Origin of the sequence: Streptomyces sp. NBC_00846 (genome assembly GCF_045207325.1) — a bacterium.
In the GTDB taxonomy this organism is placed as follows: Bacteria; Actinomycetota; Actinomycetes; order Streptomycetales; family Streptomycetaceae; genus Streptomyces.
The window spans coordinates 1,898,300-1,954,269 of sequence record NZ_CP108846.1; the positions used below are offsets into that span (position 1 = coordinate 1,898,300).

A 55,970-nucleotide genomic window follows, 5' to 3' on the forward strand; every position below is an offset into this window, starting at 1 on the left:
GTCCGCCAAGCGGCGCTCCGGCCCCTCGCGGATCATGAGGGATTCCTACAGCAAACTGCTCGAAAGCCACGGGGGCAATGTCGACTACCCCTACTACCTGATCAACGGCCGCGTGCCGAAGGCCCCCACGTCCTTCACCGCCAAGCCCGGCGACCGTATCCGGCTGCGCATCATCAACGCGGGCGGGGACACCGCTTTCCGTGTCGCGCTCGGCGGTCACCGGATGACGATCACGCACACCGACGGCTACCCCGTCCGGCACACCACGACGGACGCCCTGCTGCTGGGCATGGGCGAGCGGTACGACGTGGTGGTGACCGCCGGGGACGGGGTGTTCCCGCTGACCGCGCTCGCCGAGGGCAAGCGGGCGTCGGCGCTGGCCCTGCTCCGTACCGGAAAGGGCACGGCGCCCACCGCCTCCGTACGGCCGAAGGAGCTGGACGGAAAGTTGGTGGAGGCGTTCGACCTGTCGCCGGACGAATCCGTGGCGCTGTCCGTCCGCAAGGCCGACCGGACCTTGCGGTTCAAGCTGACCGGCAACATGAGAGCGTACGACTGGGCCTTCGACCACAAGCCGTACAACCCCGGACAGCGCCATCCGGTCAGGGCGGGCGAGCGGGTCAGGCTGGAGTTCTACAACGTCACGTCGATGTGGCACCCCGTCCATCTGCACGGGCACTCGTTCGGCCTGGTGGGACCCGCCGGGCCGGAGCACCGGGCCTCCCGGCGGGGGCAGGCCGCGTGGGCGCGCAAGGACACCGTGATCGTCCGGCCGCGCAGCTCGATCGTCGTCGAGTTCGACGCGGACAACCCGGGCCTGTGGATGCTCCACTGCCACAACATCTACCACTCGGACGTGGGCATGATGACGGTCGTCGGCTACCGCCGCTGACCCGTTCCTGGCGGGCGGCCGGACGATCGCGCGGCCCGCCAGGACATCGCGTCAGTCAGACGATTACACTGGTCCGCGTGCCTCAACTACGCCTCGCACTGAATCAGATCGACTCGACCGTCGGTGATCTTCCCGGCAACGCCGAGGCGATCGTCCACTGGACCCGGCACTCCGCCGAACAGGGTGCCCATCTGGTGGCGTTCCCCGAGATGATGCTGACCGGCTACCCCGTCGAGGACCTGGCCCTGCGGTCGTCCTTCGTCGAGGCCTCGCGTCAGGCGCTGCGCGCGCTCGCCGCCCGCCTCGACGCGGAGGGCTTCGGGGAGCTGCCGGTCGTCGTCGGCTTCCTCGACCGTTCCGAGACGGCCCAGCCGCGCTACGGACAGCCCGCCGGCGCCCCGCAGAACGCCGCCGCGGTGCTGCACCGCGGGCAGGTCGCGCTGACCTTCGCCAAGCACCACCTCCCCAATTACGGCGTGTTCGACGAGTTCCGGTACTTCGTACCGGGCGACTCGATGCCGGTCATCCGGGTCCACGGCGTCGACGTGGCGCTCGCGATCTGCGAGGACCTCTGGCAGGACGGCGGCCGGGTGCCGGCCGCGCGGGCGGCCGGTGCCGGGCTGCTGCTGTCGATCAACGCCTCGCCGTACGAGCGGGACAAGGACGACACCCGGCTGGAGCTGGTCCGCAAGCGCGCCCAGGAGGCCGGCTGCACCACCGCGTACCTGGCGATGATCGGCGGCCAGGACGAGCTGGTCTTCGACGGCGACTCGATCGTCGTCGACCGGGACGGCGAAGTGATCGCCCGCGCCCCGCAGTTCGCCGAGGGCTGCGTCGTCCTCGACCTGGACCTGCCGGCCGCCTCGGCCGTGGCCCCGTCCGGTGTCGTCAACGACAGGCTGCGGATCGACCGCGTGGTGCTCTCCGGGGAGTCCCTGCCGGCGTACGAGGCGGAGCTGGCCGGCGGTTACGCGGAGCGGCTCGACGACGATGAGGAGCTGTACTCGGCGCTGGTCGTGGGCCTGCGCGCGTACGCCGCCAAGAACGGCTTCAGCAGTGTGCTGATCGGGCTCTCCGGCGGGATCGACTCGGCGCTGGTCGCGGCCATCGCCTGCGACGCGCTGGGGGCGCAGAACGTGTACGGCATCTCGATGCCGTCGAAGTACTCCTCGGACCACTCCAGGGACGACGCGGCCGAGCTGGCCCGTCGTACCGGGCTGAATTTCCGCACCGTACCGATCGAGCCGATGTTCGACGCGTACATGGGCTCGCTGGGGCTCACCGGCCTCGCCGAGGAGAACCTCCAGTCGCGGCTGCGCGGCACGATGCTGATGGCCGTCTCCAACCAGGAGGGCCAGATCGTCCTCGCCCCGGGCAACAAGTCCGAACTGGCGGTCGGCTACTCGACGCTGTACGGCGACTCGGTCGGGGCGTACGGGCCGATCAAGGACGTCTACAAGACGTCGATCTTCCGCCTCGCGAAGTGGCGCAACCGCGCCGCCGAGGAGCGCGGGCAGACCCCGCCGATCCCGGAAGCGTCCGTCACCAAGCCGCCCAGCGCCGAGCTGCGCCCGGGACAGGTCGACACCGACTCGCTGCCCGACTACGACGTACTGGACCGGATCCTGGAGCTGTACGTCGACCGGGACCAGGGGCTGGACGAGATCGTCGCGGCCGGGTTCGACGCGGCGCTGGTGGCGAAGACGCTGCGGATGGTGGACACGGCGGAGTACAAGCGGCGGCAGTACCCGCCGGGCACGAAGATCTCTCCGAAGGGCTTCGGCAAGGACCGCCGGCTACCGATCACCAATCGGTGGCGCGAGTCGGCCCGATGAGCGGACACCGGTGGGGCGCGTCGGCGAGATGAGCCGATATCGGCGGCGCGCGTCGGCCTGAGCGGTCGGTCACCGGGGGCGTCCGGTGGCCGGTTCGTCCTCGACCGGACGGGCTCGCGGCGGCCGGCCGCCGCGTGGACCGGAAGCGCCGGAGGGTTTACCCCCAGCCCGCCGCGACCGCCGTGCCGCCCAGCCACGCACCGTCGGCGTCGGCGAGGTTGTTCCCGCGGGTGAACGGACCGTTTCGTCAGAGTTCCACGCGCGCGGCGATCGGAAGGTGGTCGCTGTCCGTCGCCGGGAGTGTCCACGACGACATCGGTTCGACGCCCCTCACCATGATCTGGTCGATCCGCGCCATCGGGAACGAGGCCGGCCAGCTGAAGCCGAAGCCGTCGCCGGCCGCGCCCTGGGTGGACCGCATCTGCGAGGTGACCGCGTTGAGCGAGCGGTCGTTCATCGTGCCGTTGAGGTCACCGAGCAGGATCACCTTGCCGAGCCGTTCGCCGGCGATGGCCGCGCCCAGGGCGTCGGCGCTGTCGTCGCGCTGGTTGGCGGTGAATCCGGCGTGCAGTTTGACGCGTACGGACGGCAGGTGGGCCACGTAGACGGCGACCTCACCCTCGGGTGTCCGCACCGTGGAGCGCATCGCCCGGGTCCAGCCCATCTTGATGTCGACCGGCCGGCTGTTGCTCATCGGGTACTTGCTCCACAGGCCGACGGTCCCCTGCACCGAGTGGTACGGGAAGTGGCCGGCGAGCGCCGCCTTGTACGTCGGCACCTGGTCGCTCGGCAACTCCTGCAGGGCGACGATGTCGGCGCCGGAGCCCGCGACCTGCCGGGCAGTGCCCGTGGGGTCGGGGTTGTCCGCGTTGACGTTGTGGGTGGCCACGGTCAGGTCCCCGCCGCTGCCCGACTTGTCGGAGAACATCAGCTCGCCGAAGAGGTTGAGCCAGACCGCGACCGGCAGCAGCAGGGCGATCAGCGCGGTCGCCGAGCGGCGTACCAGGCCCAGGATCAGCAGCAGCGGGACGCATACGCCGATCCACGGCAGGAACGTCTCGGTGAGGCTGCCCAGGTTGCCGATGGTGTTCGGGATCTCCGCGTGGAAGACCATCACGAGGGTGAGGAGGACCGCGCAGACGGCGAGGACGACTCCGCGCCGCCAGATGCCCCTGTCACGGATCCGTCTGTCGAGGAGGCCCCGAAAGCGGGATCCGGACCCGGTGCGCTGCGGCTCCGCACGGTCGTTTCCGGTGTCCGGTCCGTACGCCTGCACCATCGCGCTTCCTCACTGCCTTGCCTTGCGTGTCGCCGCGCCCTCGACCCTAGGCGATGGGCGGCGTGATTCTTGTCGTCCACGGCGGCCGTACTGTCACGAGGACGACGGGCGGGGTCCGGAGAGTTCCGGCCGGGAGGGGTCTGCGGGGGCTTGTGACAGAACGATCACACTCGGACGGGTCAGCCGCCCGTGGCGGGCCACGCAGGTCAGCCTCCGTGGTGAGCCGGGCACGTCAGCCGTCCGTGACGGCGGGGCGGGGGGCGAGGCCCTCCGTCAGTGCCTGGATGATGCGGTCCGCGAGGTCCTCGGGCAGGGGCGCGTCGGGGCGGTGGATGGTGCGTACGAGCATGGGCCCCAGGAACAGGTCGTCCATCAGTTCCACGTCCAGGTCCCCGCGGAGCTCGCCCGCGTCGACCGCCCGCTGCACGGCGGCCAGCATGGCGACGCGGCGGGGGGCGATGACGGTGCAGTGGTACTCGGTCCACAGCTTGGGGTGGCTCTTCATCTGCGCGAAGACGTTGTGGAGCAGGACGGAGGAGCGCTGGGCGAGGCCGCGCCGGCGCAACGACTCCAGCAGCAGCCGCAGGTCGTCGAGTCCAGCGGTGCCGGAGACGGCGGGTTCCGAGGGTTCGACGTCGCGCAGGACGTCGACGAAGAGCTCCTCCTTGCCGCTCCACCTCCGATAGATGGTCGCCTTGCCGACCCCGGCGGTCCGGGCAATCCGTTCGATGGACAGGCCGGCGAGGGGCTCACCGGCCTCCAGCAGTTCGACGACGGCGTCCAGGATCGCCCGCTCGGCCGCCGCGCTGCGCGGTCGGCCCCTGCGCGGTTCCGCATCCTGCCGGACCGGGCACTTCCGGTCCTGCGCCTGCGTCTCCGGCTGCGCTTCCGCCTGTGCCTCGACCGGTGCCGCTGCCGCTGCCTCTGCCTCTGCCTCTGCCTCTGCCCGCACGTGAATCCACCTCTCGCCGCACCACCCGCCGCCCCCACTTCGATTCTCGCCGACTGCGGCGGTACCTCTGTGGGCCGCCCCCGGGTCCGGGACCCGGGGATCTGTCGGGAACCCGGGGCGGCGTGATTCAGCTCGTCGGGGCCGTCACCGGTCCGCCCCGGCGCGCACCGGCCGTTCGCCCGCGACGAGGATCGCCCAACGGCGGCGGTGGACCGCATCAGGGACCCGGGGCAGGGCGGCGCGAGCGCCCGACGGTATGGACATGCCCGGAGCTTATATTATTTCGATACGATACCGTCTCGTATTGGAAAGTCTTTACCGGGTGCCGTCGGTGTGCGTGCGCGGGCCCACTTCCCGTGGACGGGCGCGGGATGCCACCATGGAGCCGGTCCGGGGACGCCGACAGGGCGCCTCGAGATGACGAAGGAGCCGTTGGCAATGTCGCTGCAGGCTGCGCAGAGCAAGTCCGCCGCATCCCCCGCGGGTGCCCCCACCGACAGCAGCAAGGCGCTGTACGGAGGCAAGAGCACCCGCCGTATCTCCATCCATGACATCGTCGCCGCCACCGAGCGCGGCGAGAAGTGGCCCATGCTCACCGCCTATGACGCGATGACCGCGTCCGTCTTCGACGAGGCCGGTATCCCGGTCATGCTCGTCGGCGACTCCATGGGTAACTGCCACCTCGGTTACGAGACCACCGTGCCCGTCACGATGGACGAGATCGCCATCCTCTCCGCCGCTGTCGTACGGGGCACCAGGCGCGCCCTGATCGTCGGCGATCTGCCCTTCGGGGCGTACCAGGAAGGGCCCGTCCAGGCCCTGCGCAACGCCACCCGGCTGGTCAAGGAGGCCGGTGTCGGTGCGGTCAAGCTGGAGGGCGGTGAGCGCAGCCACGAGCAGATCCGGCTGCTGGTCGACGCCGGTATTCCGGTCATGGCCCACATCGGTCTGACCCCGCAGTCCGTCAACGCGATGGGCTACCGGGTGCAGGGCCGCGGCGAGGAGGCCGCCCAGCAGCTGCTGCGCGACGCCAAGGCCGTGCAGGACGCGGGCGCGTTCGCCGTCGTCCTGGAGCTCGTACCGGCCGAGCTGGCCGCCGAGGTCACCCGCACCCTGCACATCCCGACCGTCGGCATCGGCGCCGGTCCCGACACGGACGCCCAGGTGCTGGTCTACACCGACATGGTCGGGCTGACCGGCGGCAAGGTGCCGCGCTTCACCAAGCAGTACGCGAACCTGCGCCAGGTGCTGGGTGACGCGGCGAAGGAGTTCGCGGAGGAGGTCGTGGGCGGCAGCTTCCCGGCCCCCGAGCACACCTTCCACTGATCCCCCGGGGCCCGGCCGTCCGTACCGGCCCCGGCACGGACCACTGCCCGCACCACCGACAGCCCGCCGACATCCCCCATCGGCGGGCTGTCGGCCCGTTGTCGGTCCGTTGTAGGTGGACTGTCGGTGGCATCTGGTCCCATGGTGGGCATGACGCGAATCGACAAGAACCCCAGGAGCGGCACGAACGCCGTCGAGGTCCGGGGGCTGGTCAAGCACTACGGCTCGACCAAGGCTCTGGACGGCGTGGACCTCGATGTCCGCGAGGGCACCGTGCTCGGCGTGCTCGGCCCCAACGGCGCCGGCAAGACCACGCTCGTACGCTGCCTGTCCACGCTGATCCTGCCCGACGCCGGACACGCCACCGTGGCGGGCTACGACGTGGTGAAGCAGCCCCGGCAGCTGCGCCGCACCATCGGTCTGACCGGGCAGTACGCCTCGGTCGACGAGAAGCTCTCCGGCTGGGAGAACCTCTACATGATCGGGCGGCTGCTCGACCTGCCGCGCAAGACCGCCCGGTCCCGGGCCGACGAGCTCCTGGAGCGGTTCTCGCTCACCGACGCGGCCAGGAAGGCCGCGATGGACTACTCCGGCGGCATGCGGCGCCGGCTCGACCTGGCCGCCTCGATGATCGGCAGCCCGGCCGTCCTCTACCTGGACGAGCCGACGACGGGGCTGGACCCCCGGACCCGTAACGAGGTCTGGGACGAGGTGCAGCGAATGGTCGCGGAGGGGGCGACCGTGCTGCTCACCACCCAGTACATGGAAGAGGCCGAGCAGCTCGCCAACGAGCTGACCGTCATCGACAGGGGCAAAATCATCGCCCGCGGCGGGGTGAACGAGCTGAAGGCCAAGGTCGGCGGCCGTACCCTGCAGATCCGGCCGTCGGACCCGGCGCAGTTGCCCGCGATGGCGCAGGCGATCCGGGAGGCCGGCCTGGACGGGGTCTCGGGCGCGCAGGCCGTCCCGGACGAGGGACTGCTGTACGTACCGATCCTCAGCGACGAGCAGCTGACGGCCGTCATCGGCCTGCTCGGCACCCGGGGCTTCTCGCTGGCGCATGTCGCCACCGCACTGCCCAGCCTGGACGAGGTCTTCCTGGCCATCACCGGCGAGAAGAGCTCTTCCGTCACCGACACGATCCCCGAGGAGGTCGCGGCATGAGCACAGCGACTCTGACGCCCACCCCCGCCGGGACCGCACCGGCGAAGCCACTCCACGACGAGGGCCGGATCGGGCTGCGCAGCAATCTGCGCCACATCGGTGCACTGGTTCGGCGCAATCTGCTCCAGATCAAGAAGGATCCGGAGTCGATGTTCGACGCGCTCCTGATGCCGGTCATCTTCACGCTGCTGTTCGTGTACGTATTCGGCGGTTCGGTCGGCGGCAGCATGGGCGGCGGCCGGCAGGAGTACCTGAACTATCTGATCCCCGGCCTGATGGCGATGATGGGCATGAACATCGCCATGGCGGTCGGCACCGGTGTCAACGACGACTTCCGCAAGGGCGTCATGGACCGGTTCCGGACGATGCCGATCGCCCGCTCCTCGGTGCTCATCGCCAAGATCGTGGTCGAGCTCGGCCGGATGATGGTCGCCACCCTGATCCTGCTGGGTATGGGCTTCGCGCTCGGTATGGAACTGCAGACCTCGATTCTCGGGCTGATCGGGGCGATCGCGCTGTCGGCGGTGTTCGGCGCCGCCATCATGTGGATCTTCATCCTGCTCGGGCTGGCCATGAAGACGGCCCAGGCGGTTCAGGGAATGGGGATGATCGTGCTGATGCCGCTCCAGTTCGGCTCCTCGATCTTCGCCCCGACCAAGACGATGCCCGGCTGGCTCCAGACGTTCACCGACTACAACCCGCTGTCCAATCTGGCGGACGCGGCGCGCGGTCTGATGATGGGCGGACCGGTCGCCCACTCGGTGTGGGTGACGCTCGGCTGGGCCGCGGTGATCACCGCGGTGATGGCGCCGCTCGCGGTCGCCAAGTTCCGCAAGAAGTCCTGAGACGCGGTCCGATGCCGGTCGGTGCCAGGTGCCCGTGCCGGCGTCGGTGCGCGGTCGGCGTCGGCGTCGGTGCGCGGCGGGCCGGTGGTCGGCGCCGGTACGTACGCGGTCGGCCGGTGGTCCGGGCCGCGTTCACTCCCGGTACGCGTCGACGAGGGCGGTGGCCTCCTCCAGAGTGAGGCCGCCGCCCTCGGCGTACGCGGCGTCGTACGCGGCCCGGCCGAGGACGGCGACGGCCCGTTCCTCCGCCCTCGCGTACTCGTGCCGCTCCATCGACGTCGGCACATGCCCCTGGGGCAGCAGTGCCCGGCCGGCCCCCAGCAGCCGGGCCGCGACCGTGGCCCGTCGCTCGCCGCCGATTCCGGCCAACGCCCGTGCGAGGGTGACGAGATGGATGACGGACATCTGGGGTGCCACCATCTGCGACAGCGGGTCGTGGGACCGCGCCAGCGCTTCCAGACCCCGGGACAGGGCCTCGGTGTACAGTCCGTCCTCGTTGTCCAGCCAGGCCAGCCCACCCGTCACGAACCCCTCGAAGATCGCCATGGTCTCGGAGCGGAACTCCTCGCGCAGCACGTCCAGTTGATCGCGCGCCTCGCTGGTACGGCCGCTGCGGCCCAGCCACAGCGCGAGCTGGAGTCTGGCGGCGGGCCTCGCCTCGTGCCCCGTCCCGTGCTCCTGGGCAATCACCTCGCGGAGGATCTTCTCGCCCTCGTCGCCACGGCCCATTTCGGTGAGGGCGGACGCGTATCTGGCGCGCAGGACCGACACCTGGGACTGGGCGCCGAGCCGCTGCGCGTAGCCGATGGCCGACCGGTAGTCGTCGGCCGCGCGGGTGTAATCGCCCCGTTTCTCGTTGGCCTCGCCCCGGGAGGAGAGTGCTTCGGCGACGCCCCAGTCATCGCCGAGCCGGCTGAAGATCTCCAGGCTCTCGTCCGCGTCCGCCCGCGCGTCACCCGCCCATTCGACCCGGTTGGCCAGGACGTTCGCCCGCATCTGGAGAGCTCCGGCCAGCTCCCACTCGTAGCCGTACTCGCGGCTGGCGCGGACCGTTTCGTCCAGCAGTTCCCGCAGATCACCTGCCTCCCCGGTGAGCATGACGGCGAAGAACCAGAGCGACGCGGGGGTGCGGCAGGTCTGCGGCTGGCCCGCCCGGTAGGTGTCCGCGATGACGCGCAGCCGGGCCATGCCCTTCTTGTCGGCCCACACGTTCCTGGAGTGGTCCATGCTGACCAGTTGGACCAGGGCCACCTGGCGCCGCGCCTCCTGGAGCAGTTCGGGCGACATCGGCGGCGGCGCGTCGGTGCAGCGTTCATGGAGGGACGGCGCGGGCTCGGCGGGCGGTGCGAAGGGGTCGGGGCCCAGCGCGGCGGTCGCGTCGGCCCACTGCAGGGCATCGGTGCGCAGATCGCGCATCTGCCAGTACCAGCAGAGCGACAGCACCATGCAGAGCGCCTCCTGCTCGTCGCGGGCGGCGACGGCGCGGCGCAGAGCGGTGCGGATGTTCTCGTACTCGCGCTGGAGGAGGTCGATGGCGGACCGCTGTCCGGCGCCGCGGAGTTCGGCGTCCGTGGTACGGGCCAGCTCCCGGAAGTACACCAGGTGGCGGCGCTCCGCGGCATCGCGCTCCCCGGCCCCGTCGAGCCGTTCGGCGGCGTATTCACCGACGGTCTCCAGAAGCCGGTAGCGCATCTCGCCGTCGTCGGCGGGCGCGGCGACGACGAGGGACTTGTCGACGAGCGAGCCGAGCAGCCCGGCGACCTCACGCACGTCCTGTGGCGCGTCGGCGCAGACGGCCTCGGCAGCGGCCAGGGTGCAGCCGCCCGCGAAGACCGACAGGCGGCGCAGGACGGCGCGTTCGGCATCGTCGAGAAGGTCCCAGGACCAGTCGACGACGGCGCGCAGGGTCTGCTGTCGGGGCAGTACGGTACGGGCCCCGCTGGTCAAGAGGCGGAACCGGTCGTCGAGCCGGTCGGCGATCTGGCGCGGAGTGAGCATCCGCAGCCGGGCGGCGGCGAGTTCGATGGCCAGCGGCAGTCCGTCGAGGCGGCGGCAGATCTCGGTGGCGGCGGCCGCGGTCTCCTCGTCGGCGTCGATCCGGAAGCCGGGCCGCGCGGCGGCGCCACGGTCGGCGAGCAGCCGGAGCGCCATCGGGTCGGGCAGCGGGTCGACGGGGCGGACGAACTCGCCCGGCACGCCGAGGGGTTCACGGCTGGTCGCGAGCACGGTGAGTTCCGGACAGTGGGCGAGCAGATGGTCCGCGAGGGCGGCGGCGGCCCCGACGAGGTGCTCGCAGTTGTCCAGGAGGAGCAGCATGCGGCGCCGGGAGCAGTGCTCGGTGAGGCGTACGAGGGGGTCGCCCGCGTTCCCTTCGGCGACCCGGAGCTCTTCGGCACCCGCTCCGCGCAGCACGGTCTCGCGGGCGCCGACGGCGGTCAGCACGGCCTCCGGTACGGCCTCGGGGTCGTCGACGGGGGCGAGTTCGGCCAGCCAGACGCCGTCCGGCCAGGCGGGGGCGACGGATTCGGCGGCCTCCTGGGAGAGCCGGGTCTTGCCCGCGCCGCCGGGGCCCAGGAGCGTGACCAGCCGGGCGTGCGCGAGGTCCTCGCGCAGGGCGTCGATGTCCCCCTCGCGCCCGACGAAGCTGGTGAGCCGGGCCCGGAGGTTTCCCCGCGGCGGGGCGGTGGGGGGCCGGTGCGGGTGGGCAGTCGTGGCGAGGTTCGTCGCGGTGGTGGGGGTGGCGGGCTCGGTCTCCGTGGTCCCAGTGGCCACCACCACCGGGACCACGCCACCCGCGGCACCCGCCGGTCCCGTCGGCTCCTGGCTGAGCAACTCGGCGTGCAGGGCGCGCAGTTCTGGTCCGGGATCGGTGCCGAGCCGGTCGGCGAGGACGGTGCGCACCTCGTCGTACGCGGCCAGCGCCTGCGCCGTACGCCCGGCGTCGCGCAGCGCCCGCAGCCGCAGCACCTGGAGCGGTTCGTCGATCGGGTGCTCGGCGCAGAGGGCGGCCAGTTCGGGCAGGGCCTCGTCGGCGCGGCCGAGCGCGAGGTCCGCGGCGAGCCTGCCGCGGCGGGCGTCCAGGCGCCGGGTCGCCCAGCGGGCCGCGAGGGCGCCGCGGTCGGGCAGGTCGGCCAGGACCGGTCCGCGCCACAGGGCGAGCGCGCCGTCGAAGGCGGTCACGGCCTTCGCCGCGTCGCCCTCCTCCAGCGCCCGCGCCGCCTCCCCCGCGAGCCGCTCGAAGCGGTACAGGTCGACCGCGTCCGGCTCGGCGGCGAGCCTGTAGCCGCTCTCCGCCGAGGCGACCGCCGCATGGCCGAGGGCCCGCCGCAGCCGTCCGACGAGTGCCTGCAGGGCGCCCACCGCGTCGGCCGGCGGGTCGCCGTCCCACACCTCGTCGACGAGCACGGCGGCCGGGACGGTGCGGCCGGGGCGCAGCGCGAGGACGGTGAGCAGGGCGCGCAGCCGCGCCCCGCCGAGCGCGACGGCCGTGCCGTCGTCGCGGAGTACCTGGGTGGTGCCGAGGATGCAGTAGCGCACGCGCCTATTCTCCGTGACGGGGATCGGTCGGTGGATCGGTCGGTGGACATACGTACGTCCGCACCCGCGTGCGGTATGTGCGCGGTGCGCACCGTGTGCCGGGGTCGTTCGTCATGGCCCCACCCTTCACGGAACCACCGCCCCGATGCGAGACGTTCACGACGTGTCGCCTGTACGGTCGCTCTCGCCGCGCACCGCCCCGTCCCCCTTCCGGCCAGCCATCAGGAGTTCGCCGATGACCACCGCAAGCGCCCGCAGCGACCGGCGGATCAGCCCGGTCTTCCTCGGGATCCTCGCCGTGATGGCGGTGTCGGGCTGGGCGGTGTGGACGGATTTCGCACAGCAGCCCGGGGCCGCGGTCTTCCTCTTCGTGACGGCGGCCTGGGTGGTGTCGCTCTGTCTGCACGAGTACGCGCATGCCCGTACCGCGCTGCACAGCGGGGACATCTCCATCGGATCGAAGGGTTATCTGACCCTGAATCCGCTGAAATACACCCATGCTCTGCTGAGCATCGTGCTGCCGGTGCTGTTCGTGATCATGGGTGGTATCGGTCTGCCCGGCGGTGCGGTCTTCATCGAGCGGGGCCGGATCAGCGGGCGCTGGAAGCACAGCCTGATCTCCGCGGCGGGCCCGCTGATGAATGTGCTGTTCGCCTTCGTCTGCACGGCGCCGTTCTGGCTGCACGCGCTGGACGGCGTCCCGGTCGTCTTCCAGTACGCGCTGGGATTCCTGGCACTGCTCCAGGTCACCGCGGCGATCCTCAACTTCGTCCCGGTGCCGGGGCTGGACGGCTACGGCGTGATCGAGCCCTGGCTCTCGTACCGGATCCGACGGCAGGTCGAGCCGTTCGCCCCGTTCGGGCTGATCGCGGTCTTCGGCATCCTGTGGATTCCCGAGGTCAACCACGTGTTCTTCGACGCGATCCATTCCCTGTTGCGGACACTGGGCGTCAGCGACTTCACGACGTACTGCGGTTTCGACACCTACCGCTTCTGGCAGTCGGCCGACCCGGTCTGCGCGGTCGGCCTCTGATCCACCGCTCAGCCGGCGGTCTGTGCGCGCTGCCGGCGCAGGTAGAACCACGCCATGTTGGACGAGAGCCCGGCCAGCAGCACCCAGACGATCCCGAGCAGGCTGCCCTGGACGAACGAGATCACGGCCGCGACGACGGCCAGGACGCAGACGGCGATGGCGTAGAGAGCGAGGCGGGGCATGAGGAGCGACTCCTGTCCGGGGTGATGCGTGGTCCCGTCCAGTGTCCCTCATGCCCCTTTCCGCTCGCCGCAGGGTGCGCAGGGAACGCCCTCGGGAGCCGAACAGCCCCTCAGACGTCGGTGGTGCGCAGACCGGCGTGCGCCTTGTAGCGGCGGTTGACGGAGATCAGGTTGGCGACCAGCGACTCGACCTGGTGGGCGTTGCGCAGCCGCCCGGCGAAGATGCCGCGCATGCCGGGAATCCGGCCCGCCAGTGCCTGCACGAGGTCGGTGTCGGCGCGGGCCTCACCGAGCACCAGCACATCGGTGTCGATCTCCTCGATGGCCTCGTCCTGCAACAACACCGCTGAGAGGTGGTGGAAGGCCGCGGTGACCCGGGACTCCGGCAGCAGGGCGGCGGCCTGTTCGGCGGCGCTGCCCTCCTCGGGCTTCAGGGCGTAGGCGCCCTTCTTGTCGAAGCCGAGCGGGTTGACGCAGTCGATGACGAGCTTGCCCGTGAGTTCGTCGCGCAGCGACTGAAGGGTCTTGGCGTGGCCGTCCCACGGCACGGCGACGATCACGACGTCGCTGCGCCGTGCGCACTCCGCGTTGTCGGCGCCCTCGATGCCGTGGCCCAGCTCGTCGGCGGCGGTCTTCGCGCGGTCGGCGGCACGGGATCCGATGATCACCTTCTGCCCGGAGCGGGCGAACCGGTAGGCGAGCCCGCGGCCCTGCGGCCCGGTACCGCCGAGTACGCCGATGGTCAGCCCGGAGACGTCGGGGAGGTCCCAGGGGTCCTTGGCGGGGGGCTTGGCCGCGCTGCCCTTGTCATTCGTAGTCATGGCTGCGACATTACTGCTCGCCACGAACGGGGAGCAGGTCCACTCCCACTCAGGGATCCGTCGCTCCGTGACGGCCCTGTTCGGCTGGTTCGGAGCCGTTCTCCGGTACCGGACGGTGCTCCTGCGGCATGATGCCGGGCCATGGATGCCGTACGCGTCGCCCTGCTGCGTGAAGTGCTCGCCGGGACCGAGTGGCCCGCCGCGGCCCGGCGGTTCGCCGGGGCACTCAGGTCGTCCGTCGTCCCGCACGGCGGCGGGCTGCTGCTGGTGGGCACGGCGGCGTACGAGCCGTGGCATCTGGCGGCCCATCTCGTCGACGAGTCCACCTGGTCCGGGCTGCCGGAGCTGACGCCCACCCTGGTACGCCACCGGGTCGAGCCGGGCGACCCGGCACATCTGGCCGTCGGTCTGGGCCGGATCGAGGCGGCCGGGCGGGGCGAGACGCTGATGCTGGTGGCCCCGGAGCGGCCCGGCGCCGGGCTGCTGGAGCGGGTCCACGACGCCCGCCGGGCCGGGGCGACGGTCCTCTCGCTGGACGGCGGCGATCCGGAAGTGCGGGGGCTCGCCCACGAGACGCTCGCGGTGACCGGCACCGACGACGTCGACCTGGACACCGTGCAGCATCTGGTGAGCGCGGCGGCCGGCGAGAACAGCGCCCCGGCCCCGCGCGGGAACCGCCGCTTCCGGGACCGGCTGTCCCGGCTCGCCGACCAGCTGACTGCCCCGCCACCGGCCCGCTGGTGAGCGTCCGGTGCCAACGACGGAGCCGGCGCACTCCCCGGCCGCCGGCTCCTCCGGGGCTCCCCGCCGCCGGGAAAATCTGTTGCGGGGACCGTCCACGGCGCCGGACCATGACCCCTCGTGACCTCAGCTCCCTCCCCGGCGGCGGGCCGGTTCTCCGCCCTGCTGCCCGATCTCTCCCCCCTGCGTTCGTCGGCCGACTTCCGGCTGCTCTGGATCCAGGGTCTGGTGACGTACTTCGGCAGCTTCATGGCACTGATCGCGCTGCCGCTCCAGATCAAGGAGCTGACGGGTTCGCCGCTGGCCGTCGGTGCGATGGGCGCGGTCGAGCTGGTGCCGCTGGTGGTCTTCGGTCTGTACGGCGGGGCCCTCGCGGACTCCGCGGACCGCCGCAAGGTGATCCTGGGCACCGAGGCGGGGCTGGGGCTGCTGGCCCTCGTCCTCCTGGTGAACGCCGCACTGCCCGACCCGATGCTCTGGCCGCTCTACCTGGTGGCGGGCGGGGTCTCCGCGCTCGCCGGGCTCCAGCGGCCCGCGCTGGACTCCCTGATGGCCCGGATCGTGCCGCACGACCAGCTGACCGCCGCCGCCGCGCTGAACTCGCTGCGCTGGCAGTTCGGCGCGATCACCGGCCCGGCGGTGGCGGGACTCGTGGTGGCCTACGCCGGGCACGTCGCTTCTCTCGGGGCTGCCCGGAGTGCGAGCCCAGGAAGCACGATGATCGCCCAGTTCAGCGGCATGGCGCTGGTGGGCAGTGGGTGCGCGACAGGTGTCGCGGACTGAGGTCGTGGCTCGCGGCACCGGTCGAAGGCGCTACCTCCTCCGCCACCGCATCTTCCTGCCCTGACGGACACCCGGCGTCACCTTCCGACGGGCCAGAGCCGTTGGCAGGACAGACCCCCCCTTGCGTTGTGGCGGGGCGGGGCAGGGTAGCGTGGGTTTAGTGAGCAATGCTGTTTGGGGGTCTGCTGCGATGCTGGTCAGGCGTGTGGTGCTTCCGCTGGTCATCTGGGTGGCCGTGGTGCCGTGGCTGCTGGCTACGGTGACGACCATGCTGTGGGGGTTCTCGGAGGAGCCGGACGGGCTGTTCTTCACGTTCGGTACCCGGATGGTTCTGGTGCCGTTGCTGCTGGTCGGTGAGGTCGTCGGCGTGGTGGCGGCCTTCCGACGCTATGACGGTCTGCGCTCCGACTTCTGGCCGGGAGCTGGGCTGACGTTTGCTTTGCTGGCGCTGTTCACCGTGACGGTCGTGGCCACGACGTGGGGCGAGTGGGGCGGGATGCTATGGATCTGGGCCCTGTACACCGGCTACGTGTTCTTCGTGTTCGGCTTCGGCGGGATGGCCTGGAAGAAGGTCTTCGCCTAGCTTTTCGCGGTACGAGGAAGGCCCCCGGCAGCGCCTGGCGCCGGGGGCCTTCCTCATGCTCGGATGCTTACTTGTACTTGCCGTAGTAGCCGGTGAGGTTCTTCAGGTCGCACATCGCGGAGCCGACGAGGCACAAAGGGGAAGCGTACTTGCTCTTGTAGACCCAGGTGACGCGGCCACCGTTGTAGATGTAGATCTCGTGGTTGGGCATCTGCCGGTGGTTGCCAGAGCGGATTTCCCAGCCTCCGCGGGTTATGTGGAACGTCAGGGCGCCGTCGATGGCTCCCTTGACCTTGGCGACACCGCCGCAGAACGGGTTGGTGGAGTGGGTCACCATGCGGATGTCGGCGTATCCGGAGCCGGCGCCGAGCTTCTTGACCTTCATGTCCTTGGCACTGGCGGTCTTCTTGGCGACCAGCTTTTTGTTGGACTTCTTGTAGACGTGGGTGGCCTTGACGGAGGTGGATCCGCTGACCTTGTGACTCTTCCAGTCGATGACGGCGGACGCGGAGGTGCGGTAACGGGAACTCTTCCAGTCGAAGCCCCGGTTGTCGCCGCCGTAGACGTACTTTGAGCCCCAGTACTTGCACGCCTTGGGGATGGGCTGGTTGATGTACTTCTCGGGGATGAACGTCGTCCACGTCAAGGTGGTGGTGGCCGCCGCCTTGGCGGCCGCGGCCTGGGTGGTGGCGGTGCGCTGGACGGCTGCCGCTTCGGTCTCGCCGCGGTTGACCTCGGGCACGGCGACGGTGAGGCCCCAGGTGCGGGCGGTGGAGGTGTCGCCCTTGAGCTCGGGGATGATCCGATACTGATAGGAGGCGCCGGCGGTGGCGTTGGTGTCCTTGAAGGTGGCCTGGCCCGGCTTGGTGGTGGTGAGGGGAGTTTCGTCGCGGACGATGGTGTAGCGGGCGTCGGCCGTGTAGGGCTTCCAGGACAGTGTCACAGCCCCCGGGGCGGCAGCGGAGGTCACGCCCCGGTCGGCCAGGGCGCTGTTGACGAGGGCGGCCTGGCCGCCGCTGGTGCGACCGATGCCCAGGTGCTGTTCGACGAGGTCGGAGCGCTGCTGTGTGCTCAGGGGTGCCGGGTTGCCGGGGGCGTCGGCGGCAGCTGCCGACGTGGTCAGTCCGGCGAGGGGGCTGGCGACGAGCGCGACAGCGGCGAAGGAGGCTTTGACACTGGCGCTGCGGGAGCCGACGGTGCGGGAGAGGTTCGATATTCTTGACTGCACGTGTTCTCCATCGGGGATCTGATTGGGGGTGGCGCGGTTGGGGCGCGAAGATTTCGAGCCCTCCCTTGTGCGCGAGGGAGACTCGCAGCGTGGGATAAACATTCGATTGACGACCTAGTGATCGAGCTGTGACGGCAGGTAGCCGTGAGCTCGGATATCCGTGGTGACGGATCCTCAAAGGCTTCCTGCGGGACCTGTTCACATACGTCGCCGACGGATGCGTCGAAACCGATCGTGATGAGGTGCTGCGGCTCGCCGGTCCGACTGGCGGGCGACACCGCGACCTCAGCGACGCCATACGCGCCGTGCATCGACCAACCAGACCCGTGGTGGGGTGATGCAGGGCGCGGTTAGCGGTTGACCTGGGTCATCAGCTCGCGGTTGGCCGTCCGGGCGGCGGTGAGATCCTCGTCCCGTTCGGTAAGTTCCGCGCGGAGGTCGAGGATCTGCTGCTCCAGCTCGGCGACCCGGCGGGTGAGCGTTTCGACGTCTGCCGGGGCGCCGAGGCCGGAGGCTTCCCAGACGGCCTGTCCGAGTGCCTCGGACAGGCGCCGTTCAAGCCGGGTGATGTGCGCGGACAAGCGGCTGTTGCGGGCCGTGAGGTTCGCGACGTCGGCCAGCAGCGACTGGCGGCTGACCTGTGTGGCCACCGCTGCGCGGGTCGGGGGCTCGGCCGCGCGGGCGAGAACGGCCGCGTGCAGGTCGTTGTGACGGTGGATCAGGCTACGGTGAACGCCGGCCGCGCGGGCGACCGAGGAGACGCTGATCTCCTCGCCATTGGCGGCGAGCTGGTCCAGGGCTTTCAGGACGCGGGACCTGCGGCGTTCGGAGTCCGCAGCCCGGGCCTTGGCCAGGTGGTCCGGTGATGTGGTCATGCGTCGCGCTCCAGCCGCAGGTTCGGCTCCGGGGCCCGGATGCCGGGCATGCCGAGGGAGACCGTGCGGGTCTTGCGCAGGGTCCGGGTGGCCTCCTTGATCTGCTGGGGCAGGTGCGGGCCGGCGCGATGGCGGGCTGGACGGGGACCCGCTCCGCGGTCTGGAGCGGTGGTGTGGCGTGCGTGGCCTCGGTGGCGCTGCTCACCGCGGCGATGCCGAAGCTGCTGACGTACGACTCCGAGACCGACGAGGACGCGGTACGCAGGCGGGTGGCCAGAGCATCCAGCTCCTCAGCGGTCTGAGGAGCGGGGGCTTCGCCCCCGGACCTCAGTCGCCGGACGGGCTGGACCGTCACGCCTCCGGGTCGGGCGGTGTGTCCCGGTCGTGCCACTTGGGGTCCGTCTCCCATTCGAGATTCCGCTCCTGCGCCGTCTCCATCGCGTGCCGCGCCTCCTCGGGGGAGGCATACGGTCCGAAGCGGTCCTTGGCCGGGCACTCGGGGCCCTCCTCGACCTTCTGGTGCTGCAGGCAGTAGTACCACTCGCCCGGTTTGCCGACCGTGCGCTTCTTGAACAGGGCCATGTCCGGCTCCTTCCCTCGGGGCCATGCTGCCCCACGCACGCTGGTTAGACTCGCTGACATGTCTGGCCAGTCGCTGCTCGTACCCGGGGAGATCACTCCCATCCGTTCCGTGCCCGGAAACATCCGGCGCCCCGAATACGTGGGCAAGCCGGCCCCCACCCCGTACACCGGTCCGGAGATCCAGGACGCCGGCACCGTCGAGCGCATGCGCATCGCGGGGCGAATCGCCGCGCAGGCGATGGCGGAGGCCGCCAAGCACATCGCCCCGGGTGTCACGACGGACGAACTCGACCGGGTCGCCCATGAGTTCATGTGTGATCACGGCGCCTACCCGTCGACGCTCGGCTACCGCGGATTCCCCAAGTCGCTCTGTTCCTCGCTCAACGAGGTGATCTGCCACGGCATCCCGGACTCCACGGTGCTGCGCGACGGCGACATCGTGAACCTCGACGTCACGGCGTACATCAACGGTGTGCACGGCGACAACAACGCCACGTATCTCTGCGGCGACGTGGACGAGGAGTCCCGGCTGCTCGTGGAGCGCACCGAGGAGTCGCTGAACCGGGCCATCAAGGCGGTCCGGCCCGGGCGGCAGGTCAATGTGATCGGGCGGGTCATCGAGTCGTACGCGAAGCGCTTCGGGTACGGGGTGGTGCGGGACTTCACCGGGCACGGAATCAGTTCCTCGTTCCACTCCGGACTGATCATTCCGCACTACGACAGCCCGCACGCGACCACCGTGATGCAGCCCGGCATGACGTTCACCATCGAGCCGATGCTGACGCTGGGCACCCATGAGTACGAGATGTGGGACGACGGCTGGACCGTGGTGACGAAGGACCGCAGGCGCACCGCCCAGTTCGAGCACACGTTGGTGGTGACGGAGACGGGCGCCGAGATCCTGACGCTCCCGTAACCACCGACGACACGGATCCTTGGGTTTCCCTGAGTTTCCTTCGGATTCCTTCGAAAGCGGCCATCTCCGGGTGGCCGCTTTCGCGTGCTCCCGCGCGGCGGCGGAATCAGGCGTATCGTTTTACCGACAGACCGTCGGGAAGTTATTGACTTAGGTAAGCCTAAGTAGGAAGATCGGAGTTGTCGACAGCAGCCGCCGTACGCGGTCGCTGCCGCCTTTTTTCCGTCTCTTCCCGGACATTCCCGTCCCCTCGGTCCCCGGAGGCCCGCCTTGGACGCAACCGCCGCCGCCACCCCCTTCTCGACACTCATCCGCACCGCGTCGCACGAACAGCACACCGAGGCGGAGACCTCGACCTTCATGAGCGATCTGCTGGGCGGGCGCCTGGGTGTGGACGCGTACGCGCGCTACACCGAACAGCTGTGGTTCGTGTACCGGGCACTGGAAGAGGGGGCGCAGGCACTGCGGAGCGACCCGGTCGCCGGCCCGTTCATACAGTCCGAGCTGATGCGTACCGCCGAACTGGAGCGTGATCTGGCCCATCTGCGCGGTGCGGACTGGCAGGAGGGCCTGGAGCCGCTGCCCGCCACGGCCGCGTACGCCGCCCGGGTCGCCGAGTGCGCCCGTACCTGGCCCGCCGGTTACGTCGCGCACCACTACACGCGCTATCTCGGCGACCTCTCGGGCGGCCAGATCATCCGCGACAAGGCGGAGAAGACCTGGGGCTTCGCGCGCAAGGGTGACGGGGTCCGGTTCTATGTCTTCGAGGAGATCTCCAACCCCGCCTCATTCAAGCGGGATTACCGCGAACTGCTGGACGCGGTGAACGCGGACGACCTGGAGAAGCAGCGCATCGTCGACGAGTGCAAGCGCGCGTTCGCGCTGAACACGGCGGTGTTCCGGGAGTTGGGCGAGGTGTTCGCGCTCAGCGCATAGGGCCCCGGCGGCGCGGCCGGCGGGGGGACCGGAGTGCACCGGCCACCCCCGCCGGCCGCGCCGTCTTGTCCTCAGACGCCGGACGGGTTCGATCGAACAGCCGGCAGGACGCGGCCCCCGATGTCCACCGTGCCGTCCGGTGCGGGTGCGGTGAGGATCCGGGAGCCTCGTCCCTGCCTGATGTCGAGGGCGCGGCCCAGCTCAAGTCGCCGCCGATCACCCGGGCATTCAAGCACCGCTCGGGTGACGGCTCTGCGACCGGGCCGTCACCCGGGCGGTGTTGCCCGGTGGTGCGGACGGATCAGACGGTACGGCGACGGCGGGCGGCGATCACCACTCCGGCGCCGGCCGCCACGACGACACCCGAGGCGGCGAACAGGGCGCCGGCCGGGATGCCGGAGCCGGTGGCGGCGAGGGAGCCCGAGCCACCGACCGAGCCGCCGACCGACCCACCGCCCACGCTGCCGCCGCCCGCGAGGCTCGTGGAGCCGGTGCCGCCCGTGCCGCCTGTACCGCCCGTGCCGCCCGGGAGTTCGGCGTCCTTGTCGAGGGCGACCGCGACGGTCAGTGCGTCGAGCGGCTCACCCGCCCGGTACATGCCGCCGAAGGCCTTGGTTCCGTCGGCGGTGAGGGTCGCCGGCACGGAGGAGAGGGTCACCACGCCGTTCCTGGCCGCGAGTTCACCCTTCGGCAGCTTCAGGTCGGCGACGGCGAGACCGGTGTAGGTGGTGACCTTCTTGGTCTCGCGGTCCTTGGTGGAGACGTCCGCGATCAGTCTTCCCTTTGTCCCGTTCACCTGGATCTCCACGTTGGTCAGGGAGAGATCGAGGGTGTACGCGCCGTTCTCCTCGTGGCCCAGGAAGCGGACCTTGCCGTCGAAGTCCGCGTCGAGGGTCTGCTTCCCGGCGTCGAAGTGGCCGGTGGCATCGGGGAATCGGTAGCCGTCGCCGGACGCGGTGGCACCGGCGGTCGTCTCGGCCTTGCCGTGGGCGATCGGGCCGGTGACGTACGTACGGAAGGACTTCTTGACGCCCCAGTCCAGGGTGCCGTCGACGATCGCGCCCTCGTCCGCGGCGGCCGGCTTGCCGGTGGCCGGGGCGGAGGAGGACGGGACGGACGGGGAGGGGGACGCGGTCGAGGTGGGACGTTCCGTGGGGTCGGTGGCCGGCTTCCCGGTGGGCTCCGTCGTGGGCTTCCCGGTCGGTTCGGTGGTCGGCTTCTGGGTCGGCTCCTCGGTCGGGGCCGAGGCCACGTTCACCGAGAGCGTGGCCGGGTCGAGCGGGTCGCCCTCCTTGTACTGGCCGTTGAACGCCTCGGAGCCCGCCTTCGTCAGCGTCGCCGGGATGTCCTTGAAGACCATCGCACCCTCCGTGCCCCGGCCCGGCTTCACCGCCGACAGGTCGAGGGCCGCGAACACCACGTCGTCGCGGGTGCCTTCCGGCGTCGTGACATCGACGGTGATCGCGCCGCCGCTACCGGTCGTGGCGAGCTTCACGTCCGAGAGCGTGATGTCGAGAACGCCGCCGTGGGCGTAGAAGCTGACGCCGCCTTCGAAGGCCGTGTCGGTGCCGTGCGTGGCCGTGTCGTAGGTGCCCTTGCCGTTGGCGAAGGTGAACACACCGTTGTCGGGTGCCTGGGTGGCGCCGTTCTTGACGGTGATCTTCCCGCCGGAGAACGCGGAGGCGAGGTACGTGCGGAAGGACTCCTTGACGCCCCACTCCAACATGCCGTCCTGCAGTGCCAATGTCGGTGCGGCGGCTGCCGCGCCCGCGGGGGCGGCGCTGTCGGCGGCGAGCGCCGGAAGGGCGAACGCGGTGGCGCCGAGGGCGGCTGCCGTGGCGACGGCGGCGGCGAGAGCTATGGGGCGGCGGGGGGCTGCCATGGTCGGTGGTCTCCTCATGAAGCGACAGAAAGTGACAGGAAGTGAATCGAGGTGGGACGGAGGTCTAGTCGGTGCTCTGCCGGGCTCTGCGGCGACGGGCGACGTACAGCGCGCCCGCCGCGGCGGCGAGCACGCCCGCGCCACCGATGCCGGGATACAGCCCGGTGCGGGAACCGGAACCGGAGCCCGACACCGACGCCGCGGTGGTGGCGGTCTTCTCCGTGGGCGCTTCGGACGGGTCCGGGGCGCTGCCCAGGTCGGGCAGGGCGGGCAGTTGGGCCTTGGCGTCGACGGCGACGGCCAGCGAGACGGGGTCCATCGCGGTTCCCGCACGGTAGAGCGAGCCGAACGCCTCGGCGCCGTCGGCGGTGAGGGTCGCGGGAGCTTCGGTGAGGACGGCGAGGCCGTCCTTCGGTGCGAAGTCCTTCGCGGTGAAGGTGACGAGCGGGACGGCCTTGCGCCGGTCGCCGCCGCTCAGGACGTCGGCCGAGAGCGTGCCCCTGCCCGCCTTCACCCGGACCGCGACCGCGGAGAGCTGCAGATCGAGCCCGTCGGCGCCCGTGAAGCGGACGCTGCCCGCGAAGGCGGCGTCCAGGGTCTGCCGCTTCGGGTCGTACGTGCCCTCGCCGCGCGGGAAGCGGAAGAGCGCCCCGCCGTCCTGGGCGCCGTCGGCGAGGGTCCACTTCCCCTTGCCGACGGCGCCCGTGACGTACTCGCGGAAGGTCCGGCGCACGCCCCAGTCGACGGCGGCGTCCTCGAAACGGCCCACGGCCTTCTCGGTCTTCTCGGTCTTCTTCTGCTCCGCCGGCTTCTCGGGTGACCTGGTCGCGGCGGGCTTCCCGGCCGGTGCGGTGGTGTCCACGGAGAGGCTGATCGGGTCGAGCGGCGTGCCGGCCGTGTAGTAGCCGGCGAACGCCTTCGCGCCCTGTGCGGTCAGGGTCGCCGGGACGTTGCTGAGGACGATGGGGGTGGCACCGCCCCTCATGTCGATCCCGGACAGCCCGAGCGTCGCGAGCGGCACCTGCGCGGCCGACGTGACACGGCCGCTCCCCCGGTCCTTGCTGACCATGTCGGCGTACACGGTGCCGTTGCCGCCCGTGATGCGGACGGTGGGGCTGCTGACGGTCAGGTCCAGTTCATGGCTGCCGTCGGACTTCCCGTGGCCGATGAAGCGGATCCCGCCCGCGAAGCCCGAGCGGAAGGCGCCGGTCGCCGGGTCGTAGGAACCGGTGGCGGAGTGGAAGCGGAACTGGCTGCCACCGACCGTGGCGGCGCCGCCGGTCAGGCTCCAACTTCCGTTGGCGATGGGGCCGGTGACGTAGCTCTGGAAGGAGGACTTGATGCCCCAGTCCAGTCGGCCGCCCTGCACCGTGCGGCTCGCCGCTTGCGCGGTGGTGGCCGGGAGCAGAGCTCCCAGCAGTGCCGCGAGAAGCGCGACGGTCAGGGCCTGTCCGGGCGTGCGGGCAGGTCTGGACGGCAGCATGGGGGACCCCTCCGAGGTCTAGCGAGTCAGGTAAGGCTAACCTAAGCCATGCGCATTCCGTGGTGGGTACCCCCTTCCACCGCATTGCTCGCAATCCATTGCCAACTGCTCACCGCAGAAAGACAGGACGGTGCCCCCGTGCGCTTCTCGCAGGACTTCGCCCAGCCGGGTCAGGACTTCCGGCGGCCGGGGCGCGGGCCGGTCAGGACCCGTGGACAACTGGGCACCCTGACGGCCGTCGTCGCCCTGACCCTCCTCCTGACTGGCTGCGGCCGGGATACGCATACGGGGACCCCCGCCGCCCATCGCAAGAACGTTCCGGCCGACCGCGTCGAGCCGCTGACCACTGCCCCGGAGCCGCACCTGCCGGTCACGGTGAAGTCGGCGGACGGCGCCGAGGTCACCGTCACCTCGGCGGAGCGGATCGTTCCGCTGACCGGCAGCCTGAGCGAGATCGTCTTCACGCTCGGCCTCGGCCGGCAGGTCGTGGCCCGCGACATCACCGCGACCTTCGAACAGGCGGCAGAACTCCCGGTGGTGACCCGCGCTCATGATGTTTCGGCGGAGAGCGTGCTGTCGCTGAAGCCGACCGTCGTCCTCGCCGACACCACGACCGGCCCCGAGGAGGCCATCGACCAGATCCGCGACGCGGGCATTGCGCTGGTCGTGGTCGAGCCGGCCAGGGAACTCGCCGATGTCGGCCCCCGGATCGACACCGTGGCGGCGGCCCTGGGTGTGCCGGACTCGGGCGCGGAACTGAACGCGCGCACCCGGTCCCGGATCGACGCGGTACGGAAGTCCGCGCCCGCCCCGGCGGACGGAACGCCGCCGGGGCGCGAGAAGCCCCGGGTCGCCTTCCTCTATCTGCGCGGCTCGGCCTCCGTCTATCTGCTCGGCGGCCGCGACTCCGGCGCGAGTTCGCTCATCGAAGCGGCCGGAGCCGTCGACGCGGGCAAGGCGTCGGGGCTGAAGAAGGACTTCACCGCCATCACCAGCGAGGCCCTCGCCAAGGCCGCCCCCGACGCCATCCTGGTGATGAGCAAGGGGCTCGAATCGGTGGGCGGCGTCGACGGCCTGGTGAAGATCCCGGGCGTCGCCGAGACCCCGGCCGGGATGGACCGGCGGATCGTCTCCATCGACGACGGCGTGCTGCTGAACTACGGACCGCGCACGGACCGGGTGCTGAGCGAACTGATCGCGCAGCTCCACCCGAAGGACGAGGCGGCCAAGTGACCACCTCGTACGAGCAACGCACCCGGCCGGCCACCACGGCGGCCCCGGAACCGCGGGCGCCCCGGCCCCGCCGCTCCACCGCCTTCGCCCTGACCGCGGGGCTGCTCACCGCTCTCGTGGTGTGCTGCCTGCTCTCCGCCGGGCTCGGCGCGTACAGCATCCCGCTCGGGGATGTCCTCGGCTCCGTCCAGCACCGGCTCGGGCTCGGCGGAGCGGCGCTGGACCGGGTCGGTGAGAGCGTGCTGTGGAACGTACGGCTGCCGAGGGTCGTCCTCGCCCTGCTCGTCGGGGCGTCGCTGGGCTGTGCGGGCGCCCTGATGCAGGGCGTGTTCGGCAACCCGCTCGCCGAGCCGGGGGTGATCGGCATCTCCTCCGGTGCGGCGGTCGGCGCGGTCGCCTCGATCGCGCTCGGGCTGAATTTCTTCGGCAACTGGACCATCACCGTCTGCGCGTTCGCCGCCGGGCTCGCGACCGTGCTGCTGGTGTACGCGCTGTCGCGGTCGGGCGGGCGGACCGAGGTCGTGACGCTGATCCTCACCGGGATCGCGGTCAACGCCTTCGCGGGTGCGCTGATCGGGCTGTTCGTCTTCTTCGCCGACAACGCGCAGATCTCGCAGATCACGTTCTGGCAGCTGGGCTCGTTGGCTCAGGCGACCTGGCCGAAGGTGCTCGCCGTGCTGCCGTGCGCGGCGTTCGGGCTGCTCGTCGCGCCGTTCTACGCCCGGAAGCTGGACCTCCTCGCGCTCGGCGAACGGCCCGCCCGGCACCTGGGGGTCGATGTCGAGCGGCTGCGGATCGTGCTCGTCCTCGTGGTGGCGCTGCTGACCGCGGCCGCGGTGGCGGTCGCCGGGATCATCTCGTTCGTGGGGCTGCTCGTTCCCCATCTGCTGCGGATGGCGAACGGTCCCGGGCATCGCTTCCTCGTCCCCGCCAGCGCGCTCGGCGGCGCCCTGGTGCTGGTGGTGGGCGATCTCGCGGCCCGTACCGTCGCCGATCCCGCCGAGCTGCCGCTCGGTGTGCTGACCGCGCTCTTCGGCAGCCCGTTCTTCTTCTGGCTGCTGCGCAGGACCCGTCGCAGACAAGGTGGTTGGGCATGAGTGCCTTGAAGAACCCGTTCCGGGTGCGCGGCCGGCGGCTGCCCGTCCCCGTCTCCCCCGGCTCCCCCGTCGCCGAGGCGCGCGGGCTGCGGGTGCGGCTGGGGCAGCGGCCGGTGCTCGACTCCATCGAGCTGACCGCGCACGCGGGCCAGGTGCTGGCGCTCGTCGGGCCCAACGGGGCCGGGAAGTCGACGCTGCTGGCCGCGCTGGCCGCCGATCTGCCCGCCGAGAGCGGTGAGGTACGGATCGACGGGCGCCCGGTCGCCGACTGGTCGGCCGCCGAACTGGCCCTGCGCCGGGCGGTGCTGCCGCAGTCCGCCGCGCTGTCGTTCCCGTTCCCGGTGGCGGACGTCGTACGGATGGGACGGGCGCCTTGGGCGGGGACGGAGCGGGCGGACGAGGACGACCGGGCGGTCGCCGCGGCGATGGCGGCCACCGAGGTCACCGAGTTCGCCGGGCGTCCGTTCTCCGCGCTGTCCGGCGGCGAACGGGCCCGGGTCGCGCTGGCCAGGGTGCTGGCGCAGCGCGCTCCGCTGCTGCTGCTCGACGAGCCGACGGCCGCGCTCGATCTGCGCCACCAGGAGCTGGTGCTGCGGATCTGCCGGGAACGGGCCGCCGCCGGGGACGCGGTCGTCGTCGTGCTGCACGATCTGGGGCTGGCCGCGGCGTACGCGGACCGGGCGGCCGTGCTGCGCGACGGGCGGATCGCGGTGGCCGGCCCGCCCGCCGAGGTGTTCACCGGCGAGCTGCTCGGCGAGGTCTACCGGCAGCCGGTCGAGGTGTTCCCGCATCCGCGGACCGGGGCGCCCCTCGTCGTACCGACACGAAGGACTTGACCTCCGTTTGACCATTCCGTGATGCCGTCATGAGGCAGTCGTGATCGACCCGTTCCCGTAGCGCCGGGGTGAGAGGTGAATCACTGCACGGGTGGGTACCAGTCAGGTAAGCCTCGGTTAAGTTAGGTCTGCCTCACCTGCCTTTGTCCGACCGTCTTTGTCCCGTTCTCCTCCTTCTCCTTCATCTTCTGTGGAGCCCGTATGCGAGCCGTTCGTTTCTCCGTCGTCACCGCTGCCGCCACGGTGGCAGCCCTGACCGCCGTCACGGGCTGTGCACAGAAGAGCGACGGCAAGGGCGACGGGGCTCTGCAGGTCGTCGCGAAGGACGACTCCTGCGAGGTCTCGAAGAAGAAGCTGCCCGCCGGTCACATCGAAATGGCCGTGCAGAACAAGGGCTCGAAGGTCACCGAGGTCTACGTCCTGTTCCCGGACGACCGCATCGTCGCCGAGCGCGAGAACATCGGGCCCGGCACCAAGGCCACCATCACGGCCGAGATCAAGGCCGGTTCGTACGAGATCGCCTGCAAGCCGGGCATGAAGGGCAACGGCATCCGGCAGAAGATCGAGGTCACCGGCGCCGTCACGGCCAAGCGCAGCCCCGAGATGGACAAGGCCGTCGCCGAGTACCGCACCTACGTCCAGGCCCAGGCCGACGAGACGCTGCCGAAGGCCAAGAAGTTCACGGACGCCGTGGCGGCCGGGGACATCGAGGCCGCCAAGAAGATCTACGCGGATTCCCGGCTCGGCTGGGAGCGCACGGAGCCGGTCGCCGAGTCGTTCGGTGACATCGACCCGAAGGTGGACCTCCGCGAGGACGGCCTGGAGGCAGGCCAGAAGTGGACCGGCTGGCACCGTCTCGAAAAGGCGCTGTGGCACGACAAGAAGCTCGGCGCCGAGGAGAAGGCCCTCGCGCCGGTCCTCTACAAGGACCTGCTCGACTGGCAGAAGCGGGTCGGCACGGCGGACATCACCCCGACGTCGATGGCCAACGGTGCCAAGGAGCTCCTCGACGAGGTCGCGACCGGCAAGGTCACCGGCGAGGAGGAGCGCTACAGCCACACCGACCTGATCGACTTCAAGGGCAACGTCGAGGGCGCGCAGAAGTCCTACGAGCTGCTGAAGCCGGTCGCCTCGAAGAACGACCCGGCGCTGACGGCGTCCCTGGACAAGCAGTTCGCGGCGCTGAACACGCTGCTGGACAAGTACCGCAAGGACAAGAGCTCCTACGAGTTCACCTCGTACGAGAAGGTCGGCAAGGCCGATCGCAAGGAGCTGTCGGACGCCGTCAACGCGCTGGCCGAGCCGCTGTCCCGGCTCGCCGCCGCGGTGACGAAGTAACGGGCGGGGAGAGACCGGTCATGCCCGATCAGAAGCAGGAGACCACCGAACCCGCGGCGGCCTCCGGCGGCCCCGCCCCGTCCCGCCGGGCGCTGCTCGGCTGGGGCGGCGCCGGGCTGGCGCTCGGCGCCGTCGCGGCCGGAGGCGCGGTCGCCGCGGTGCGTCCGGGGAGCGACCCGGTGCCGGCCGCGGACAGCGGGGCGGCCGTGCCGTTCCACGGTGCGCACCAGGCCGGTATCGCCACCGCCGTACAGGACAGGCTGCACTTCGCCGCGTTCGACGTGACGACGAAGGACCGCGCCGAACTGGTCTCGCTGCTCAAGGAGTGGACCCGGGCGGCCGAGCGGATGGCGGCCGGTCACGCGGTCGGCGAGGGCGCGTACGGCGGTCTCGCCGAGGCCCCGCCGGACGACACGGGCGAGGCGCTGGGGCTCAAGCCGTCCCGGCTCACACTCACCATCGGCTTCGGCCCCTCGCTCTTCGCCAAGGGCCGCTTCGGCCTGGAGGACAAGCGTCCCGAGGCGCTCGTCGATCTGCCGAAGTTCCCCGGTGACAACCTCGACGCGGCCCGCAGCGGCGGCGACCTCTGCGTCCAGGCCTGCGCGGACGACCCGCAGGTCGCGGTGCACGCCATCCGCAACCTGGCCAGGATCGGCATGGGCCGCACCGCGATCCGCTGGTCCCAGCTGGGCTTCGGCAAGACGTCCTCGACGACGCCCGACGCCCAGACCCCGCGCAACATGTTCGGCTTCAAGGACGGCACCCGGAACATCTCCGGCACCGACACCGCCGCCCTGGACAAGCACGTGTGGGTGGGCGAGAAGGAGGACGCGGGCTGGATGACCGGGGGTTCGTACCTGGTGGCCCGGCGCATCCGGATGCACATCGAGACCTGGGACCGCACATCGCTCCAGGAGCAGGAGGACGTCTTCGGCCGCGACAAGGGCGAGGGAGCCGCGGTCGGCAAGCCCAAGGAGCACGACGAGCCGTTCCTGAAGGCGATGCTGCCGACCGCGCATGTGCGGCTCGCCCACCCGGACAGCAACAGCGGCGCGACGATGCTGCGCCGCGGTTACTCGTTCACCGACGGCACGGACGGCCTCGGCCGGCTCGACGCCGGGCTGTTCTTCCTCGCCTACCAGCACGATTCCCGCAAGGCCTTCATCCCGTTGCAGCGGAGTCTCGCGGCGCACGACGCGCTCAACCAATACATCCAGCACGTGGGTTCGGCGCACTTCGCCGTCCCGCCGGGCGTCCGCGACAAGGACGACTGGTGGGGCCGGGCGCTGTTCTCGTAACGGGCCGAAGCAGAAAAGGAGAACCGGAACGTGTTCAGCAACTTCCTGATCGGCCTGCGCGAGGGCCTTGAGGCCAGCCTGGTCGTCTGCATCCTCATCGCCTATCTGGTGAAGACCGGCAACAAGAACAAGCTGGTGCCGATCTGGATCGGTGTCGGTATCGCGATCGTCGTCAGCCTGGCGTTCGGCGCCGGCCTCGAATTCGGCTCGCAGGAGATGACGTTCAAGGCCCAGGAGGCGCTCGGCGGTTCGCTGTCGATCGTCTCCGTCGGCCTGGTCACCTGGATGGTGTTCTGGATGCGGCGCACCGCGCGGCACCTGAAGACGGAGCTGCACGGGAAGCTCGACGCGGCACTCGCGATGGGGACCGGCGCGCTGGTCGCCACGGCACTTCTCGCGGTGGGCCGGGAGGGCCTGGAGACCTCGCTGTTCGTGTGGCGCGCGGTGCACGCGGCGGACGACGGCTGGCACCCGATGATCGGTGCGTTCCTCGGGATCGGTGCCGCCGTCGTCCTGGGCTGGCTGTTCTACCGGGGTGCGCTGAAGATCAACCTGTCGAAGTTCTTCACCTGGACCGGCGGGATGCTGGTGATCGTCGCCGCGGGTGTGCTCGCGTACGGCGTCCACGACCTGCAGGAGGCCGAGTTCCTGGGCGGCATCCACAACCAGGCGTTCGACATCAGTGCCGCGATTCCGCCGGACAGCTGGTACGGCACGCTGCTGAAGGGCACGTTCAACTTCCAGCCCGACCCGACCGTTCTCCAGATCACGGTGTGGGCGCTGTACCTGATCCCCACTCTCGCGCTGTTCCTCGCCCCGGTAGGGTTCGGACGGTCAGAGGGGAAGACGACGGATCAGAAGGCGCGGAAAGCAGCGGATGAGAAGTCTGAGGCCGATTCGGCTGGCGACGGGGCTCGCGACGGCGACGGTGCTGGCCATGACGGCGAGCGGGTGCGTGACGGTGCACGGCGAGCTGGAAGTGGTGCCGGCGGCAACCGGGTCTGAGGCCGCTCAGGCCCTGAAGGACTTCACCGCCGCGTACAACGCGGCGGACAAGGCGTACGACCCGGCTCTGGACGCGGACCGGGTCACCGGCCCGCTCGGCGCGATCAACCAGGCCGGGCTGAAGGCACGGCAGAAGAACAATCCGGACGGCAACGCGAATCACCAGCCGCTGGAGCTGACCGACGCCCGATACGTCATCCCCAAGAAGGCCGGCTGGCCGCGCTGGTTCCTCGCGGACACCGACTCCAACCGCGACGAGGACGGCGGGAAGCTGGACACCCGCTGGCTGCTCGTCTTCGTCAAGTCCGGGCCCGGCGCGAAGTGGAAGACGGCCTATCTGTCGGTCGTCGCACCGTCCAGGCTGCCCGCCCTCGCGAAGGACAGCGACGGCAGCGCCGATCCGGTCGCCGCGGACAGCGCGGAACTGGCCGTGGCACCACAGGACTTGAGCACTCAGTACACGGACTACCTGCAGAAGGGCGCGCCGGACGTCTTCGCTCCCAGCAGCGCCACGTCGGGCTGGCGGGAGGCGCGCCGCACGACCCGGCGGGCGGGCTTCTCGTACCAGTACATCGACCAGCCGCTGGACAGCGGTACGTTCGCGCCGCTCGGCCTGGCGACGAAGGACGGCGGGGCGCTGGTCTTCTTCAGCAGCAAGCACTTCGAACAGCAGACGGCGGCACCGGGACTGCGCCCGCCGCTCAACCCGGATGTGGAGGCGCTGATGACCGGTGAGGTGAAGTCCACCCTCACCAAGGAACGGGTCTCCAGCCAGTTGGTGTACGTCCCGAAGAAGGGCGCGAAGGACGGCAAGGTGGTCACGCTGAACCGGCTGCCGGGCCTGACTGCGGCCAAGGGCTCGTGACCGGGGCGGCCGGACTCACCGAGCCGCCCCGTCACCCGTCACCCCTACCGGCTCAACGGCTCGGCGGCCACGCCACCGAGCCGTGGTCGAGATCGCTCCGGTCCGCCGCGTCCGCGTACTGCGCGCACGCGTCGGTGAGTGTCTCCAGCAGTGTCAGCGGATCGGGCAGCGGGTTCTCCGGCCCCCGCACCCACCGCACGTCCAGCTCACCGGGAAGCCTGGCCGGCGGCAGGAGCACGTAGCTGCCGCGGCAGTGCCACCGCAGTCCCGGATGCTCGTCCATGGTCTCGGGGTGGCAGTCCAGCTCGCACGGCCACCACTCGTCCTCGTCCTCGGGGGTACCGCGGGTGGCGGTGAAGAAGAGCATCCGGTCGTCGCCGGACCGGGCGACTGGGCCGACATCGATGCCCGCGGCGAGGAGCCGCTCCAGTGCCTGGCCGCCCACGGACAGCGGCACGTCGAGAACGTCGTGGATCATGCCGGTCGCGGTGATGAAGTTGGCCTGCGGCTGGCTGCCGGCCCAGCGCTCGATCTGGGCGCGGTCGGTGGTGGACTGCGTCTGCCAGGCGAAGGAGATGGGGTGCCGGGCGGGGGTGGGACAGCCGATGCGTTCGCACGAACATCGGTAGCCGACCGGGTGGGCGGCGGGCGCGATCGGCATTCCGGCTTCGGCGACAGCCAGGAGCAGCGCCTCCCGGGCGGTGCCGTCGACCTCGCTCTGCTGCGGTTTGGGTCGGCGGCGAAGCCATTGGGAAAATCTGCTCTCCGAGCCGCGATAACGACCGAAATCGGCGCCCATCTATCCCCTTACCTCTACGTTGCCCCTGCCCATGGTCCCACCATCCTGCGCCTCGGGTGGCCGGAGTCCCGAAGCGGGGTGGGCAAGACAGCGCCACGAGCTGGGCTCTATGCCACTTCTTGTCATGAAATGACGGGTGTGCCTCCTCACCGTGCGGAACCACCCGATCGGATCACTGCGCAACCGGCCCCGGAGAGCGGACGATGGGCTCACGCACACACCCGTGCGAAGTCCCCTCGGCAGGCCACCCCTGCCCGCCATTCGTGAGGAGCCTTCCTTGCCCACCCGTCTCCCGTCCAACACCCCTCACGGAGGCGCGTCGCGCCGCACCTCTTGCCGTCGAGCCACACCCCGCCGTTACCTGATGTGTCCTCCCGTCCACTTCAGGGTGACGTACTCCATCAATCCCTGGATGGACCCCAGCAAGCCCGTGGATCTCCCCCTGGCCCAGACCCAGTGGGAGGACCTGCGGGACCGCTACCGCGCCCTCGGGCACACCGTGGAGCTGCTCACGCCCCGGCCCGAGCTGCCCGACATGGTCTTCGCCGCCAACGGCGCCACGGTGGTCGACGGCCGGGTGCTGGGTGCCCGGTTCGCGTACCGGGAGCGGCACGCGGAGGCCGGGGCCCATCGCGAGTGGTTCCGGGCCAACGGCTTCACCGAGATCCATGAGCCGGACCACGTCAACGAGGGCGAGGGCGACTTCGCGGTCACCGCGTCGTACCTCCTGGCCGGGCGGGGCTTCCGGTCCAGCCCGCTCTCGCACGACGAGGCGCAGGAGTTCTTCGGGCGACCGGTGATCGGGCTCGATCTGATCGACCCGCGCTACTACCACCTGGACACGGCCCTGTCCGTGCTCGACGAGGCGGGCGACGAGATCATGTACTACCCGGGGGCGTTCTCGCCGGGGAGCCGGTCGGTACTGGCGCGGCTCTTCCCCGACGCGCTGATCGCTGAGGAGGCGGACGCCGCCGCGCTCGGTCTGAACGCGGTGAGCGACGGGCTCCACGTACTGCTGCCGCAGGCCGCCACGGGGCTGTTCGATCCGTTGCGGACACGCGGCTTCGAGCCGGTGCCGATGGATCTGGGCGAGCTGCTGAAGGGCGGCGGCAGTGTGAAGTGCTGCACCCAGGAGCTGCGGGGGTGAGTGAGCGGGCCGCCCTCAGGTGTCCTCGCCGGGCGGCCACGCGTCGCCCCACGCGACGTCCCGGGCGGCCCGGTACAGCTCGCCGTGCCGCTTGGTGACCGTGGCGCGCCGCAGGGCCTCGTCACGGGTGCACAGGTCGAGCAGCACCTGCCCCTTGCGGATCTGCGGCTTGCGGGTGACGCGCGCCGGGACGGGCTCCGTCTCGAAGCGGGTCGCCACGACGTAGCTGAACTTCTCGTCCTCGTACGGCAACGAGCCGCCCTTGACCTGCCGGTGCAGCGAGGAGCGGCTGACCCGGGCCGAGAAGTGGCACCAGTCCGTGCCCGGCTCGATGGGGCAGGCGTCGCTGTGCGGGCAGGGCGCGGCGACCTTCAGCCCGGCGGCGATCAGCCGGTCGCGGGCCTCGATGATCCGGGCGTAGCCGTCGGGGGTGCCGGGCTCGACGACCACGACCGCCTGTGCGGCGGCCGCCGCGGTGTCGACGAGCGCGGCACGGACGTCCGCCGTCAGTTCCTTGAGTACGTAGGAGACGGTGATCAGGTCCGTGGGCGCGAGTTCGAGGCCCGCGCCGATCCGGGCCCGGCGCCACTCGGCGGCGCGCAGGGCGGGGATGCCGGAGATCCCGGCCAGTTCGCGGCCCAGGGCGAGGGCGGGCTCGGCCCAGTCCAGGACGGTGGTCCGCGGCCCCTCCCAGGCACCGGCCACGGCCCAGCTCGCCGCTCCGGTGCCGCCGCCGATGTCGGTGTGCGTGGCGGGCACCCAGTCGGGGGCGGCGTCCTGGAGTGCGGCGAGGGCGGACCGTACCGCTTCGAAGGTCGCGGGCATCCGGTACGCGGCGTAGGCGGCGACGTCGGATCGGTCGCGGAGCACCGGGGCGTCCGTGGGAGTGGTCCCCCGGTAGTTGGCGATGAGCCGGTCGACGGCCTGGAGGGCCTGCTTGGGCGGCAGCCCGTCGAGCAGTGCGGCCAGCGCCGTGCGCAGGGCTTCCGCGGTGGGGAGGGTGGCGTTCACCGGCAAATTGTAGGCGGAGGCTGTCCGGCCGCTTCCCGCCCGGCGCCGGCCGCGAACCACAGAACAGGCGAACTGCCGGGGCCCTTGCGCCAGTTGCTACGCTGACCGCCGCGAGGTCGGGATCGCCCATCGAGGGAAGTCATGAGACAGAAGATCGTGCGCCTGGTTCTGGTCGGCGGAGTGCTCGTGCTGGCCATGCTTCTTCTGCTGGCCACCTGCGCGGGCGGTGAGAAGAGTTCCGGCGAGCCGAAGAAACGGGCGGAGAAGGCCTCGGTCCCGGTGACCCGGCTCACCGTCCCCTCCGTGTTCGAGACGAAGCGCGGCTGGGAGCTCATCGGTACCTCGCCCGACTACGCGCTGTCCCGTACGACGGGCACTCTCGCCTACCTCGTGCGGGTCTCGGACACCAGGTACCAGCTGCAGACCATCGACTCGGAGACGGGGGAGGCCGGCTGGCACGGGGAGAGCTGGCGGCCCCCGTCCGCGCGGCACTTCCCGAGGCTCCTCGTGGTCACCGCGGACGACCACGAGTACTACGTGACGTGGTCGTACGGAAAGGTCGGCGAGAACGCGCTGACCCCCGCCGACACGATCGTCTCGCTGGACTTCTACGACGTGCGGGACGGCTCCCGGCGGCGCGTCGAGGTGCCGTGGAACTCCGTGCCCACGGTCTCCGCCACCGGCCCCGGCGTCCTCATCAGTGACGGCCGGACGAACAGCGCGGTCATCGACCCGTCGACCGGCCGGGTGTCGCAGGTCACCGCCCCCGGGCTCAAGTACCCGAAGGGCTGCAGGACCTGCAAGCAGCTCACCGAGGTCCGCGGGCTGACGCAGAAGGGCCTGCTGGTCAGCGGGTCCAAGGAGTTCTGGGTGCAGGGCGGCTGGTTCAGCCGCGATATCGCGCCCAAGGGAACCGACCGGCTCAGCGGGATCCCGACGTCGGTGCTCCCGGGGCTGATCCTGGCGAAGTGGCAGCTCGCCAAGGGCGCGAAGCGCGCCGCCACCCATGACCTGTGGACGGTGCACGATCTGGAGACGGGCAAGCCGCTCGCCTCGGTGGAGTGCAGCAAGCCCGCGATAAAGCCCGGCCAGTACCCGCAGCTCGTCGCCGCGCCCTCGGGCAACTTCCTGGTGGCCGGGCCGCTCGCCTTCGACCTGCTGACGAAGCGGGGCTTCTGCTTCGAGGGGGCGGACGGCACGAAGCCGCTGACGCTGGCGTCGGTGAACGACGAGGGCATCGCGTACGGCGCGGCGAACGCGCGCAACGCGGCGGACGTGCTGGCCGGCGGCGGCACCCCCGTCGCGGTCGCGGTCAGGAGCGGCACGACGGGCGCCCTGCCGTCGAACCAGCGGATTCCGGGCGCGGTGACGTCGGACGGTGTCGGCCTGTTCCGCTGGACGGACGAGAAGGACCGCCCGCATCTGATCGGCTACCCGAGCGCGCGCTGAGGTCCTCCGTCCGGATCATGCCGGGCTCGCGGGGTGCCGTGCACGAGGCCCGCTGTGGCCTTTCGCACGGCCCCATGTGCCGTGCCCTCGGGCTCCCCCGCTACGCCACTACCCGCTGCCAAGGCCTGCACATCCCCAGGAAGCAGGCCATCGCGCCCACCGCGCACACCAGTTGGACGACGGCCATCGGCACGGCCGTCCCCTCGCCCGCGATCCCGACGAGCGGCGAGGCGACGGCGCCGATGAGGAACGACGACGTGCCGAGCAGCGCGGACGCGGACCCGGCGGCGTGCTTCGTACGCATCAGGGCCTGCGCGTTCGTGTTCGGCATCGCGAGCCCCATCGCGGACATCAGCACGAAGAGCCCGGCCGCGACCGGGACCAGGCCCACGTCCCCGAAGACCCCGGTCGTCATCAGCAGCAGCGCGGTCGCGGCCAGCACGATGACCGAGAGGCCGAAGGCGAGCGCCTTGTCCAGGCTGATCCGGCCGACCAGCACCTTGCCGTTGATCTGGCCCACGATGATCAGGCCGACCGAGTTGACGCCGAAGAGCAGGCTGAAGGTCTGCGGCGAGGCCCCGTAAATCTCCTGCACGACGAACGGCGAGGCGCTCACGTACGCGAAGAGGGCGGCGAAGGCGAGGCTGCCCGCGATCATGTAGCCGGCGAAGACCCGGTCGGCGAGCAGCCCGCGCATGGTGCGCAGCGCGTCGCCGATGCCGCCGGTGTGCCGGTCCTGCGGTGGCAGGGTCTCGTGCAGCCACTTCCAGACGACCAGGGTGAGCAGCGCGCCGACGACGGTGAGGACGGCGAAGATCCCCCGCCAGTCGGTGAACCGCAGCACCTGTCCGCCGATCAGCGGCGCGACGACCGGTGCGACGCCGGAGATCAGCATCAGTGTGGAGAAGAACCTGGCCATCTCCACGCCGTCGTACATGTCGCGCACCACGGCGCGGGCGATGACGATCCCCGCCGCACCGGCCAGGCCCTGCAGGAGGCGGAAGCCGATGAGGAGTTCCGTGGTGGGGGCGAAGACACAGATCGCGGTGGCGACGACGTAGATGATCATGCCGAGGAGCAGCGGCCTGCGCCTCCCCCACCGGTCGCTCATCGGTCCGACGACGACCTGGCCGAGCGCCATGCCGGTGAGGCAGGCGGTGAGGGTGAGCTGGACGGTCGCGGCGGGGGCGTGCAGGGACTCGGTGACCGCGGGGAGTGCCGGGAGGTACATGTCCATGGAGAGCGGTGGCAGTGCGGTGAGGCCGCCGAGGACCAGGGTGACGAGGAGTCCGGTGCGCCGGGCCGCTTCGGTGGCGGCGGGCTCTGCGAAAGGTGTGCCCGTGGCCGCGGGCTCCTCGGTCCCGGTCCCGTTCGCCGTCCCGGTGGTCGGTATGTGTGTACGTTCCTGCTGGGCCCGGCTCGCGCCGCTCTCCGGCATTCTCATCTCCATGTCGTTGAATCCGCATCTATGCTCTCAGCTCTGCCGGACCGGTCGAGACCTTTTGGGGAGCAGGCATGACAGGCATGAGTGGGGCAGTGCGTTGGGGCGTCCTGGCGACCGGCGGTATCGCCGCGACGTTCACCGAGGATCTGCGGGCGATGCCGGACGCGGAGGTGGTGGCCGTCGCCTCCCGTACGGACGCCTCGGCGAAGGCGTTCGCGCAGCGGTTCGGGATACCTCGGGCGTACGGCAGCTGGGCGGAGCTCGCCGCCGACGACGAGGTCGACGTGGTGTATGTGGCGACGCCGCACTCGGCGCACCGGGAGGCCGCCGCGCTCTGCCTGGAGGCCGGGAAGCACGTGCTGTGCGAGAAGGCGTTCACGCTCAACGCGCGGGAGGCGGAGGAGCTGGTGAAGCTCGCCCGGGACCGCGGCCTCTTCCTGATGGAGGCCATGTGGACGTACTGCAACCCGGTCATCCGGCGCATGACGGAGCTGGTGCGGGACGGCGCCATCGGCGATATCCGTACCGTTCAGGCCGACTTCGGGTTCGTGGGCGACTTCGGCCCCGAGCACCGGCTGCGCGACCCGGCGCTGGGCGGCGGCGCGCTGCTGGACCTCGGGGTCTATCCGGTCTCGTTCGCGCAGTTGCTGCTGGGCGAGCCGGACCGGGTGCAGGCCGACGCGCTGCTCTCCCCGGAGGGGGTCGACCTGAACACGGCCATGCTGCTGAGCTGGTCGGGGGCGGGCGCCTCGGCGCTGTTGAACTGTTCGCTCGTCGGGGACACCCCGGTGACCGCGACGGTCACCGGGACGAAGGGGAGGATCGACTTTCCGCACGGCTTCTTCTATCCGGAGCGGTTCGTGCTGCACCGGCCGGGGCGCGACCCGGAGGAGTTCACCGCGGGGGCGGCGGGCGACGGGCTGCGCGGGATGCAGTTCGAGCAGGCCGAGGTGGCGCGGGCGCTGCGGGCCGGCGAGACGGAGTCGCCGCTGGTGCCGCTGGACGGTTCCCTCGCCGTGATGCGGACGCTCGACGCGGTACGTGACCGCATCGGCGTCCGCTACCCGGCCGACGACCTCGGCTGACGGCCTCCGCTGACCGGCGCCCGTCCGTGGGGCGGGGCCCTACGCGGGTGTGAGGCCCTGGTTCCCCACCTCTGTGACGAACGATCCGGCCGTCGCGAGGGGCGCGCCGGGCGTGGTGACGGCGGACACCGTGCGGTAGTCCGCGCGCGCCCGCTGCGCGCTCAGTGTGATGACGGCGTAGCCGCGGCGGCCGTTGAAGAACTTCATGTGCGGGTTGGCCCGCATCTGGTTGTTCCAGGCGGCCGGCTTGTCCGAGCCGTCCTTGCCGCTGGTGATGGAGGTGGCGACGATCTCCGTGCCGACGGTGCGGGAGGACGGGTCGTCGAAGTCCCGCTTCAGGTCGAAGCCGTAGCCGACGTGCACATCGCCGGTCAGCACCATCAGGTTGTCGATCCCGGCGGCCTCGGCTCCCTTCAGGACCCGTTCCCGGGAGGCGGGGTAGCCGTCCCAGGCGTCCATCGACAGCAGATAGGCGTCGGTGGGGACGTCGCGCCGCTGGGCGAAGGTGACCTGCTGCGGTACGACGTTCCAGGTGGCGTGCGAGGCGCGCCAGCCGTTGAGCAGCCAGCGCTCCTGGGTGGCTCCGGTGAGGGTGCGCGAGGGGTTCTCGGACTCCGGTCCGGGCTTCTGCCAGCCGTCGCCGTACGCCTGGTCGCTGCGGTACTGGCGGGTGTCGAGGATGTCGAACTGGGCGAGGCGGCCGAAGTGCAGGCGCCGGTAGAGCTTCATGTCCGGGCCGGTCGGCCGCTGCGGGGCGCGCAGCGGCTGGTTCTCCCAGTACGCCCGGTACGCTGCGGCACGCCGCAGGAGGAATTCCGCCGGTGGTACGTCGTTCTCGCGGATCTTGCCCGCGTAGTTGTTCTCGGTCTCGTGGTCGTCCCAGGTGACGACGAAGGGGTGCGCGGCGTGGGCGGCGCGCAGATCGGGGTCGGACTTGTAGAGGCCGTAGCGCAGCCGGTAGTCCTCCAGCGTGACCGTCTCCCGGTTGAAGTGGGCGGGAAGCGTGCGCCTGGTGTCGTTACGGGCTCCGCCCCTCGCGCTGACGGCGTACTCGTAGAGGTAGTCACCGAGGTGGAAGACGACGTCGACGTCCTCCTGGGCGAGGTGCTTGTACGCGGTGAAGTAGCCGTGGTGGTAGGCCTGGCAGGAGACGGCGGCCAGGGTCAGCGCGCTGTTGCGGGCGCCTCGGGCGGGCGCGGTGCGGGTCCGGCCGGTGGGGCTGGTCCAGTTCCCGGTGCGGAAGCGGTAGTAGAAGACGCGGTCCGCTTCGAGGCCCTTGATCTCGACGTGGACGCTGTGGTCGAACTCCGGGTGGGCGGTGGCCGATCCGCGCCGGACGACGCGGGAGAAGCGCTCGTCGCGGGCGAGTTCCCAGCCCACCCGGACCCGGGCCCGGGGCAGTCCGCTGCCGGTCTCGTACGGGCGGGGCGCGAGTCTCGTCCACAGCAGGACCGAGTCGGGCAGCGGGTCGCCGGAGGCGACGCCGAGGGTGAACGGGTCCTCACTGATCTTCCGGGCGTCCAGCTCGGCGGCGCTCGCGGTACCCGCGGCCGGCAGGTTGACCGAGAAGGCGAGCGCGGCGGCGGCGCCGGTGACGGTGAGGAAGCGGCGGCGTCCGAGGTGCCTGGCGGCGTCGCGCAGCTCCTGCTGGTGCGATGAGTGCGTCATCTGTCCCTCCCCTGGCTGGTGGTGTACTCGGACGGTGCAGCAGGCCGGTACATCGAGCGGTTGTCGTGTTCGCGTCGCTCCGGCATCGCACGGATGAGGAGTACGACGGGAATGGATGCCCACGACAAAGCGCGCATATGCGACGGATGTCATGATCATCAAAATGGGCCATCCGCAACGCGAACCCGCCGCCGTATAAGCCGCCTTGCCCCCGCGTGGCCCCACGCGACCTGCTGGACGGGAAGGCGTACGCTGCGGCCCCATGAGCAACAAACCGTTGAATTCCACCGCGAAGACGGCGGTCGTGACGGGCGCGGGCTCCGGAATCGGTCGCGCGGTGGCTCTCGCCCTGACCGGCGCCGGCTGGTCGGTGGCGCTCACGGGCCGGCGCCCGGAGCCCCTCGCCGAGACCGCCGCGCCAGTTCGCGACGGTCCTGGCGACGGCGATGCCGTACGTGGGCCGCGACTGACGGGGCCGCCCGAACCGGCCGCCCGGCGTGGGCGGTTGCCATCCGAATGACCACACCCCGAACGGAATATGCACATCCCCTTCGGGTCGATGCGCGCTGCGCTTATGATCACAGTTCTTTACCGGAACTCCACGCAAGGATCACAGCATGCGCATACGTACCGCCGCGCCGCTCGCCCTGGCCGCCGCCACCGCCCTGACCGGCTCGCTCCTCTTCACTGCCCCGGCCTCGGCCGCCTCGCACCAGGGCGGGCTGCACCTCGGCAAGATCCAGTACGACAGCCCCGGCAAGGACACCCGTACCAACACGTCCCTCAACGCCGAGTGGGTGGACATCCACAACAACGGCAAGTCGAAGCTTCAGCTCAAGGGCTACAAGCTCAAGGACAACACCGGGTACACGTACACCTTCGGCAGCTACACCATCGGCGCGGGCAAGACCGTCAAGGTCCACACGGGCAAGGGCAAGAACGCCTCGGGCCACGTCTACTGGAACCGCGGTTCGTACGTCTGGAACAACACCGGTGACAAGGCCCGGCTGATCAAGCCGAACGGCAAGCTTCAGGACTCCTGCTCCTGGACGAAGTCGAGCACGGGCACCAAGAACTGCCACTGAGCCGGGCAACCGCGGCTCGGGGCACCATCCGGCCGGCCGGAGCGGGAATGCCCCGGGCCGCGGCAGGGTTGACCTGCGTCATGAACCAGAATGCAGCCGAGATCCTGCGCTACACCGCCTTTTCCGCCGACCCGGAGGGCGGCAATCCGGCAGGTGTTGTCCTTGATGCGTCCGGTCTCGACGACGCGGCGATGCTCGCCGTCGCGGCGGAGCTGGGTTACAGCGAATCGGCTTTTCTGACCGGGCGGGACGAGCCGGGCGACGAAGGGCCGTCGGCCGCCCGGGGATACACGATCCGCTACTTCAGCCCGAAGGCCGAAGTCCCCTTCTGCGGTCATGCCACCGTGGCGACGGCCCTGGCGCTCGCCGAGCGCGACGGCCCCGGCGATCTGGTGTTCAGCACCCCCGCGGGTACGGTCCCGGTCACCGTCACCCGGGAGGGCGGCGAGCTCCGCGCCACGCTCACCAGCGTCGAGCCGGACGTGACGGACATCGCCCCGGACGACCTGACGGAAGCGCTGGCCGCCCTGGACTGGCCGGCCGGCGATCTCGACCCGGCCCTGCCGCCCCGGATCGCGTACGCGGGCGCCCGCCACCTCGTGCTGGCCGCCGCGACCCGGGAGCGGCTCGCCGGCCTCGACTACGACTTCGCGCGCCTCGAAGCCCTGATGCACCGGCTGGACCTGACCACCCTGCAACTGGTGTGGCGGGCATCGCCGGCCGTCTTCCACGTCCGCGACCCGTTCCCCGTCGGCGGCGTGGTGGAGGACCCCGCCACGGGCGCGGCGGCGGCCGCCTTCGGCGCCTATCTGCGCGCGCTGGACCTCGTCCCGGACACCGCCGTCCTCACCCTCCACCAGGGCGAGGACATGGGCCGCCCCGGCACACTCACGGTCGAGCTCCGGGCCGGCGACGCCCGGGTCCGGGTGAGTGGTACGGGTACCCGGATCGAGGCCTGACCCGACGGCGCCGGGGGCCGTCGGCGGCCGGGGCCGTCAGGGGCTCAGGCCGAGGTGCCGGCGGTACCACGGGGCGTGCCGGGCGAAGGCGGTCGTGAAGCCGTCGCCCGGCTCCCAGTCGAAGTCCTGGTCGACCCGTTCGTCGGTGAACCAGTGGTCCACGGCGAGCATGCCGAGGTGGTGCAGCGCGTAGGGCACACCCGCGAGCCGCTCACGGGCCGCGTCCACGTCGATTCCGGTGGCCCCCCAGGGCAGCCGCAGCTCGTCGACGACGGTGGACAGCAGCTGCGAAGAGCTCACCGGTTCGGGGTGGTTGACGTGGTAGACCCCGGCTGGTTCCTTCGGGGACAGTGCCGCGCCCAGCAGCGCCCGCCCCAGCGCCTGTACGTCGATCATCGAGTGCCGCGCCCCGCACCCGGCCGGCACGGCCGAGAGCTGCTGGAGCAGACCGACCAGCCCGGGCACGGCCCAGCGGTCCCCGGCCCCGTACACGAGGTGCGGGCGCACCACGACGCCCCCCGCCGCGAGGATGTGCTGCTCGGCGGCGGCGCGGGTCAGGCTGGTGGCCGAGGCCGGGGCGGGTTCGGCCTGTCCGGGCCGCAGCGCGGTGAACGGGCCCCGGCCGTAGACGGATGCCGTGCTCAGGTAGACGATGCGGGTGACCCCGCAGCGGGCCGCCTCTTCGGTCAGAGCCCGAGTACCTTGAGCGTTCACGGACCGCGCGGTCGGTTCGTCGCCGCCGAGCCAGGAGGCGCAGTGGATCACCGCGTCGACGCCCTCGCAGCTGCCGCGCAGCGTCGCCGGGTCGGCGAGGTCCCCGTACACCGTCTCGGCGCCGGGTGGTACGGCGGATGCGGGGAGGGCGGTCCGGTGGGTCATCAGGCGCGGCCGGAGACCGGGGACGGTCCGGGCCGCGGCCACCACGTGGCTGCCGATGAAGCCGGTCGCGCCGGTGATGAGTACACGCGTCGTCATGACTGCCCGACCTGTCGCTCGTTCGCCACAACCTGCCGCGGGCCCGGGGATTCGAGGGTGCAGGCGAACACCGGCCGGTCGTTCTGTGTCGCCGAGACGTGCACGCCGGTCGTCGCGGGGTCGCCGGTCGGGATGGGCCGGGCCTCGATCCAGCAGGGGCGGTCGAGTTCCACGTACTGGAGGAAGTCGGTCTTCACCGACCTGGGGAGGAAGCCATGACCGGGGGTGACGGCGACGGCTGCCTGGCGGGCCGCCTCCAGCAGCAGAATGCCCGGCACATGGTCGTTGGGCCGAGAGAACAGCGTCGGATGCCGGGTGTCGAGCCGCAGCTGCCAGACGTTGTGCCGCGGGCCCGGCGCCAGTACGACATCGAGTTCATCGGTCCTGCCCACCACGGCCGGTGCGACGGCGGGCAGGAGGGGTATCGAGGCGCCGATCACGTCCTGCCGCCCGTCCCGGACCCTGCGGTACGCCTTGGCCGAGGTGCAGCTGATCCGGCCGCCGCCACTGGCCAGGACGGTGCCGAGGCGGTGCAGGAGCAGCTCGACGTGCATGGAGTTGATGCTCCGCACGCCCCGTCGGATCCGGGAGCAGGACACATCCACCGTGATGTCCCAGGGCTCCTCTCCCAGGAGCAGCTGATCGGGCTCGGAGACGTATGCCAGTTCCCACATCACGAACTGATCCCCCATCGGGACACCGAACGCCGCGTGGCCCAGCAGCATCGTCGTCTGGCGCATGGTCTCCGCGATCAGCAGTGGGTCCTGGTGACGGCCCGATACGGGCGCGAAGAAGCGGTGCGCCCGCGGCCAACGGGCCGCTACCGAGAACTGGGTCTCGGTCTGCCGGGTCCAGCCGGTGGGGAAGACGTCCTCGGCGTCGGTCCGGTGGACCAGCTGCCCCAGGAAGTCCGCCTCCGGCTGTCTTCCCTCCGGCGTCGTACCGTCGGCTCCTGGACATTCGGTGAAATCTGCGGCCCCGACGCCTTCCATGGCGGCCGAAGCGCTGTGCGAGGTGAGCTGAACCATGAAAGTTCCTCCCAGAGGATCCATACCGGGAGGGCAGGCCGCCCCCGCAGTAAGATACTGACAGTCCGGTTTTCCTATCCAGCCATATCCCAGTGGCACTGACCACGCCACGACCGAGAGAGACTCGTAGCTGATGGCACAGCAGGCGCGCGCGATCCAGACTCGACGGTCGATCCTGGTGGCGGCCGCCGCCGTTTTCGATGAACGTGGCTACAGCAGTGCCACCATCAGCGAAATCCTCGCGCGGGCCGGGGTGACAAAAGGTGCGCTCTACTTCCATTTCACCTCCAAGGAAGACCTGGCACTCGGGGTGATGGACGTACAGCTGGACAGCGATCCGCTCCCCCCGCAGCTGACGAAGCTTCAGGAGCTCGTCGACCAGGGCATGCTGCTCGCCCACCGGCTCCGTCACGAGCCGCTGGTACGCGCCAGCGTCGGACTGGCCATGGACCAGGCCGTGGAAGGACTCGACCGGGGCACCCCGTTCCGCGCCTGGATAGACCGGCTCGAACACCTGCTGGTCGCCGCGAAGAACCAGGGCGAGCTGCTGCCGCATGTCGATCCCCGCGAGACCGCCGAAATGCTGGCAGGTTCCTTCTCCGGCATCCAGGTGATGTCCCAAGCCCTGTGCAAGCGGGAGGACTTGGGCCGCCGGATCTCTGTACTTCTGCACTACGTGCTGCCGAGCATCTCGACCCCGTCCGTGCTGGCCACTCTCGACATGGCCGAGGACCGGGGCCGGCGCCTGGTCGGCGCGCTCGAATCGGTGCCCAGTCAGGCCGGCACTCCCCGCTGAACCGGCCCGCCCGGTTGAGTACGAGCCGCGGGTTGCCCTCGCCACCTTCTCCTGGTGCCGACCTGGGCATCGCCGATTCCGCGGGCGATGACGTTCGGGGCGGTCGGTGTCCGCGTCCTGTCCGTCAGCCGGGTATGCGCTCACCGACGGACAGACCCGGCCCGGTGCTGCCCCCGTTCCCGTAGTACGGCAGGATCCGCCGCAGCAGCCCCTTGGGATGACCCCGCTCGCGCCATTCCCTGGGGTAGCCGATGGAGACCTCCTCGAAGCGCACCCCGTCGTACCAGGTCGTACGGGGAATGTGCAGATGCCCGTAGACCACGGCCGCCACATTGAAGCGCCGATGCCAGTCGGCGGTGAGCTCCGTGCCGCACCACTGGGCGAACTGGGGATACGTCAGGACGTCCATCGGTTCCCGGACCAGGGGCCAGTGACCGGCGATGACCAGCGGAATCTCCGGATCGTGTGCGGCGAGGCGTCGTTCCGTCTCCGCCACCCGAGCCCGGCACCAGGCGTCCCGGCTCGGGTACGGGTCGGGGTGCAGCAGGAACTCGTCGGTGCACACCACCCCTGTCTCGTGCGCGTACGCCAGGGACTCCTCCTTGGTCGTCGTGCCCGGGGCCCGGAAGCTGTAGTCGTACAGCAGGAACACGGGCGCGACGGCCACCGGCCCTTCGGGGCCGGGCCACAGCGGGTACGGGTCCTGCGGGGTGGACACCCCGAGGCTCCGGCACAGCTCGACCAGACGCTCGTACCGTTCCCGGCCGCGCAGTTGGACCGGGTCGTGCTTGGTCGTCCACAGCTCGTGGTTCCCGGGGGCCCAGACGACCCGGGAGAAACGGCCCACGAGCAGTCGCAGCGCCCACTCCACGTCCTCGACCCGCTCGGCGACATCACCGGCGATGATGAGCCAGTCCTCGTCCGAATCGGGTCGCAGCGACTCGATGATGCGGCGGTTGTCCGCCATCCCGGCGTGAAGGTCGCTCACCGCGAGCAGAGACCCACGGTTTCCATCGGCGCGTTCGGACATGGAGAGCCTTTCCCGAGAAGTGACTGGACAAGATCGTGCCCCATGACCGGTCCCGGCACATCGGCTTCCGCTCGGAACGGCTGCGCACCGTGCACGCCCTCCGGCGGCTTCTGCGGCAGTCGGCCGCGGCGCGGGCCGGCCGCGGGGAGGCCCTGTCGCCCGGCGGACTCCTGGATCAGGCGGCGGACGCCGGCACCTGCCCTGCGCCGGTGAAGGTACGCGTCCGCTCCGGGAAGGCCGGCGGTCACTTCCCTCAGTTGCCGCGGCTGGGGCTGCCGGCCCACGACGAGGACCTTCAGCCCCTGGCACTCCGCCCGTCGGTCAGCCCGTGGTCCTTCGGCCGTGCGCCAGGTCACGTGCCCGGTCCACCAGTCCCGCGCCGGGCACGAGCAGTTCCGGGGCGGGCGAGGTGTCCGGGACGGTGAAGTGCGGACAGGTGCGGGCCGTCTGCTTGGTGTGGCGGGCCAGCCGGCCCAGCTCGTCCAGCTTCTCGGGGGAACAGGACGCCGCGAGCTTCGGGAACAGTTCCTGTTCCTCCTCGCGTACGTGGGAGGCGACCTCCAGTCTCAGCTTCGCGACGATGTCGTTGAACTGCGGATCGTCTACGTGCAGCTCTTCGAGGTCCCTGAGCAGCCGCTCGATCTTGACGTGTTCGGCGAGTTCCTTCTCCGCCAGCTCCTCCCCGTCGCGGACGTGTTTACGAACCGTCGGACAGAGGTGCATCTCCTCGGCCACCGAGTGCCGCACCAGCTCCGCCGTCAGCCGGTTCGCCAGCACACGCCGTTGCGGATGATCGACCGGCTGCGCCTCGATCCGGGCGAAGAGCTCCTCCAGCTCACGATGATCGGCCGTGAACTCAGCGATCACGTTGCCGCCGTGTGCCATGACAGTCCCTTTCCCGGGTCGGGTTCGCTGTCCCGCGGCGCGGGGTGCGAGGTGCGAGGTGCGGGCACCACCCAACAGGCCGGGGACGGACATCCCGCGCTGAGCGCGCGACGACAGACTCCGCGCTCACCTCTCCGGCCCATCCGCGCCCCCGGTGCGGACGGGCCGGGGACGCCGTCTTCGCTCAGCCGAGTGATCTAGGACCGTGCGGCCCTGCCGCCGGGCATACTGCCGCCGTCGGCGTGGAACATCCAGGCATGACCGAAAGTGCGAGCCCCCGTGTCTCAACGCCTCGGATCACTGTGCTGAATGTGCAGCCGGGTGATCCGCCCTTCCGCCTTGTGGAGATCGACGGGGAGGTCGTAGCCGAGGCGACATCGATGACGGACGTGCTCGCCGTCGCCGCGCTCGCGGGCATCAGGGTCCATGATCTCGACGATCCGGAAGTGGTCCGGTGGGTGGGCGGCGGAAAGTTTCACTGGAGGCTGCGCTGAGAGACACTGCTTCGGCTGCTGCCTTCCGGCGGACGTCGTGGCCCCGGGGTCTTCGCGGTGTTTCGCTATGGCGTGGGTGGTGTCACCGACGTCAGGTAGGTCGCCGCCTCTCTTCCGTTGTTTGTGTAGCGGTGAGGCCGTGTGGCGTCGAAGGTCAGCGCCTCCCCCGCCTGCACTTCGAAACGCTGGTCGGCAACGTGCACCGTGACGGTGCCGGTGATGACGTAGGCGCATTCGACCGCGACATGGCCCCACCGCTCGTCGCTGGATGCCTGGCCCGGTTCGAGCGTGCCGAGCAGAACTTCGAGCTGGCCGTTGCTCGGGGTCAGGCGTTCGTACTGCACGAGGCCTTTCGGCATGAGCAGGCGGGAGCGTTCGTCGGGGCGGCTGTGGTGAGCTGTGAGCGGGGCTTGCTCATGGAACAGCGAGGCGGTCGATGGGCCGAAGACCGTGCTCAAGGCGCGGAGGGTCTTGAGGCTCGGCTCGCGGATGCCTCGCTCCACCTGGCTCAGTAGGGTCGCCGACAGGCCGGTCTGCGTCGCGAGGTCGCGCAGGCTGAGCCCTGCCTCCGTCCGCAGCGTGCGTAGCTGATCTCCCATCACGACGTTCAGCCTAGCCCGAGCCGTGCACACTATTGTGCACGCTTGCGTAAGCAAACCACGCGACTCCTGCAGAGGTCAGCACATTATTGCCAAAGAGTCAACGGTTGACAGTCGAAGCTTCGTGCACTTTTGTGTACACACGTAAATAAGTGCACACCTGTGCTGCTATCCCCAACGTTGTGGAGAGGTTCACCACCATGAGCGCCGACAAGCATCTGGCCTTCCGCGGAGGAAGGGCACTGGCGTTCTTGCCGGTCGTCGTGTTCCTCGCGTTCTGCGTCGTCTTCTTCGTCGTGTTCAAGACGTTCGACATGACCGCGCTCGCCGCCGGAGGTGTCCTTGCGCTGCTCGTCGGCGCGCTGTTCGCCAAGCCGTATTCGGCGTACTGGTCCGCTGTGACGAGGGGGATCGGATCGTCCACGGCAGTCACGATCGTGATGATCCTGTTCTGCGTGGGGCTGATGTCCGCCCTGATCAAGGAGACCAACGTCGCGGGCGGGTTCGTGTGGCTCGCCGAGCTACTCGGTGTCGACGGCGGCACCTTCACACTGTTCACGTTCGTCGCGGTGTGCATAATCTCGATGGCGACGGCGTCGTCCATCGGGACGATGTTCACGGCGTTTCCGATCTTCTACCCGGCCGGCGTGCTCCTCGGTGCTGAGCCGGCGTTCCTCGCCGCCGCGATCATCTCCGGCGCGATCTTCGGAGACAACGTCGCCCCGATCTCCGACACGACCGTCATCTCGTCGTCAACGCAGAGGTTCCGCAAGAAGACCGGCACCGCCGATATCGCCGGAGTCGTGCGGAACCGCGCTCGCTTCGCCTTCACCGCGGCAGGCGTCGCGGCCGTCGGGTTCTTCGTGCTGGGGTCGTCGGGCCGCTCGGGCGACTCTGCGCACTCGCAGGAGCTGCTGGAGCAGGCCGCCGACCCGCTCGCCCTCGTGATGCTCATACCCGTCGCACTCATGCTCACCGTGGCGCTGCTCACCCGCGACATCTTCAAGGCGGTCACAGTCGGGCTCGTAGCCGGAATCGTCACCGGTCTCGCCTCGGGTCTGCTGACCCCTGGGGGCATCGTCGGCGTCACCGACGGGGCGCCGACCGGATTCCTGATCACCGGCATCGGCGACATGCTCGGCGTGATCGCTCTGGTGGTGACCGTGTTCGGCATCATGGGCGTACTCACCGACGCGGGCATCCTCGACTGGCTCGTGAGCGCCCTTACCAGCAGCCGCCTGTCCCGCACCCCGCGCGGCGCGGAGTTCGCGATCGGTATCGGGATCTCGTTCACCACGCTGCTGTTCGGCGGCGTGAACTCGGCCGCGATGCTCACGTTCGGCCCGGTCGCCGATGAGATCGGCGACCGCGTCGGCCTGCACCCGTACCGCCGAGCGGTCGTCATGGACTGCTTCGCGATGGGGATCGCTGCCATCGTCCCCGTTCTCAGCGCCTATCTGTTCATCGGCGCGCAGCTCACGACCGGGATCAAGGGCGTTCCTGCCTTGGCCACGACGGAGATCTTCGTCGCGATGCTCTACCCGCTCGTCCTCACCGTCGTCATGATCGTGGCGGCCGCGACCGGTTGGGGCCGCCGTTTCGAGGGCGCGGACGGCGTCGAACTGAAGCGACCCGAGCCCGAGCCGGCCGCGGTCTGAGAAACACACCCCAGGAAGAGCACCGCCGGACAACCGGCGATTTGGAGCAAACATGGATCGCAACACCGTCAGCTGGCGCGGCTACATCCCCGCCATCACCACACCGTTCACCCGCGAGGGCGCGCTCGACATCGACGCGTTGCACCGGCAGATGGCTTGGCTCGTCAACGAGGGTATCCAGGGCGCGATCCTGGCCGGCACGAGCGGCGAGTGGTTCTCCCTGTCCACGAAGGAGCGCGGGGAGCTGTTCGCGGCGGGCGCCGAACACCGGAGCGACGCCTTCCCCGTCCTCGGCGCCTGCAACGCTTTCACCCCGCAAGAGGCGATCACGCACGCCCGCGCGGCAGAGGCGGCGGGCCTCGACGGCATCCTCCTTACCCCGCCCCCCTACATCGTGCCCAACGGGAAGGAGATCGTTGCGTTCTACCGGGCGGTGAGCGATGCCACCGATATCCCGATGACCGTGTACAACTGGCCGCGCGGCTGCGTCGTGGACATGGGCGTGGAACTGCTGGCCGAACTCGCGCAGATCGAGAATGTCGTCGCTGTCAAGAACTCGACGGGAGACTTCGCGAGCTTCCTCGCCGGGATGTACGCGCTGGAGGGCGAGGTGCGGTACTTCGGTCTGCCCACCAACGCGCTCGGTGCCGACCTTGCGATGCTCGGCCACGGCGACGGCCTGATGGGAACGGGCGGCATCCTCGGCCGCGACCAGGCCGACTTCTGGAACGCCGTCGACGCCGGGGACCGGGAGCGCGCCGTCCAACTGGGCAAGAAGGACCGCGTGTACATGGACGCGTGGTTCCGTCCCGACTACGGCGTGCAGTTCGGCAACCAGCAGGCGATCATCAAGACCGCACTGCGGCTGCGCGGCATCCCCGCGGGATTCGTGCGGGCGCCGCTCCTTGAGCTCACGCCGGACGAGGTCGCCCGCGTCGAGGCGACCCTGCACAAGCTCGGTATCGAGACGGTTCCCCTCGCCGATGACTGAGCGGTACGACGTCGTTGTCGTCGGCGGCGGCCTGCTCGGCTGCCTCACGGCGTGGATGGCCGCCCGCGACGGGGCGCACGTGCTCCTGGTCGACAAGGACCAGGTGAACCAGCACGCCTCGGGCCAGAACGCGGGGAGCCTGCACTTCCAGCTCGAATACCGGATGGTCGAGGCCGGCGAGGAGGCCGCGCGCGTCGCGGCGGAGGCGATGCCGCTGCACCTCGACGCTGCCGCGATGTGGGCGCGCATGGAGGATGAGATCGGAGAGCCGCTCGGCGTGCGCCAGACGGGCGGACTCATGGTCGCCGAGAACTCCGACCAGGTCGGGATGCTCGAGTTCAAGGCGGAGCTGGAACGCTCCTGGGGCCTCGACGTGCGCACGCTCGATCGCACCGAGCTCGACGACGTCGCACCGTACCTTTCGCGGGACATCGTCGCAGCCAACCTCAGCGCACTGGAAGGAAAGGCGGACGCCCGCATCGCCGCTCCCGCGGTCGGACGCGCGGCCATCGCGGCCGGCGCGACCGTGCGCGCACGTTCCCGCCTGGTCGGCGCCCGTCGCGTGCCGACCGGATGGGAAGTCACCCTCCGGGAGACGGACCGCGCGGGAGACGAACGGGCCCGCACCGTCCGGACCGCAGCAGTCGTGCTCGCCGCCGGCGTATGGACGACCGAGCTCGGCCGGGTTTTCGACGCCGAGCTCCCCACCGTCCCCCTCGCCCTCACGATGACCGTCACCTCGAAGATTCCCAGGTTCATCCCCCACCTCGTCCAGCACGCGGGTGCGCGCCTGTCGCTCAAGCAGTCGCTCGACAACACGGTCCTCATCGGCGGCGGGTGGCCGGCGCGACTGATGAGGGACGCGCACGGCGCCCCGGCATTCGACCGCAAGCACCAGTTGATCCCGCAGTCGATCGCCGGCAACGCGCGCGCAGCCGTGAACACCGTTCCCGCGCTGGAGCGGGTCCCCGCCGTGCGCAGCTGGGTCGGCGCGACCACGGTGGCACCCGACCAGCTGCCGCTCGTCGGCGCGGTCAAGGGCGCGCCGGGGGTATTCGTCGCCACCGGCGGATCGGCGTTCACTCTCGGGCCGAGCTTCGCGCGGGTGCTGACCGGCCTCATCGCCGGGCGCTCGCCCGATATCGACCTCGCACCCTACGACCCGGCCCGCTTCGCGGAAAGGAGCGCCCCATGACCACAGACGGATCCTGGCGTCGCACTGCGCAGGAACGCGGCGACGCCGTGACGATCTCCGTAGACGGCGAGCCAGTTCGCGCCTGTAGGGGCGAGACGGTGGCCGCGGCCATGCTCGCCGAAGGGGCCGCGTTCGAACGAGACCGCATCGGAGCTCCGCGGGCGCCGCTGTGCAACATGGGGACGTGCTTCGAGTGCGCCGCCACCGTCGACGGTCGGCCGCTGACCCGCACCTGCCTCGTACCGGCGCGCGAGGGCCTGATCATCGAGACGCCAGGGAGGCTGTGATGTTTGATCTCGCGGTCATAGGCGCGGGTCCGGCGGGCATGTCGGCGGCTCTCACCGCAGCCGATCACGGCCTGACGGTCGTCGTCATCGACGAGCAGCAGCGAGCGGGCGGGCAGATCTTCCGTCAGCCGCCCGATACCTTCACCGGAAGCGTCCTGCATCCCACCGCGGGCTACGGCTGGGCCACCGAGCTCATCCGACGCTTCGAGGAGGACCCGCGACTGACGACGGAGTTCGGCTGGTCGGCGATCGGTGTCCTGCACGACGAGGCAGAGCCGGATGGTCTGTGCGTGGCGATCAATCACCCGGAACACGGCACTCGCGTGATCGGCGCGCGTCGGCTGCTGATCGCCACGGGCGCCTACGACCTTCCCGTCGCCTTCCCCGGCTGGACGCTGCCCGGCGTCATGACCGCCGGCGGTGTCCAGACCCTCGTCAAGGCGCAGAAGATCGCACCCGTCGGCGACGTTGTGCTGGCCGGGGCGCATCCGCTGCTGCTGCTCGTGGCCGACCTGCTCGTCCGCGACGGCGTCCCGGTGCGCGAGGTCGCGTTCGCGCAGAGCATCCCGACGCCGATGGACATGCTCCGCGCCCTCGGCGCCCTGCCCGGTCATCTGCGGATGCTCGCGGAGACGGGCGCGATCCTGACGCGGCTGGTGCGCAAGGGCATCCGAGTCTCGCCCCGGACCGTCGTGACGGCCGCCCACGGCACGGAACACGTCTCCCGGATCGAGCTCGCCAGGGTCGACCGGCGGTGGAAGGTGACAGGCGCACCCCGCGAGGTCACCGCATCGCATCTCGTGCTCGGGTACGGCTTCTCCGCGTCGACGGAGCTCGCCCGTCAGATCGGATGCGAACTCGCATTTGATTCGCCGCGGGGTGGCTGGGTGGTCACACACGACGAACGACTGCAGACATCCGTCCCCGGAGTGTTCGTCGCCGGCGAGCCCACGGGCGTCGCCGGCGCCGACCAATCCCGCGCCGAGGGTACGCTCGCGGGTCTCGGGGTCGCCGCGAGCCTCGGACGCGCCGTGTCAGCCGCGGCCTTCGCCGAAGCGGAACGTGGCATCCACACATCGACACGGTTCTCCGCTGTTGTGCAAAACATGTTCGAACCGGTCCGTGGCGCGCTCGGAGACCTGGCGACGCGAGAAACCACCGTCTGTCGATGCGAACTGGTCACACGCGGCGAACTCGACGACTTCCTCGAATCGTCACCGTTCGTCAGCAACGTCAACGCCGTCAAGCTCTCCTGCCGGACGGGCATGGGCCCCTGCCAGGGACGCTACTGCGAGAGCAGCGTCGGCACTGTCCTCGCATCGGCACGCGAGCAGACGATCGGGCTCGGCGGACGCTTCTCCGCCCACCTGCCGATCAAACCTGTGCCCGTCGGAGACCTACGAGACCTCGACGCGGCTGCCGAGCAGCCCACATCGGACGACTCGGACACATGTCGCTCGGCGTCGTGATGGCCGGTGGACGCTGGCGGCGCCGTCATCCAGGTCGCTCACCGCCCAGAGCGGCAAGCTACTGAAAGTCTGGAAAGGGCCTCCGACGCAGGTCAGAGGCCCTTCTCAAGGTAAAGCCACAGGTAGCGGCAGACGAGTCGGGCTGTACGCCGGGTTCTGTTCCCCGGGTTCCTCGCGGAGCCCGGGGCGACGGCCATAAGACCGCCTGGGCGCACATCCGCCTCGGCTGATTCCTGCCAGGCGTTTTACGCGTTCAGGCCACCCGTCACCGAAAGATCCATTGGGTTGACTCTGCGTTCACCACCGAGCCGAGGACCCGCATGACACCGTCACCCGCGTTCGACCCCGTCACGGAGTGCCCTCCCCCGGGCAGGTTTCCGCTGACCTGGGACGAGGTCGAGTCGGAGCTGGTGAAGGCGAACGGTTTCGCCGAGTCCTCCACGCGCGGCGGCCTGCTGGAGGAGCTGAGGGTCCACTTCGCACTGGTGGAGCTGGCCACGGGCACGGTGGGCCGGCTCTGGCTCGCCAGGAGCTTCGTCAGCGGCAAAGTGGACCCCGAGGACGTCGATGTCACATACCTCATACCGCCCGATGCATACGCCCGGGCGATGGCGGACCCCGACACCGTTGACCAGATTGACAATCTGGGTACGAAGGACTGGTGTGTGCGCCAAGGACTGCGCGTGGACGCATACGTCCTGCGTCTCCCGGAGACGGAGGACTTCCGCGCCCTCGGAGTGACCGGGGCCATGGCGGTGGACGACCACAAGGTGTTCGAACACCTCGGGGTCTACGACGAAATCTGGCAGCGCTGCCGGAGCGGACGGAACGGCATCCTCAGGGGAGCCCTCCTCGTACGGCATGGTCCTGGAGGAGGCACCGGCCGACGAGGGCGAGCTGCCGTGCTCAGCGCCTACGCGAACCGCCGGATCATCGCTGCGGTCCTCGTGTCGACGGTCCGGTCGCCGCACGGACGAGAGCACCACAGTTACGTCGTGCTCGACCTGAGCCTCAACGAAAGCTGAGCCTCACTCTCGCGGGGCAACCCGCCGGATCGCTCCGGCGTTGACAACCACGAGCAGGTTTGAGCACTGATAGCACTCATGAAATCTATTGATCTGGACGACCAGACGCACGGCAAGGTCGTCTTCGCCGCCCGCGTCATGGGGTGCTCCCCTCGGAAGTGATCAGGCGGCTCGTGGATTCATGGAGCACGGCGGAGGACTCCGGCGGCTCGCCCGAGGGCGTCGCCGTCCATGCCTTCTACCGGTCCTCGCCGAACCGAGCAACCAGCCGTTCGATGTAAGGAGACGCCCTCCTCGCGGAGCAGGGCCCGCAGGCCCTCGTGGCTGATGTCGTCGCCCACCCCTCGGCGACCGGGAAGTCGGCCGGCTTGGTCAGGCTCCGGGTCGAAAACGGCAGGCCGTGCTCGGCCGCCTTGGACTTGGCGATCTTCTTGATCTCCCGGCGCTCGGACAGGGTGAAGGTCCCGGGCCGGCCGCCCTTGTCCTTCGGGCAGAGCGCAGCGAATCCGTCGGCGTTGAAGTTGTGGATCACATCCCGCACGCGGTCCGCGCCGGCAAACGTCACCTCGTCGATCTTCGCCACGGGCATGCCCTGCTCGGACAGCAGCATCATCTGCGCACACCGCCAGGTCACCACCGACCCGCTGCCCCGACGGACGGTCCGCAGCAGGTGCCTGCCCTCGTCGTTCCCGATCTCGCGGACGCGTACTCGTTCTGCCACCCGCACAGCCTGGCGACACCGCGCCGCCCGGACCAGCATCCAAACGGCGCGTCATGTCGCGACAGGGGTATCGGCGCTCGCGTCGCTATGCGTCGGGGTCGCGGAGGCTGACTGCGTCATGCCGCCAGAACGGCTCTGCATAGACCAGCGTCCCCGTCATCCACGGCTCATACTCCGGAAGACTGAGGGCCTGGAAGGCACCGTCCGGGATACGCAGGGATGGCTTTCGGAAGCCCAGGTCACCACCGGGCACGAAGCCGAAACGCGAGTAACAGCCCGGATCGCCCTCCAGGAAGACGAGGGGAACAGCTCGCTCGGCGAGGATCCCCAGTCCGTGTCGGACCAGGGCCGAGCCGATACCGCGCTTATGGAGCTCGGGCATCACGGCCAACGGGCTGAGGACTTGCACTTCGACCAGCCGCCGAGGGGCATCGAGCAGACTGCGGGTGAACATGACATGGCCGGCGACCTGCCTGTCGTGCTCGGCGACCAGCGAGAGACCGTCCTCGGGCGTGATGGTGTCCCGCAGGGTATCGACCAGATCGGCCACGACAAGTCCCTGCGCGCCGAACGCCTGCAGGTGAACGTCCCGCACGGCCTGCCTGTCGCTCGGAAGTTCTTCG

General features: G+C 70.4%; 50 protein-coding genes and 5 pseudogenes (2 of these 55 running past the window's edge). 33 read left to right on the forward strand and 22 right to left on the reverse strand.

Translation table 11 applies throughout. The features are described 5' to 3' along the window. On the forward strand, positions 1-892 hold the 3' portion of the coding sequence (locus OG936_RS08770) for a multicopper oxidase family protein (RefSeq protein ID WP_406493703.1). 872 nt of this gene lie to the left of the window's left edge; 892 of the gene's 1,764 nt are visible here — the last part of the coding sequence; its start codon lies off the left edge, out of view; it ends in the stop codon at positions 890-892. A gap of 77 nt (positions 893-969) precedes the next feature. Further along, positions 970-2,727 (forward strand): NAD+ synthase, encoded by a 1,758-nt coding sequence (locus OG936_RS08775; protein WP_406493704.1) that lies wholly within the window; start codon positions 970-972, stop codon positions 2,725-2,727. Between the two features lie 247 nt (positions 2,728-2,974). Here OG936_RS08775 and OG936_RS08780 read toward each other — a convergent pair whose 3' ends face one another. Beyond that, a complete protein-coding gene (locus OG936_RS08780; RefSeq protein WP_406493706.1) occupies positions 2,975-4,006 on the reverse strand; it encodes an endonuclease/exonuclease/phosphatase family protein in 1,032 nt (343 codons plus the stop codon). 232 nt (positions 4,007-4,238) lie between these two features. After that, positions 4,239-4,958, reverse strand: a complete 720-nt coding sequence (locus OG936_RS08785; protein WP_406493708.1) for a TetR/AcrR family transcriptional regulator — start codon at positions 4,956-4,958, stop codon at positions 4,239-4,241. A 438-nt stretch (positions 4,959-5,396) separates the two neighbouring features. On the opposite strand from OG936_RS08785, the gene panB reads away from it, so the two are divergent. The 3 genes from panB (at position 5,397) to OG936_RS08800 (ending at position 8,293) form a co-directional block, all read left to right on the forward strand. After that, entirely contained in the window at positions 5,397-6,284 is an 888-nt protein-coding gene (gene panB, locus OG936_RS08790; protein ID WP_406493709.1) for a 3-methyl-2-oxobutanoate hydroxymethyltransferase, read from the forward strand. 141 nt (positions 6,285-6,425) lie between these two features. Continuing rightward, positions 6,426-7,448, forward strand: a complete 1,023-nt coding sequence (locus OG936_RS08795) for an ATP-binding cassette domain-containing protein (protein ID WP_406500366.1) — start codon at positions 6,426-6,428, stop codon at positions 7,446-7,448. After that, positions 7,445-8,293 (forward strand): ABC transporter permease, encoded by an 849-nt coding sequence (locus OG936_RS08800; protein WP_406493710.1) that lies wholly within the window; start codon positions 7,445-7,447, stop codon positions 8,291-8,293. Before OG936_RS08795 ends, OG936_RS08800 begins: the two co-directional genes overlap by 4 nt. Before the next feature lie 132 nt (positions 8,294-8,425). Here OG936_RS08800 and OG936_RS08805 read toward each other — a convergent pair whose 3' ends face one another. Next, the gene (locus OG936_RS08805; RefSeq protein WP_406493712.1) at positions 8,426-11,830 is read right to left on the reverse strand and encodes an AfsR/SARP family transcriptional regulator; all 3,405 of its coding nucleotides are present in this window, start codon (positions 11,828-11,830) and stop codon (positions 8,426-8,428) included. A gap of 235 nt (positions 11,831-12,065) precedes the next feature. On the opposite strand from OG936_RS08805, the gene OG936_RS08810 reads away from it, so the two are divergent. Continuing rightward, positions 12,066-12,863: a site-2 protease family protein gene (locus OG936_RS08810; RefSeq protein WP_406493714.1), complete on the forward strand. Its 798-nt coding sequence runs from the start codon at positions 12,066-12,068 to the stop codon at positions 12,861-12,863. Positions 12,864-12,871: 8 nt separating this feature from the next. On the opposite strand, the gene OG936_RS08815 is transcribed toward OG936_RS08810, so the two are convergent. Beyond that, positions 12,872-13,045: a hypothetical protein gene (locus tag OG936_RS08815; protein WP_266745817.1), complete on the reverse strand. Its 174-nt coding sequence runs from the start codon at positions 13,043-13,045 to the stop codon at positions 12,872-12,874. A gap of 110 nt (positions 13,046-13,155) precedes the next feature. Next, positions 13,156-13,866 (reverse strand): NADPH-dependent F420 reductase, encoded by a 711-nt coding sequence (gene npdG, locus OG936_RS08820; RefSeq protein WP_406493715.1) that lies wholly within the window; start codon positions 13,864-13,866, stop codon positions 13,156-13,158. A gap of 141 nt (positions 13,867-14,007) precedes the next feature. Here npdG and OG936_RS08825 point away from each other — a divergent pair, with 141 nt between their 5' ends. The 3 genes and pseudogenes from OG936_RS08825 (at position 14,008) to OG936_RS08835 (ending at position 15,973) form a co-directional block, all read left to right on the forward strand. After that, positions 14,008-14,610, forward strand: coding sequence for a hypothetical protein (locus OG936_RS08825; protein WP_406493717.1), 603 nt, complete (start codon positions 14,008-14,010; stop codon positions 14,608-14,610). Positions 14,611-14,727: 117 nt separating this feature from the next. Continuing rightward, positions 14,728-15,288 (forward strand): annotated as a pseudogene (locus tag OG936_RS08830) (MFS transporter); the annotation flags it as partial. A 292-nt stretch (positions 15,289-15,580) separates the two neighbouring features. Then, positions 15,581-15,973: a hypothetical protein gene (locus OG936_RS08835; RefSeq protein ID WP_406493719.1), complete on the forward strand. Its 393-nt coding sequence runs from the start codon at positions 15,581-15,583 to the stop codon at positions 15,971-15,973. A 67-nt stretch (positions 15,974-16,040) separates the two neighbouring features. Here the strand turns inward: OG936_RS08835 and OG936_RS08840 are convergent, their stop codons facing one another. After that, positions 16,041-17,201, reverse strand: coding sequence for a hypothetical protein (locus tag OG936_RS08840; RefSeq protein ID WP_406493720.1), 1,161 nt, complete (start codon positions 17,199-17,201; stop codon positions 16,041-16,043). A 350-nt stretch (positions 17,202-17,551) separates the two neighbouring features. Further along, a complete protein-coding gene (locus tag OG936_RS08845; protein ID WP_406493722.1) occupies positions 17,552-18,076 on the reverse strand; it encodes a DUF6262 family protein in 525 nt (174 codons plus the stop codon). A gap of 104 nt (positions 18,077-18,180) precedes the next feature. Here OG936_RS08845 and OG936_RS08850 point away from each other — a divergent pair. Then, positions 18,181-18,378, forward strand: a pseudogene (locus tag OG936_RS08850) (MFS transporter); the annotation flags it as partial. Positions 18,379-18,427: 49 nt separating this feature from the next. Here the strand turns inward: OG936_RS08850 and OG936_RS08855 are convergent. After that, positions 18,428-18,658 carry a hypothetical protein gene (locus OG936_RS08855; protein WP_266745821.1) on the reverse strand — a complete coding sequence of 77 codons (231 nt, stop codon included), beginning with the start codon at positions 18,656-18,658 and terminating at the stop codon, positions 18,428-18,430. Between the two features lie 58 nt (positions 18,659-18,716). On the opposite strand from OG936_RS08855, the gene map reads away from it, so the two are divergent. Beyond that, positions 18,717-19,574 carry a type I methionyl aminopeptidase gene (gene map / locus OG936_RS08860; protein ID WP_406493724.1) on the forward strand — a complete coding sequence of 286 codons (858 nt, stop codon included), beginning with the start codon at positions 18,717-18,719 and terminating at the stop codon, positions 19,572-19,574. 270 nt (positions 19,575-19,844) lie between these two features. Next, complete coding sequence (locus OG936_RS08865) at positions 19,845-20,510, forward strand: heme oxygenase (biliverdin-producing) (protein WP_383750560.1); 666 nt, start codon at positions 19,845-19,847, stop codon at positions 20,508-20,510. A gap of 71 nt (positions 20,511-20,581) precedes the next feature. Here the strand turns inward: OG936_RS08865 and OG936_RS08870 are convergent. From OG936_RS08870 to OG936_RS08880, 3 genes and pseudogenes are all read right to left on the reverse strand, one after another. Continuing rightward, positions 20,582-20,710, reverse strand: a pseudogene (locus tag OG936_RS08870) (PhzF family phenazine biosynthesis protein); the annotation flags it as partial. Positions 20,711-20,811: 101 nt separating this feature from the next. Further along, positions 20,812-22,392, reverse strand: coding sequence for an HtaA domain-containing protein (locus OG936_RS08875; protein WP_406493726.1), 1,581 nt, complete (start codon positions 22,390-22,392; stop codon positions 20,812-20,814). A 64-nt stretch (positions 22,393-22,456) separates the two neighbouring features. Further along, positions 22,457-23,875: an HtaA domain-containing protein gene (locus OG936_RS08880; protein ID WP_406493727.1), complete on the reverse strand. Its 1,419-nt coding sequence runs from the start codon at positions 23,873-23,875 to the stop codon at positions 22,457-22,459. A gap of 138 nt (positions 23,876-24,013) precedes the next feature. Between OG936_RS08880 and OG936_RS08885 the strand changes: the two genes are divergently transcribed. The 7 genes from OG936_RS08885 to OG936_RS08915 all read left to right on the forward strand — a co-directional run bounded on the left by OG936_RS08885 (position 24,014) and on the right by OG936_RS08915 (position 31,547). Beyond that, on the forward strand, positions 24,014-25,108 hold the full coding sequence (locus tag OG936_RS08885; protein ID WP_406493728.1) for a hemin ABC transporter substrate-binding protein: 1,095 nt from the start codon (positions 24,014-24,016) through the stop codon (positions 25,106-25,108). Continuing rightward, positions 25,105-26,205: a FecCD family ABC transporter permease gene (locus OG936_RS08890; protein WP_406493729.1), complete on the forward strand. Its 1,101-nt coding sequence runs from the start codon at positions 25,105-25,107 to the stop codon at positions 26,203-26,205. The genes OG936_RS08885 and OG936_RS08890 overlap by 4 nt, the downstream gene beginning before the upstream one ends. Then, complete coding sequence (locus OG936_RS08895; RefSeq protein WP_406493731.1) at positions 26,202-27,041, forward strand: heme ABC transporter ATP-binding protein; 840 nt, start codon at positions 26,202-26,204, stop codon at positions 27,039-27,041. The genes OG936_RS08890 and OG936_RS08895 overlap by 4 nt, the downstream gene beginning before the upstream one ends. A 201-nt stretch (positions 27,042-27,242) precedes the next feature. Next, complete coding sequence (efeO, locus tag OG936_RS08900) at positions 27,243-28,379, forward strand: iron uptake system protein EfeO (RefSeq protein WP_406493732.1); 1,137 nt, start codon at positions 27,243-27,245, stop codon at positions 28,377-28,379. 20 nt (positions 28,380-28,399) lie between these two features. Next, positions 28,400-29,677: an iron uptake transporter deferrochelatase/peroxidase subunit gene (gene efeB, locus OG936_RS08905; RefSeq protein ID WP_406493733.1), complete on the forward strand. Its 1,278-nt coding sequence runs from the start codon at positions 28,400-28,402 to the stop codon at positions 29,675-29,677. A 30-nt stretch (positions 29,678-29,707) separates the two neighbouring features. Next, entirely contained in the window at positions 29,708-30,682 is a 975-nt protein-coding gene (gene efeU, locus OG936_RS08910; protein WP_406493735.1) for an iron uptake transporter permease EfeU, read from the forward strand. Next, positions 30,615-31,547, forward strand: a complete 933-nt coding sequence (locus tag OG936_RS08915; protein WP_406493736.1) for a hypothetical protein — start codon at positions 30,615-30,617, stop codon at positions 31,545-31,547. The genes efeU and OG936_RS08915 overlap by 68 nt, the downstream gene beginning before the upstream one ends. A 52-nt stretch (positions 31,548-31,599) precedes the next feature. Here the strand turns inward: OG936_RS08915 and OG936_RS08920 are convergent, their stop codons facing one another. Then, complete coding sequence (locus OG936_RS08920; protein ID WP_406493738.1) at positions 31,600-32,346, reverse strand: bifunctional DNA primase/polymerase; 747 nt, start codon at positions 32,344-32,346, stop codon at positions 31,600-31,602. Between the two features lie 277 nt (positions 32,347-32,623). Here OG936_RS08920 and ddaH point away from each other — a divergent pair, with 277 nt between their 5' ends. Next, entirely contained in the window at positions 32,624-33,493 is an 870-nt protein-coding gene (gene ddaH, locus OG936_RS08925) for a dimethylargininase (protein WP_406493740.1), read from the forward strand. Between the two features lie 15 nt (positions 33,494-33,508). On the opposite strand, the gene OG936_RS08930 is transcribed toward ddaH, so the two are convergent. Further along, positions 33,509-34,504 (reverse strand): small ribosomal subunit Rsm22 family protein, encoded by a 996-nt coding sequence (locus tag OG936_RS08930; RefSeq protein WP_406493741.1) that lies wholly within the window; start codon positions 34,502-34,504, stop codon positions 33,509-33,511. Between the two features lie 141 nt (positions 34,505-34,645). Between OG936_RS08930 and OG936_RS08935 the strand changes: the two genes are divergently transcribed. Beyond that, the gene (locus OG936_RS08935) at positions 34,646-35,953 is read left to right on the forward strand and encodes a hypothetical protein (protein WP_406493742.1); all 1,308 of its coding nucleotides are present in this window, start codon (positions 34,646-34,648) and stop codon (positions 35,951-35,953) included. Between the two features lie 100 nt (positions 35,954-36,053). Here the strand turns inward: OG936_RS08935 and OG936_RS08940 are convergent, their stop codons facing one another. Then, on the reverse strand, positions 36,054-37,391 hold the full coding sequence (locus OG936_RS08940; RefSeq protein ID WP_406493743.1) for a multidrug effflux MFS transporter: 1,338 nt from the start codon (positions 37,389-37,391) through the stop codon (positions 36,054-36,056). A gap of 86 nt (positions 37,392-37,477) precedes the next feature. On the opposite strand from OG936_RS08940, the gene OG936_RS08945 reads away from it, so the two are divergent. Then, positions 37,478-38,482 carry a Gfo/Idh/MocA family protein gene (locus tag OG936_RS08945; RefSeq protein ID WP_406500367.1) on the forward strand — a complete coding sequence of 335 codons (1,005 nt, stop codon included), beginning with the start codon at positions 37,478-37,480 and terminating at the stop codon, positions 38,480-38,482. Between the two features lie 39 nt (positions 38,483-38,521). Here OG936_RS08945 and OG936_RS08950 read toward each other — a convergent pair whose 3' ends face one another. Further along, positions 38,522-40,150, reverse strand: a complete 1,629-nt coding sequence (locus tag OG936_RS08950; RefSeq protein ID WP_406493745.1) for an alkaline phosphatase D family protein — start codon at positions 40,148-40,150, stop codon at positions 38,522-38,524. 262 nt (positions 40,151-40,412) lie between these two features. On the opposite strand from OG936_RS08950, the pseudogene OG936_RS08955 reads away from it, so the two are divergent. The 3 genes and pseudogenes from OG936_RS08955 to OG936_RS08965 all read left to right on the forward strand — a co-directional run. After that, a pseudogene (locus tag OG936_RS08955) lies at positions 40,413-40,568 on the forward strand (SDR family NAD(P)-dependent oxidoreductase); the annotation flags it as partial. A 199-nt stretch (positions 40,569-40,767) separates the two neighbouring features. Then, the gene (locus tag OG936_RS08960; protein ID WP_406493747.1) at positions 40,768-41,235 is read left to right on the forward strand and encodes a lamin tail domain-containing protein; all 468 of its coding nucleotides are present in this window, start codon (positions 40,768-40,770) and stop codon (positions 41,233-41,235) included. 80 nt (positions 41,236-41,315) lie between these two features. Continuing rightward, the gene (locus tag OG936_RS08965) at positions 41,316-42,194 is read left to right on the forward strand and encodes a PhzF family phenazine biosynthesis protein (protein WP_406493749.1); all 879 of its coding nucleotides are present in this window, start codon (positions 41,316-41,318) and stop codon (positions 42,192-42,194) included. 36 nt (positions 42,195-42,230) lie between these two features. On the opposite strand, the gene OG936_RS08970 is transcribed toward OG936_RS08965, so the two are convergent. After that, positions 42,231-43,169 carry an NAD-dependent epimerase/dehydratase family protein gene (locus tag OG936_RS08970; RefSeq protein ID WP_406493750.1) on the reverse strand — a complete coding sequence of 313 codons (939 nt, stop codon included), beginning with the start codon at positions 43,167-43,169 and terminating at the stop codon, positions 42,231-42,233. Next, positions 43,166-44,197: a ScbA/BarX family gamma-butyrolactone biosynthesis protein gene (locus OG936_RS08975; RefSeq protein ID WP_406493752.1), complete on the reverse strand. Its 1,032-nt coding sequence runs from the start codon at positions 44,195-44,197 to the stop codon at positions 43,166-43,168. The genes OG936_RS08970 and OG936_RS08975 overlap by 4 nt, the downstream gene beginning before the upstream one ends. 133 nt (positions 44,198-44,330) lie before the next feature. On the opposite strand from OG936_RS08975, the gene OG936_RS08980 reads away from it, so the two are divergent. Further along, the gene (locus tag OG936_RS08980) at positions 44,331-44,993 is read left to right on the forward strand and encodes a ScbR family autoregulator-binding transcription factor (protein WP_406493753.1); all 663 of its coding nucleotides are present in this window, start codon (positions 44,331-44,333) and stop codon (positions 44,991-44,993) included. Between the two features lie 124 nt (positions 44,994-45,117). Here the strand turns inward: OG936_RS08980 and OG936_RS08985 are convergent, their stop codons facing one another. Both OG936_RS08985 and OG936_RS08990 read right to left on the reverse strand, forming a co-directional pair. Further along, complete coding sequence (locus tag OG936_RS08985) at positions 45,118-46,023, reverse strand: metallophosphoesterase family protein (RefSeq protein WP_406493755.1); 906 nt, start codon at positions 46,021-46,023, stop codon at positions 45,118-45,120. 321 nt (positions 46,024-46,344) lie between these two features. After that, on the reverse strand, positions 46,345-46,908 hold the full coding sequence (locus tag OG936_RS08990) for a hemerythrin domain-containing protein (protein WP_406493758.1): 564 nt from the start codon (positions 46,906-46,908) through the stop codon (positions 46,345-46,347). A gap of 257 nt (positions 46,909-47,165) precedes the next feature. Between OG936_RS08990 and OG936_RS08995 the strand changes: the two genes are divergently transcribed. Then, positions 47,166-47,402: a hypothetical protein gene (locus OG936_RS08995; RefSeq protein ID WP_406493760.1), complete on the forward strand. Its 237-nt coding sequence runs from the start codon at positions 47,166-47,168 to the stop codon at positions 47,400-47,402. 65 nt (positions 47,403-47,467) lie between these two features. Here the strand turns inward: OG936_RS08995 and OG936_RS09000 are convergent, their stop codons facing one another. Beyond that, positions 47,468-48,001: a helix-turn-helix domain-containing protein gene (locus tag OG936_RS09000; RefSeq protein WP_406500368.1), complete on the reverse strand. Its 534-nt coding sequence runs from the start codon at positions 47,999-48,001 to the stop codon at positions 47,468-47,470. A gap of 200 nt (positions 48,002-48,201) precedes the next feature. Between OG936_RS09000 and OG936_RS09005 the strand changes: the two genes are divergently transcribed. The 6 genes from OG936_RS09005 to OG936_RS09030 all read left to right on the forward strand — a co-directional run bounded on the left by OG936_RS09005 (position 48,202) and on the right by OG936_RS09030 (position 54,626). Continuing rightward, entirely contained in the window at positions 48,202-49,659 is a 1,458-nt protein-coding gene (locus OG936_RS09005; protein ID WP_406493762.1) for a Na+/H+ antiporter NhaC family protein, read from the forward strand. 52 nt (positions 49,660-49,711) lie between these two features. Further along, positions 49,712-50,650 carry a dihydrodipicolinate synthase family protein gene (locus tag OG936_RS09010; RefSeq protein WP_406493764.1) on the forward strand — a complete coding sequence of 313 codons (939 nt, stop codon included), beginning with the start codon at positions 49,712-49,714 and terminating at the stop codon, positions 50,648-50,650. Continuing rightward, positions 50,643-51,845 (forward strand): NAD(P)/FAD-dependent oxidoreductase, encoded by a 1,203-nt coding sequence (locus tag OG936_RS09015; RefSeq protein WP_406493766.1) that lies wholly within the window; start codon positions 50,643-50,645, stop codon positions 51,843-51,845. Before OG936_RS09010 ends, OG936_RS09015 begins: the two co-directional genes overlap by 8 nt. After that, positions 51,842-52,132, forward strand: coding sequence for a 2Fe-2S iron-sulfur cluster-binding protein (locus tag OG936_RS09020; RefSeq protein ID WP_406493767.1), 291 nt, complete (start codon positions 51,842-51,844; stop codon positions 52,130-52,132). Before OG936_RS09015 ends, OG936_RS09020 begins: the two co-directional genes overlap by 4 nt. After that, positions 52,132-53,601 (forward strand): FAD-dependent oxidoreductase, encoded by a 1,470-nt coding sequence (locus OG936_RS09025; protein WP_406493768.1) that lies wholly within the window; start codon positions 52,132-52,134, stop codon positions 53,599-53,601. The genes OG936_RS09020 and OG936_RS09025 overlap by 1 nt, the downstream gene beginning before the upstream one ends. A gap of 320 nt (positions 53,602-53,921) precedes the next feature. Next, positions 53,922-54,626: a DUF6932 family protein gene (locus tag OG936_RS09030; protein ID WP_406493770.1), complete on the forward strand. Its 705-nt coding sequence runs from the start codon at positions 53,922-53,924 to the stop codon at positions 54,624-54,626. A 242-nt stretch (positions 54,627-54,868) separates the two neighbouring features. Here the strand turns inward: OG936_RS09030 and OG936_RS09035 are convergent. Together OG936_RS09035 and OG936_RS09040 are read right to left on the reverse strand one after the other, a co-directional pair. Next, positions 54,869-55,347, reverse strand: a pseudogene (locus tag OG936_RS09035) (transposase); the annotation flags it as partial. An 85-nt stretch (positions 55,348-55,432) separates the two neighbouring features. Beyond that, positions 55,433-55,970: the 3' portion of a GNAT family N-acetyltransferase gene (locus OG936_RS09040; RefSeq protein ID WP_406493771.1), read on the reverse strand. It continues 11 nt past the right edge of the window; the window shows 538 of its 549 coding nt (coding positions 12-549); its start codon lies off the right edge, out of view; it ends in the stop codon at positions 55,433-55,435.

What these genes read in the sequence shown, in the direction of transcription:
- OG936_RS08780 (WP_406493706.1), bottom strand. Translation starts at nt 4,006, where the DNA reads ATGGTGCAGGCGTACGGACCGGACACCGGAAACGACCGTGCGGAGCCG.
- panB (WP_406493709.1), top strand. Translation starts at nt 5,397, where the DNA reads ATGTCGCTGCAGGCTGCGCAGAGCAAGTCCGCCGCATCCCCCGCGGGT.
- OG936_RS08795 (WP_406500366.1), top strand. Translation starts at nt 6,426, where the DNA reads ATGGTGGGCATGACGCGAATCGACAAGAACCCCAGGAGCGGCACGAAC.
- OG936_RS08800 (WP_406493710.1), top strand. Translation starts at nt 7,445, where the DNA reads ATGAGCACAGCGACTCTGACGCCCACCCCCGCCGGGACCGCACCGGCG.
- OG936_RS08810 (WP_406493714.1), top strand. Translation starts at nt 12,066, where the DNA reads ATGACCACCGCAAGCGCCCGCAGCGACCGGCGGATCAGCCCGGTCTTC.
- OG936_RS08815 (WP_266745817.1), bottom strand. Translation starts at nt 13,045, where the DNA reads ATGCCCCGCCTCGCTCTCTACGCCATCGCCGTCTGCGTCCTGGCCGTC.
- npdG (WP_406493715.1), bottom strand. Translation starts at nt 13,866, where the DNA reads ATGACTACGAATGACAAGGGCAGCGCGGCCAAGCCCCCCGCCAAGGAC.
- OG936_RS08825 (WP_406493717.1), top strand. Translation starts at nt 14,008, where the DNA reads ATGGATGCCGTACGCGTCGCCCTGCTGCGTGAAGTGCTCGCCGGGACC.
- OG936_RS08835 (WP_406493719.1), top strand. Translation starts at nt 15,581, where the DNA reads ATGCTGGTCAGGCGTGTGGTGCTTCCGCTGGTCATCTGGGTGGCCGTG.
- OG936_RS08845 (WP_406493722.1), bottom strand. Translation starts at nt 18,076, where the DNA reads ATGACCACATCACCGGACCACCTGGCCAAGGCCCGGGCTGCGGACTCC.
- OG936_RS08855 (WP_266745821.1), bottom strand. Translation starts at nt 18,658, where the DNA reads ATGGCCCTGTTCAAGAAGCGCACGGTCGGCAAACCGGGCGAGTGGTAC.
- map (WP_406493724.1), top strand. Translation starts at nt 18,717, where the DNA reads ATGTCTGGCCAGTCGCTGCTCGTACCCGGGGAGATCACTCCCATCCGT.
- OG936_RS08875 (WP_406493726.1), bottom strand. Translation starts at nt 22,392, where the DNA reads ATGGCAGCCCCCCGCCGCCCCATAGCTCTCGCCGCCGCCGTCGCCACG.
- OG936_RS08880 (WP_406493727.1), bottom strand. Translation starts at nt 23,875, where the DNA reads ATGCTGCCGTCCAGACCTGCCCGCACGCCCGGACAGGCCCTGACCGTC.
- OG936_RS08895 (WP_406493731.1), top strand. Translation starts at nt 26,202, where the DNA reads ATGAGTGCCTTGAAGAACCCGTTCCGGGTGCGCGGCCGGCGGCTGCCC.
- efeO (WP_406493732.1), top strand. Translation starts at nt 27,243, where the DNA reads ATGCGAGCCGTTCGTTTCTCCGTCGTCACCGCTGCCGCCACGGTGGCA.
- efeB (WP_406493733.1), top strand. Translation starts at nt 28,400, where the DNA reads ATGCCCGATCAGAAGCAGGAGACCACCGAACCCGCGGCGGCCTCCGGC.
- OG936_RS08915 (WP_406493736.1), top strand. Translation starts at nt 30,615, where the DNA reads ATGACGGCGAGCGGGTGCGTGACGGTGCACGGCGAGCTGGAAGTGGTG.
- OG936_RS08920 (WP_406493738.1), bottom strand. Translation starts at nt 32,346, where the DNA reads ATGGGCGCCGATTTCGGTCGTTATCGCGGCTCGGAGAGCAGATTTTCC.
- OG936_RS08935 (WP_406493742.1), top strand. Translation starts at nt 34,646, where the DNA reads ATGAGACAGAAGATCGTGCGCCTGGTTCTGGTCGGCGGAGTGCTCGTG.
- OG936_RS08940 (WP_406493743.1), bottom strand. Translation starts at nt 37,391, where the DNA reads ATGCCGGAGAGCGGCGCGAGCCGGGCCCAGCAGGAACGTACACACATA.
- OG936_RS08945 (WP_406500367.1), top strand. Translation starts at nt 37,478, where the DNA reads ATGAGTGGGGCAGTGCGTTGGGGCGTCCTGGCGACCGGCGGTATCGCC.
- OG936_RS08950 (WP_406493745.1), bottom strand. Translation starts at nt 40,150, where the DNA reads ATGACGCACTCATCGCACCAGCAGGAGCTGCGCGACGCCGCCAGGCAC.
- OG936_RS08960 (WP_406493747.1), top strand. Translation starts at nt 40,768, where the DNA reads ATGCGCATACGTACCGCCGCGCCGCTCGCCCTGGCCGCCGCCACCGCC.
- OG936_RS08965 (WP_406493749.1), top strand. Translation starts at nt 41,316, where the DNA reads ATGAACCAGAATGCAGCCGAGATCCTGCGCTACACCGCCTTTTCCGCC.
- OG936_RS08970 (WP_406493750.1), bottom strand. Translation starts at nt 43,169, where the DNA reads ATGACGACGCGTGTACTCATCACCGGCGCGACCGGCTTCATCGGCAGC.
- OG936_RS08975 (WP_406493752.1), bottom strand. Translation starts at nt 44,197, where the DNA reads ATGGTTCAGCTCACCTCGCACAGCGCTTCGGCCGCCATGGAAGGCGTC.
- OG936_RS08980 (WP_406493753.1), top strand. Translation starts at nt 44,331, where the DNA reads ATGGCACAGCAGGCGCGCGCGATCCAGACTCGACGGTCGATCCTGGTG.
- OG936_RS08985 (WP_406493755.1), bottom strand. Translation starts at nt 46,023, where the DNA reads ATGTCCGAACGCGCCGATGGAAACCGTGGGTCTCTGCTCGCGGTGAGC.
- OG936_RS08990 (WP_406493758.1), bottom strand. Translation starts at nt 46,908, where the DNA reads ATGGCACACGGCGGCAACGTGATCGCTGAGTTCACGGCCGATCATCGT.
- OG936_RS08995 (WP_406493760.1), top strand. Translation starts at nt 47,166, where the DNA reads ATGACCGAAAGTGCGAGCCCCCGTGTCTCAACGCCTCGGATCACTGTG.
- OG936_RS09000 (WP_406500368.1), bottom strand. Translation starts at nt 48,001, where the DNA reads ATGGGAGATCAGCTACGCACGCTGCGGACGGAGGCAGGGCTCAGCCTG.
- OG936_RS09005 (WP_406493762.1), top strand. Translation starts at nt 48,202, where the DNA reads ATGAGCGCCGACAAGCATCTGGCCTTCCGCGGAGGAAGGGCACTGGCG.
- OG936_RS09010 (WP_406493764.1), top strand. Translation starts at nt 49,712, where the DNA reads ATGGATCGCAACACCGTCAGCTGGCGCGGCTACATCCCCGCCATCACC.
- OG936_RS09015 (WP_406493766.1), top strand. Translation starts at nt 50,643, where the DNA reads ATGACTGAGCGGTACGACGTCGTTGTCGTCGGCGGCGGCCTGCTCGGC.
- OG936_RS09020 (WP_406493767.1), top strand. Translation starts at nt 51,842, where the DNA reads ATGACCACAGACGGATCCTGGCGTCGCACTGCGCAGGAACGCGGCGAC.
- OG936_RS09025 (WP_406493768.1), top strand. Translation starts at nt 52,132, where the DNA reads ATGTTTGATCTCGCGGTCATAGGCGCGGGTCCGGCGGGCATGTCGGCG.
- OG936_RS09030 (WP_406493770.1), top strand. Translation starts at nt 53,922, where the DNA reads ATGACACCGTCACCCGCGTTCGACCCCGTCACGGAGTGCCCTCCCCCG.